This window comes from Pseudomonas lactucae (assembly GCF_016937615.1).
In the GTDB taxonomy this organism is placed as follows: domain Bacteria; phylum Pseudomonadota; class Gammaproteobacteria; order Pseudomonadales; family Pseudomonadaceae; genus Aquipseudomonas; species Aquipseudomonas lactucae.
Genome location: NZ_JAFHKI010000025.1, coordinates 1 through 47,530, shown reverse-complemented (window position 1 = coordinate 47,530; position 47,530 = coordinate 1). Strand labels below are relative to the sequence as shown.

Genomic DNA, 47,530 nt, shown 5'->3' with positions numbered 1-47,530 from the left:
AGGATGGGGTGAGCGGGGAGAAGGTCAAGATCATCGTCGTGCGCAAGGACCCGAACCTGACCCAGGAGCAGATCCTCGCCCACTGCCGGGAATACCTCACCGGCTACAAGGTGCCCAGGTATGTGGAGTTTCGCAGCACTGAGCTGCCGAAAACGACAGTGGGTAAAGTGCTGCGCCGCGCCTTGCGCTGATTTAAAGGTATGTCGGTGATCCAATGTGGGAGGGGGCTTGCCCCCGATGGCGGTGAATCAGTCACGTAGATATCCACTGACCCACCGCTATCGGGAGCAAGCTCCCTCCCACATTGGAACTGCGATTGACTTAAGAAACGGTCGGTTCTAAGAAGCCAAAGAAGAAACAATGCAGCCCCTCCCACAGGAGTTTTGCATTGTGTTTCAAACCGAGTTCACGTTGACCCAGCGTTCTTCCTGGGCGGCCATGCGAATCGCCGTCGCCAGCCGCTCCACTTCCCACGCCGCCTCAAAATCAGTGCCGTCCGCCCCTTGCCCGGCCACGGCCATGATCAGCTCCTGTACTTCCAGCGTCTTCAGTTCGTTGTAGCCCAACTGGTGCCCCGCAGCCGGGCTGAACGCCGCGTAGCCGGGCAGGGCAGGACCTGCCAGCAAACGCTGGAAACCGTCCTGACCGACACGGCACAGGCGCAGTTCATTCAAGCGCTCCTGGTCGAAGGCGAGCGTGCCTTTGGTCCCGCTGATCTCGAAACTCAGGTGGTTTTTGTAACCGTGCTTGAGCCAACTGCTACTCACCGTGCCGCGTGCCCCGTTGGCGAAACGCAGCAGCGCATGCACCTGGTCATCCACGGCGATGGCCTTGAAGTCGTTGCTGCCTTTTACCGCAGGGCGCAGGGCATGCACGGTGTGGGAGTCGGCGCACACGCTGACCACATCGCCCACCAGGTACCGCGCCATCGACAGCAAGTGGCTGCCCAGGTCCGCCAGGGCGCCGCCGGCGTGCGCGACTTCGCAGCGCCATGACCACGGTGATGCCGGGTCTGCCATGAAGTCTTCGCTGAACTCGCCCTGGAAGCTGATGATGTCGCCCAGTTCGCCATTGGCGATGATCTGCCGCGCCAGTGTGATCATCGGGTTGTGCTGGTAGTTGTATCCCACCCGCGTGACGACACCGGCGGCGCTAGCGGCGCGGCGCATGGCGTCGGCCTGTTCGAGGCTCACGGCCAGGGGCTTTTCGCAATACACCGCCTTGCCCGCCGCGATCGCCGCCATGGCCATGGGGTAATGCAGGTGATTGGGCGTGGTAATGGCCACGACATCGACCTTGGGATCGTTGATCAACGCTTGCCAGTCGCCATGGGCCTGGGCAAAACCCCAGGCGGTGGCGCAGCGCTGGGCGCGTTCGGTGTCGGCATCGGCCAGGGCGGCCAGCTTGAGCTGTACCGGCAGCTCGAATACCGCCCGCGCATTGTTGAATGCCAAGGCATGGGCTCGGCCCATGAAGCCTGTGCCGATCAAGCCGATTCCGAGTTCACGCATTGCCGTGGTCCTTTGGATTATTGTTTTCAGAGTGCGTATTAATGGAATAAAAATTCTCTAAACTCAATAGGTGGAATAAAAATTCATTACTCGCTCGGCAATCAGCCTGGCGAATGCGGCTATATTCACCACATGGCCAAAAGCCGTCAGTTAACAAAAGATAACGTAGCGCTGATTGTCAGACGATTCCAAAGCCCGATAGGATGGCCCCTGCTTCCTTCAGGCGCTCTAGATTGCAGGTTTCGGCGCCCGGCAAGGCAAGACCTAACAATAATAAATAGGAGAAAGGTCTATGAGTGAGCCTGTCATGGGTTGGGTTGTTTGCCGCCCACGCGCCGCACGCAGGGTCGCGTTGCTGGCCACAGCGCTCTCGCTGTTTGGCGCCGTCGCGGTGCCGACCGCCGTCCACGCCGCCGGCGATACCCCCACCGCCGCAGTGTTCGCGATTGAATCCCCCAAGGCCGCCAAAGGCCTGATGATCGATGTGGTGCATGCCGGCAAGCGCCTGGTGGCGGTCGGTGATCGCGGGCATATCCTCTATTCCGATGACCAGGGCGCCACCTGGGTCCAGGCCAAAGTGCCGACCCGGCAGTTGCTCACCGCGGTATTTTTTGCCGATGAGCAACACGGTTGGGCCGTGGGCCATGACGCGCAAATCCTCGCCAGTACCGATGGCGGCGCCACCTGGACCCAGCAATACCAGGACCTCAAGCGCGAAGCACCGTTGCTCGATGTGTGGTTCAACGACACCCGCCACGGCCTGGCCGTCGGCGCCTACGGCGCGCTGATCGAAACCACCGACGGCGGCCAGACCTGGGCCGACGTCAGCGACCGCCTCGACAACGAAGACCAATACCACCTCAACGCCATCGCCCAGATCAAGGACGCCGGCCTGTTCATCGTCGGCGAGCAGGGCAGCATGTTCCGCTCCAGCGACGACGGCCAGACCTGGGAAAAACTCGAAGGCCCCTACGAGGGCTCGCTGTTTGGCGTGATTGGCACCGCGCAGACGCAGACGCTTCTAGCCTATGGCTTGCGCGGCAACCTTTACCGTTCCACGGATTTCGGCGGCACCTGGGAGCAGGTCCAATTGAACGCCGCGCGGGGTGCCCTGGAGTTCGGTTTGTCGGGCGCGACCTTGCTGGAGGATGGTTCCATCGTGGTGGTCGGCAACGGCGGCAGCGTAGTGGTGAGCCACGACGACGGCCAGACCTTCAGCGTCTTCAATCGCCCGGACCGCATTTCGCTGTCGGCGGTCACGGCGGCGGGTAATGGAAACTTGATCCTCGCGGGGCAGGGCGGTGTGCGTGTTGCCACGCCAGCCGGCGCTGAACCGACAAAACAATAACAAGGCGGGGAAAGTATGAGCAGTCATCACAACGATAAAGCGACCTTTCTTGAGCGCCTGATCTTCAACAACCGCCCGGCAGTGATCATCATCTGCCTGTTGGTGAGCGTGTTCCTGTTCTGGCAGGCAACCTTGATTCGCCCGTCCACCAGCTTTGAAAAGATGATCCCCCTCAAGCACCCCTTCATCGAAAAGATGATGGAGCATCGCAACGACCTGGCGAACCTGGGCAACACCGTGCGCATCTCGGTGGAGGCCAAGGACGGTGACATCTTCACCAAGGACTACATGGAGACCCTGCGTCAGATCAATGACGAGGTGTTCTACATCTCCGGCGTCGACCGCTCGGGCCTCAAGTCGCTGTGGAGCCCCAGCGTACGCTGGACCGAAGTGACCGAAGAAGGTTTTGCCGGGGGCGAAGTCATCCCGCAAAGCTACAACGGCTCGGCGCAGAGCCTCGATCAACTGCGCAATAACGTGCTCAAGTCCGGCCAGGTCGGGCGTCTGGTGTCCAACGATTTCAAGTCGAGCATCGTCGACATCCCGCTGCTGGAGGCCTACCCGGATCCGCAGGACCAGGGCAAGTTGCTGGCCCTGGACTATCGCAAGTTCTCCCATGAGCTCGAAGACAAGATCCGCGACAAGTTCGAAGCGCAGAACCCCAACGTCAAGATCCACATCGTCGGCTTTGCCAAGAAGGTCGGCGACCTGATCGACGGCCTGGTGATGGTGGTGTTGTTCTTCGGCATCGCGTTTGTCATCACCCTGGTGCTGCTGCTGTGGTTCACCAACTGCCTGCGCAGCACCGTCGCGGTGTTGAGCACGACGCTGGTGGCGGTGGTCTGGCAACTCGGGCTGATGCATTTTTTCGGCTTCGGGCTGGACCCGTACTCGATGCTGGTGCCGTTCCTGATCTTCGCCATCGGTATTTCCCACGGCGTGCAGAAGATCAACGGTATCGCCCTGCAATCCAGCGAGGCGGACAACGCACTCACTGCGGCACGGCGCACCTTCCGCCAACTGTTCCTGCCGGGGATGATCGCGATCCTGGCGGATGCGGTGGGCTTCATTACTCTGCTGATCATCGACATCGGTGTGATCCGTGAACTGGCCATCGGTGCGTCCATCGGCGTTGCGGTGATCGTGTTCACCAACCTGATTCTGCTGCCGGTGGCGATTTCCTATGCCGGCATCAGCCACCGCGCCATCGCCAGGAGCAAGAAAGACGCGCACCGCGACCATCCGTTCTGGCGCCTGCTGTCCAGATTCGCCAGCGCCAAAGTGGCACCGGTCTCGGTCCTGCTGGCACTGGTCGCGTTTGGCGGCGGCCTCTGGTACAGCCAGAACCTGAAGATCGGCGACTTGGATCAAGGCGCGCCGGAACTGCGCCCGGACTCACGCTACAACAAAGACAACAACTTCATCATCAGCAACTACTCCACCAGCTCGGACGTACTGGTGGTGATGGTCAAGACCAAGGCCGAAGGCTGCTCGCGCTATGAAGCCATGGCGCCCATCGACCAGTTGATGTGGAAGATGCAGAACACCGAGGGCGTGCAGTCGGCGATCTCGCTGGTGACCGTGTCCAAGCAGATGATCAAGGGCATGAACGAGGGCAACCTGAAGTGGGAAACCCTGTCGCGTAACCCGGATGTACTGAACAACTCCATCGCCCGTGCCGACGGCCTGTACAACAACAATTGCTCTCTGGCGCCGGTACTGGTGTTCCTCAACGATCACAAGGCCGAAACCCTCGACCGCGCGGTGCATGCGGTGCATGACTTCGCCAAGGACAACAACAAGGACGGCCTGGAATTCATCCTTGCCGCCGGTAATGCCGGGATCGAAGCGGCCACCAACGAAGTGATCAAGGAATCGGAGCTGACCATCCTGATCCTGGTGTACCTGTGCGTGGCGACCATGTGCATGATCACCTTCCGCTCCTGGGCCGCGACCCTATGCATCGTGCTGCCGCTGGTGCTGACCTCGGTACTGGGCAACGCGCTGATGGCGTTCATGGGCATTGGCGTCAAGGTCGCGACTTTGCCGGTAGTGGCGCTGGGCGTGGGCATTGGCGTGGACTACGGCATCTACATCTACAGCCGCCTGGAAAGCTTCCTGCGCGCGGGCCTGCCCTTGCAGGAGGCCTATTACCAGACGCTCAAATCCACCGGTAAAGCCGTGCTGTTCACCGGCCTGTGCCTGGCCATCGGCGTGTGCACCTGGATTTTCTCGGCGATCAAGTTCCAGGCCGACATGGGCCTGATGCTCACCTTCATGCTCTTGTGGAACATGTTCGGCGCGCTGTGGCTGCTGCCGGCGCTGGCGCGGTTCCTGATCAAACCCGAGAAATTGGCGGGGCAGAAGGGCAATTCGCTGTTCGCTCACTAAGCGCACGTTATCCCACCGTGTGGCCGGTTGAGCGCAATTGCCCCTCAACCGGCTCAGCGTTTACAACTTCAGAAACAGCTTCTCATCCAGGGGCGCTGCGATCCGCGAGCGATGATTCGCTCCACCTCATGATTGCTGGCTTCCCTGATTAGATCTTTCTGGGTCTTGGTGCGTTGGGAGGGGATTTTCAGGTGAGCGGCGGTATAGCTGCCGCGAGGCGCGCCTTTTTCCGGGTAATGGAAATGCGCATACCACAGCACGTCGATCTTGCCTTTGTCCCGAACCGCGTATTCGGTAAAAACATCGCCGCTTTTAGTGGGAATGTCCCGCCGTACCAGGTTGATATCGACGAAACCATGGCGCCACAGGAAATCGACGTTTTCCGGTTTCGGCGGCAGCACCTTGTAGCCGTCGGCGCAATGCTGGCGCGCCTTTTTCCGTAGCTCGCTGGCGCTGGCACGCCATTGGGCGACCAGTTCAGTGGCTTCTGGCCGTTTACCATGGCTGGCTTCGGTTTGTCGGGCGATCTGCTCAAGCTTATCGGCCTGATCTTGCAGCATATCGTTCCAGTCCAGCGGGTTGACGGTATCTCGACGCTGCGGGTCGCTGAGTTTCTTTTTCTGAAACAGGATGGTTCGTTCGGTATTGGCTGCGTCTTCGAGCAGCTTCTCGGCCTGGGCCTTATAGGTCGCCAGAGGTTTGGGCGACGAAGGCTGCGGCGTTTGTGGTGGCTGGTTGTCGCCGAACCTGACCTTGACCCATTCGTGCTCATTGGGGTGCTCGTAATAGGTGGCAATCGGTTCGTTGGTTTCCGGGTTGACTACCTCAATGACATTGAAGGAGTAGCCGGGCCCCTGTTCCGGCGGCTTCAACGTGCCGATCAGGGTTTGTTTGTCCCGCGTGTTGAACACCCGTTGGTTGTGCGGTTTATTTTGTTTCTCGCTCTGCGCAGCAGACACGGGGATCAAATGCTGCTCTTCACGGATCACCTCCGACAGGTCTGCTTCAGCTTCGGCGATGATCCCGCTGAGGTGACTATTGAACAGCTTGTGGTACTCGGCGCGAAACATGGAGGGATGGTTGTCGTACAGAAACACGCTGTCGCTCTGCATCTGCCGGTAGGTATCAATGATGGTTTGCAGCGCTGCCTTGCGTTCATTGAGGCTGTAGCCCTGGTACTCGCGTTGGGCAAGGAAGGACTGGTTGACGGGTATGACTTGCGTTGCGCTGAAGCGGTTCAACTGAAACTGGTTGTCGGCGCCCTGTGCACTGGCTGTACGGTCGATGCTCAATTCCTTGAGATTCACCAGCATCGACAGCCGGTCGGCCAGCGCGCTGATCGCAGGGGGCTTGATGTTCCTGCTTTTGAGAAAGGCCTGGGCGTGCTTGTTGCCGAAGGGAGAATCACGCGTCCATTTTTCGAACAGTGCACTGACGTCGCACTTGGTCTGCCAGAGGGCTTGCCTATTTTGATAGGTGACTTCGAAGGCTTCGACTAGCTCGTCGTAGGCGTGTGGGACCCCTTGTTTGGCCACTTTGAACAACTCAGACATCGGCGCTCCGCTGGCGGCTCTGAGATTGCTTTCGTTGAACAGGTACTGCTGGAAAGTCTTAATATTCCCGACTGTTCGGAGCAAGCTCTCGTAGATCTGCGAGCGATCCTGTTTGTATTCGGACAAGTCATCGGCACCGGAGATTTTTTTCGGGCTGATGATTGCAATGGTTTTCTCACCGGCTTCCAGCACTGTTCGCGTGAGTGATTGAAGATCGTTGAGTTTTTGTTTCAGGTCGGACAGGCGCGCGTCTGCGATGTTCAATTGCTGGCGATATCGCGTGGAAAACTGTTCCCCGACTTCGCTGTTGGCCAGCTTCCAGAGCGTGGCGAGCTCTTTCTGAACCAGTTCGTACTGCCCAAAGTCGCCGCTGAGGGCGGCTGTCGCGGTTTCGTGAGCACGGGCATGTTGTAAGAGCTCCGCGTAACTGTTGCGATAGAGAAGATCATTTTGTTCCTTGGCCCTCAGGCTGTTCTCCAACCTGGCCTTGAGTTTTGTCTTGGGCATGCCGCCCCTCAGCCTGGGCCGGGTATCGATACGCCAGTGGCCTTGATCGTCAGATGCCAAGGCAGGTCCGGTTCGCGTCTGGTCGTGTTGATCGATGATAACGACACCCTCTGTGTCATGCGCCACCCGGAACCACTGACGATCAATACGGGCGTATAGCTGCGCGTCGATCGAATACAAGCCCTTGGTCGCACCGCTGCTCAGCGGCGCTCCTGGCGTGTCGGGCGCCGGGACACTGAAGGCATTCAAGCGTTCTTGCTGGGCGGCGGTCAGCCGGCGTGGGCTTGAAAAGGCAAAATCGAAGGTTCCGCCAGCTTGCTCAACGAACGTATCGGTGGGTGCCTGATGGATCAGGGCCGTCTGCGCGCTCACGTCGGCTTCTTGAGTGCGAGCCAGGGGAACGGCGACGTCCGGCCGTTGTTCAAAGGGTATCGTGTGGTCTGTGCGTGAGGTTGCCGAGGCGGGCCTGGAATGGGTCAGCAGCATGGCCAGGTTGAGCAACAGATCGACGGTGGCGGCCGTCGGGTCGCGATGGCCGGGATCAGCGATTTGCTGGATGTCATTCTCGACGCTGGCCAATTGCGCCAACCAGCCGACCATGGCGCCGGGTCCGCGCAGTATCGGCAGCAGGGTGTTGAACAGCAGCCAGCCCAATTGCTTGTGGCTTGCCCAGCGACTTTGCGCATTGGACGTGGATTGGCCCTGCGCGAGTGTGACCAGGCTGTTCGCGTTCGCCGTGAACAGATGCTTGAGCAGGTCACCGTTCAACACGTCCTGATGCAAGGCCTGGGCGGCGGCATACCCGTCGGTAGCGAGGACGGTGGGGGTGGGTGTTTCGGGTGCATCGAACTCATTGAACACGCCATAACGGGCTATGTGGGGGGTATGGAAACCACCGTTGCCATATACCGCGCGGGCTTTATCGTCCGGCAGCCAGGCCAGGATGCTTTGTTGCAAGGGACCGGGCGCCTGGATGGCCTTGAGCAGTGCGTCGCGGCTGGCGAATTCCTGCAAGGACGGCGTGAGCTGCGGGCGATAGAGTATGTGCGGGCCGCGCGTCGAGTCCTGCGGCTCGATCAGGAACATATTCTCGACGATGTCCGGTGTTGCTCCAGGCTTGCGGATAAACGCCAGGGGCCGCACGGTGATCGACTGACCGTCGACTTCACGCGGGCCGCTGCCGGGCCGCATCGCGGCCTCGATCATTCGACAGCCCTGGTCGGTAAGGCCGGCCTGGCCCCTGAGCTTGAGTTCCATGGCCTGCATGTTCAGCTGGATCGGCACCTGTTCGACAAACAATGTTTCGCGCGCCCGTGCCTGGGCATCAGTGCCGAGCAAGTGCCGATTCAGCAGGGCCGGATAGGTGCGACCAATATCAACCTGGCTGATTACGTCCTTGAGCCGTTGCGACAGGTGCGGGTCGTCGACCGGGGCGCCGCGCACGCGGATACTCATTGCGCCGTTGGGCAGGCCTGCGAGGTTTTCCAGAGCCATGTCCACCAGGCTCATCCTCACGGGTTCGATATAGCCACTGCCCATGTCTCCGACCGGCACCTGGAAGGTAATCTCCAGGTCGTCGGCCGTATACCCGTCGGCGCGCAGCTGTTCGTCGAGTTGCTGTCGGGCGAAGGTGCGGATATCGGGGATATCCGTCAGGAAGGTGCGGCCCTGGTTGCGCTGCATGCTGCTGGCCAGCGCCAGGGCATGGCGTTGATAGCTGAACTGTTCGGCATCGCTGGCACGGGTGAGCCAATCCGGCATATTGCGTTTCATCGGCTCAAGACGGGGCGAAGACAGCGGCGCAGTATTGGCGAACCAGGGCGCCGGATCGCCAGCCTGGGCAAACAGTTGCTCCAGCGCGTCGACGCTACCGTGTGCAGGCAGCTGTATGGCCTGTATATGTTGCAACTGTTGGGCGAGGATAACGGCGGCCTGGGTATCGAACACATTGCCGTCCGGCGCGCTGCACTTCCAGCTGAGCCGATCGAACTCAAAGCGTTGCGCCAGCTGACGCTCCCAGGCCACGGCAAACGCCTCCAGGGATGGGTAGGGCGTGATCACCCCGGCGGCCGAGGTGTGCAGGACCACCGTGCGTCCGTCGACCTGGCGCGTGATCAGCAGGTCAGGGCTCTGAACCTGGTGGGAAATTTCTCCTTTGCTCAGGGTCGAGCTCACCACGAACACCTGGGCGGCGTCATCGCCGGCCGCGCGCTGACGATCTGCCGGGTCCGGGTACTGTGTGACCTGATCGAGTGTCTGACGCTGTTGCGCATCCAGGCCGGGCTGTTTGAGGCCGGCGATGCGCAAGGTGTCGTTGAGGGTGTCGCTCAGCCATGCCCAGTGATTGGGGGACGCGTTGCTATCGGGCGTCAGGCGCGAATGCCGGTTGCCCCCAGTATTGGCTCAAGGCCTGGGCATAGGCGGTCTTGAGGTTGGCGCGCAGGCCGAGGATCGCCAGTTCGATGGCCTGCAGGTCCGGTGCGACGGACCGCCCGGTGGTGGAGTCGAGGTAGCGTACGTCAGTGAAATTGCTCGACTTGAACAACCGACACGGTTTGCCGTCACGCTCGGTGAAGTCCAGTTCGGTGCCGTTGGCCAGGTGATCGAGGGCCAGGTCCAGCAGCGGTGTCAGGTCGTACTGCGCTGTTGCCGCGCTGCGAGGGACGGCCAGTGAGGTGTCGCTGATGTCGAACGCCAACTGAGGATACACGTGCTTGATCTGGGCATTGAGCAACTGTGCAACCACCGCGCGCAGGGTGGGGCGGCTGGCGAAATGCGCGGCAATCGACTGTTCTGTGCGATTGGCAGGCGTGGGTTCCGAGGGATTCTCCAGCGGTGAGCGCGTGAGTGCCCGCGGGTGCCGCACTGGGTTGCTTGGCGTCGGGTTCAGCGGATCGTGGGTTGGCAGCGGTTGCCTGGGCGAGTGGCTCGTCTGGGTTGGAGGAACAGGTTCGGGGGGCAGTACCCCAATGAACGGTCGTTGGGTGTTAGCGGTTGATAGCATGCGAGCGCCTCCTTGGTGTGAATGAGCATGATGCGGCGGGTGAAACATAACGACTGCCGGGAGGGGCGGCAGGCGAAATGCGTGATCAGCTGTTTCAAGCGACCACGCGAACATGCCGGATGCGTTGGGTTGCATTGTGTCCGGGGATTCATTTCCGGATATGAGGGGCGTTGACGAACGCGGCGCCGGATCCGGCCACCGCGTCAATCCGTCATGGCGCCAGTGGCAGGAACCAGCGCTCGGCCAGGTTTTTACCGAGCATGGCGCGATGAACGTCCACCACGGCTTGCGGGCTGTGTGCCGTGTCCAGCAGCGAGTAATAGCTTTGCTTGCGTTGGGCGATGGTTTTCAGGTGCGCCACGCCATAGTCGGCCTTGGGCGTGTTTGCCGTGGCGTAGTGAAAGTGCGCATACCACAGCGGGTATCCGCGACGATCATTGATCGCGTACTCCTGGATAAAGTCTTTACGCGTGCCGGTCAGCGCAATGCGCTCACCCAGCCGGGCGACCTGTATCAACTGCTGGTCGAACAGGAATTGCAGGTTACCGTGGGTGGGTGGCAGTGCCAGGCTCAATGCGGTGCGCAGTTCGTGGCCCTTGCGTTTGAGGCGCAGCACGCCTTCGCGCATGGCCTCGACCAGGGCCTGGTCGGCCGCCAGTCGAGACTCGGTCGGTTGCGCCAGAATCGCCTTGTCCAGTTCGCCGGCGACGGTGTCGAGGCGGATCGCATCCTGGTTCATTAGCTCTTCGATTTCCTGCGGATAGCGGCAAAGCGTCTTGTAGCGCTCGGCGCGCTTGAAGTGTTCCTCCAGCATGGCGAACAGCTTGCGTGCCTCGCCCTTGACCACGTTGAGTGGCCGCGCCGGGGCGGCCGGTTGCGGGGGGGAGGGAGATGGCAACACCCTCCAGGCGCCGTTGTCGCGCAGGTAGGTGGCGATCAATTGCTGGTCGTCCTCAGCATGTATTTCCACCGCTTCAGTCGGATAGCGCGTGCCAGCGGGCTTCAGATCACCGATCAGTACAGCGCCGGCGTGGGTCTTGATCAGTTTTTTCTGTGGGCGGCCTGTGCTGATTTTAGGACGTTTGGGTGGGCGCTTGCGCGGTTTGGGCTCGGGCTTGATCTCGTTCGCCAGTTGCTGGCTGGCATCGGTATAAAAACGTTCGATAAGGGTGAACATCTTGTCGAAGTAGTGCGGCTCCAGTTCTTCGGCGTTTACCTCACGAATACCCTGCAGTCCGTCCAGGGCCTGGCCATACTGCTCGACCAGGCTTTCCAAGGCTTCGCGCAATTCCACGGGGCTGAGTTCGAGGGTCTTGAGTTCTGAATGCGAGCGTACCTGCACCCGCAAGGGGTCGATGAGGGCGTCCAGACCTTCCAGCAGGCCGATGCTGGCTTGCTTCACCGTCAAGGCGCGTAAGGTCATCAATTGCAGCCCGGCGACGCTGAAGAAGCTGATCTCCGCTTCCGGGCGGTCCGCGGTCAGGCGTTCGAACACCTTGATGCCTTCGGCACCCTGGCTGTAGAGCGACGCCAGGTGTCGATCCCTGAGGTCAAGGCTGACCATGGCGCGTTCGTTGATGTCGCTCAGTTCCTTGATAAACCCAAGGTAGCGGGTGTACTCCCTGGCGATGATGTACGGCAGCGGCAACCCGCTGGTGGTGAATCGGCTGTTGGCCAAATAAAGTTGCGCACGGTCTTTTTCCGCCATCACGACGGATTTGCGCGCATTGTTGATGGTGTTTTCCATGAAGGCCAGGACGGTTTGTGCCGGTAACGCAATACCCAGTTCCAGGCGTTCGTCGACCGATTCCAACAGAGCTTGATACTGCGCTGTCTGGCGCTGCAAGGCCGCATCGAACTGTCGGCGCTGGGCGGCGAGTTGCTGGGGGGTAAAACGTGTGTCCTGTTCCGATCGCTCCATCACGCTTTGCGCGATATCCGCCGCTCTTTGCAGCGGTACTTGCTGGGCGAGGAAATCGTGCCATTGATCCTCCAACTGGATTTTTCGCTGGGCCTTGCGCTGTCGTTCGGCGGCGATGCGCTTGGGCGGCATGCCGCCGCGCAGGCGCAGGTTGAGGTCGACCGACCAATGGCCCTGGGCATCGGCTTTTACGAACGGGCCCTGCCGGCTGGCGTCAAAGGGGTCGATGACAGCGACGCTGCCGTCGCTCAACAGGTTGAGTCGGTAGAGGTTTTCATCGAGCAACACATGCCATGTCCGGTAGATCACATACAACCCCTTGCGCGGGCCGCTCATTACCGGTGCTGGCAATGTGGCCGGGCGAGGTACGCGCAAACGCAGCAGGCGAGCGGTTTGCTCGGCCGACAGCCGATTGCGCCCGCTGGCGAAACTCAAGTCGAGTGCCGAGCCGCGTGCGTCGGGCTCATGGCCGGCCATCATCACTGCGCCTTCGTTCACCGACGGCGTCTTGGGCCGTGGCCACTGCTCCGGCAACAGTCGAGGCGCCGGCGGGCGTAACGCCTGTTGCCGGAGTGGGCTGGGCAGAGGAGTGGCCCGTGTTGTCACCGGGACCAGGTCACCCAGCACCCCTGCCAGGCTGATCAACACGTCGGCGCCCGCCAGTTCCCGTGTCACCGGGTCCTGGCTTTGCAGCGCCGGTACGTCTTGCTCCAGACTTGCCGCCAACGTCACCAGCCAGGCGGAAAGCAGCGCCGGCCCGCGCAACAGTGGCAGCACCAGGCTGGCGAACACTGCGCCGCCGGTTTCCAGCAGCATCTGCCAGCGGCTGCTCCGGGTGGAGACGGCCGTGGTGCTGGCCTGGTCGATCAATGCCCCGGCGTTACTGCCGTAGAGGTAGTCGAACAACTGCCCGTTGAGCAGGTATTGCAGCAGTTCATGGCTGGCGCCGTTGTCGGCCAGGTACGCGGGTGATGGCGTCGTGATTGGCGCGAACTCATCACCCAGGCCGAAGCGTATGTAGTGCGGTTCCAGGAAGCCGCCATTGTCATAGACCGGGCGTGCCGCCTCGGGTAGCCAGGTCAATACGCTGGTTTGCAGCGCGCCGGGTTGGGCGATGGCGTTAAGCAAGTCTTCACGCGTGGCGAATTCGCGCAGCGCGTCGGGGTACAGCGGGCGATAGAGCAGATGCGGGCCGGTGGTATTGTCCAGCGCTTCAATGATGAACATGTTGGCGACCACGTCCATCGGCGCCTCGAGGTTGCGCAGCAGCGCCAGGCAGCGAAGCACTACGGCGTTGCCATCGACTCGGCGCTCGTCGGGGTCGGACTGGACCAGCGCGGCGACATAGCGCGCGCCAAGGTTGGTGATCGACGCTTCATTTTTCAGGTGCAGCTCCAGCGCCATCAGCGGTAACTGGTCGCGCAGTTGATCGGCGAATAGTCGTTGGCGCGCCAGGGCCTGGGGGGATTCGCTCAATAACTGTTGTTTCAGGTAGTCCGGATAGGTCGTGCCAATATCGACGCGTTCGATCAACCCGTCGCCGCGGGTGATGTAATCGGGCGTCAGCCAGGCGGGCAGGGGCAGGCCGTCGCTGTGTGCCAGGGTCAATGTGCCTTTGGGCTGGCCCACCAGGTTGCGGATCGCCAGTTCGGTCAGGCTCATGCGCTGGATGTCAGGAATGCCTACGGCACCGATCGCGCCGATGTAATGGGTGAAGGTCAACTGCACGTTGTCAGGGTGGTAGGACTCTGGGGCGGCCGCGCTGCCCTTTGCCGTTGTTTCAAGGGCCTGGGTCAAGGCGTTGACGGTAAAACCGTGAATATCCGTGATGTCGCTGAGAAAGGTCTGCCCCTTGTTGAGCCGGATGTTGCTGGCCAGGCCCAGGCTGTGTCGACGGTAAGCCGCACGTTGCTCGGTGGATGCGTGTTGCAGCCAGCCCGGCAGTTTTTCGCGCAACGTGTTTTCAAACGTCGTCGCAGTCTGGGGCTCGTCGAGAAAGGCGTGCGCAGGGTCGCTGATGTCGCGATAGAGCGCTTGCAGGTTGCTTAAGCCCAGATCGCTGGGCAGGCGCAGCGCGCCGATGTGTTGCAACTGCTGGTTGAGGATCAGCGCTGCCTGGTGCTCGAACACAGAGCCTTGCACTTCGTAGCGTTCCCAGGTCACGGCCTCGATAATGTAATGGCCGGCGACGTGCTCGCTCCAGTATTGACCCAATGCGTCGACCGAGGCGAAGGTGCGCAGGGTGCCATCGGGCTGGCACAGCAGCACGACCGTGTCGGTATTGACCGTACGCACCAGCATCAGCTGTGGGCTCAGCAGCGCACTGTCCTGATTGTCGTGGTGCAGTCGGGTTTCCAGGGTGTAGGCATAGGTCGCCGCCGTGCCATAGCGTTTCACCCGTTGTGCGTAGGCAGGGCAGTTGATCACCTGTTGCAGGGTCTGGCGCGCGGCATCGCTTAAGTCTGGTTGTTGCAGGGCGGCCAGTTGCAGGGTGTCGCGCAGTGTGTCACTGAGCCAGCGCCAACGGTTGGTGGCGTCTTCAGGTGTGGGGTTCCAGTAATCAGTCAGGGCGTTTTGCAGGCCGATGGGCACCGACCAGGGGAGTTCGCGGACCAGCGTATCGATGACGTGCATGTCCAGCCAATGGCCGGTGGGTGTTTTAATCGGCGTCGGTGGTCGCTGGGTGAGGTACGGTGCCAGCGCGCCCACCTCGTTGAAGTCCACCGGTGTACCGGACGCCAGGTAGTCGAGTATTTTTGCCGCAAAGGGCTCGAACCGCCAGGCGCCACCGGCCACCGGCAGGGCCAGTTGAAGCGTGGACCAGTCCAGCGCCAGGCCCGGATAATGTTCGCTGATCGCTGCCGTGAAGGTGCGCTGCACGACGGATTCAAACGTGGGGCGGCTGGCGAAGGTTGCGCTGACGGCTTGGGCCACGCTGGGTGTGGAAAGGTTAGGGGATGGCATCTTGAGGTCCTCTTCTGCGCAATCATTGGGCATCGGTGCGATGCTTGATTACTTAACGCCGGCTTGGCGTGGGAGGAGGGGTATTCAATTACCTCAAGCGACAGGGCACGTTGGGTGCTGGGGCGAAACTCGCCTATCATGCTTGCTCTTCTTCTCCAGATGACTGATTTAGTAATGACTGCCGACGCCCTGACCACTGCTCTGACTACCAGCGACATGTTGATCATCAACGGGCTGCACGCCTTCGAGTTCACGTTCGACCAACACCTGCTGATCGAAAGCATGGACGGTCGGGAACTCAAGCGTTGGAGATTCAGTCCAGAACAGCTGAGTGCCGCGACTTTTGATGAGACCCTGCAAAGCTGGCTGCTGCTGAACGACGACGGTGAGCATCGCCTGGTCTGCTTGAGTGCGATCAAGGGTGATAACAATAACGACGAGGACGAAGCCGATGATGATGCGTAAATTCTGGCCCCTGCTGATGGCGGGCAGTGTCGGTGCAATGTCGGTGCAGGCTGCACCGGCCGATACCTATGAACTGTTGGTGGGCAGCTACACCGCCGGTAGCAGCGAAGGCATCTACCGCCTGCAATTCGACAGCCGCACCGGCCAGTTCGAGGGCAAACCGGTATTGGCTGCGAAGGCCGCCAACCCCTCGTGGCTGACGGTCTCCAAAGACCAGCAACACCTGTTCGTGGTCAACGAAAATGGCCCGGGGCAAAAAGACGCGGTCGGTCGCGTGAGCAGCTACCGCATCGACCCGCAGAATCATCAACTGACCTTGATCAACCAGGTACAGAGCCTGGGCAACGAGCCGACCCACTCCAGCCTCGCTGCTGACGGGCGCTACCTGTTCGTCGCCAACTACTCGGTGCTGGAAGATCCGGGTGGCAGCCTGGCGATCCTGCCGGTGGACGCCACGGGCAAACTCTCGCCGCCGGTGCAGCTGAGCGCGCACCCGGCCAGCCGCGTCAACCCTGAGCGCCAGGCGTCCAACCATGTGCACTCGGTAGTGTCGTCGCCGGACGGCAAGTACGTGTTTGTCCAGGACCTGGGGGCCGACAAGGTGTTTGCCTACCGCTACGACCCCAAGGCCAACCACGAGCAGCCGTTGACCCCGGCCAATCCTGCATCGGTGCAGTTGCCACCGGGCAGCGGCCCGCGTCACCTGCTGTTCAGCGCCGATGGCAAGCACGCCTGGCTGACCACCGAGATGAGCGCCCAGGTGGCGGTGTTCGATTACGCCGACGGCAAGCTGACCCAAACCCAGTTGGTGGATTACGCCACCGGGCAACCGGTGTCGGACAAAGCCGGTGCGGCGCTGCATGCCTCCAGCGACGGCAAGTTCCTGTATGTGAGCAACCGGGGCACGGCCAACCATATCCTGGTGTTCAGCATCGACCCGGCCACCGCTCACCTCAAGCAGGTGCAGCAGCGCTCGGTCGAAGGCGACCATCCGCGCGAATTCAGCCTGGACCCCAGCGGCAAGTTCTTGTTGATCGCCAATCAGAAAAGCAATGAAATCGTGGTGGTTGAACGCGATCCCAAGACCGGTCTGCTGGGTAAAACCGTGCAAAAACTGCCGATCGATGCCCCCAGCGACCTCAAGTTCCTGCTGCGTCAATAAGCCACAGGCCCCGCCGCGTGGGGCCTGAGCCTTTGTATTAATTGTATTGATAGGGGCTAGTGTTTCAAAGCATTTCTAAGGTTCAACCCTCGGGCGTAAGTTTGGCTCCAAGGCCTTCCCCGGCCACTCAACCAAACGAACACGAGGGTTACCGCCATGAACTTCAATCTCTTCTCTGTTATCGCTGCTTCCGCTGTATCGGCCACTGTTGCACTGCCGGCTTCGGCCAGTGTGGAGGTTGCCGGCAAGCAATCGAGCACCAGTGCCTACACCCAGAAATACCTGCAACAAAGTGCCAATTTCTATGCCGCGCTGGATCACAAGATTCAAGCACACTGAAATTTAATGTGGGAGGGGCTTGCCTCAAATCCTGGTCATCACCGCAATAAACAGCGGCGCGTCCAGAAAACGCTGCAACCAGGCCTGGAGACGCCGATACGGCGTCCCGGCAAACCACTCCCGATCCACGTGGGCAAACTGGCGCACAAACGGCGCCAGTGCCACGTCGGCCAGGCTCAGATGATCAGCCAGCAAATACTCACGCCCAGCCAATAGCGCATCAAGCTTGCTCAAGAACACCTCGCCCTCGGCCCGATAGAACTCCACCGGCTGCTGCGGGTACCGCTCGGCGTACTTGTATTGATTCAAGGAATGTTTGAAGCCCCCGTCATTCTCGGCAATCAACGCCAGCACCGCAGGCTCACCCTGTAGCAACCAATTGTCCGGGTCATGCTGTGCCAGCGCCCATTGCATGATCGCCAGGCTCTCATCGATCACCCGACCGTCGACGCTCAACACTGGCACCGTGCCCTTGGGCGACAGCGCCAGCATCTCGGCCGGCTTGGCCTTGAGGCTGACTTCGATGATGCGCGCGGCGATGCCCGAGTACCTTAATGCCATGCGCGCACGCATGGCATAGGGGCAGCGCCTGAACGAATACAGCAGCGCCTCGCTCACTTGACCTCCAGCGTGCTCAACCCATTGCCCTGGCGCTTGACCTGGATCTGCACCGGGATGCGTTCGTGCATTTCCTGCACATGGGAGATCACTGCCACCTTGCGGCCCTGGGCCTGCAAGCCATCCAGTGCGTCCATCGCCAATTGCAGCGACTCGGGGTCGAGGCTGCCGAAACCTTCGTCGATAAACAGCGATTCGATCTTCAACGTACTGGACGCCATGGACGCCAGGCCCAGGGCCAGGGCCAGCGACACCAGGAACGTCTCGCCGCCCGACAGCGAATGCACCGAGCGCAGTTCATCGCCCATTTCCGTGTCCATCACCAGCAGGCCGAGCATGCTGCCGCCGCGCTTGAGGCGGTAGCGGCGCACCAGTTGGCGCAGTTGCACGTTGGCGTGGTGCACCAGCAGGTCGAGGTTGTAGGCCTGGGCGATCTTGCGGAAGGTGTCGCCGGTGGCCGAACCGATCAGCGCGTTCAGGCGTGCCCAGCGCTGCCACTCGTCGTAGGCCATGGCGATGTGCGAGGCCAGGACACTGTTGGCGTCCTGGCGACGCTGGTCTTCGGCCTGGCGCGCGCGCAGTTCGGCCAGCTGTTTCTCGCCTTCGGCCAGTTGCTGATTGAGGGCGGCGAGGGTGCTGTCCAGCTGTTCGGCTTCCAGGTTGCCGTTGTGCAGGGCCTGGTGTTCGGCCAGGCGCTGTTCGCGCTCTTGCAGCAAAACCTTGGCTTGTTCGACGGCTTTCTCGCTGTGCTGCAGCTGCTGGCGCAGTGCGTTGATCTGCGTTTCGTCGAAGGCCAGCAAACGGCTAAGGCCGGCGTCATCCAGTTCGGGGTGCAGGGCGCGCCATTTGTGAAGACGGCTATCGAGCGCCTGCTGTTCGGTAAGCAGCGCCTGTTGGCGTTGCTGTTGGGCCTTGAGGTCGGCGGCCAATTGCACCAGCGCAGTACGAGTGTCTTGCAGTTGCTGGTTGGCGTCGGTTTCGCCTTGGCGTGCGTGTGCGACGGCCAGGTCCAGTTGCTGTTGCCACTGTTCGGCGCTGGCGTATTCGCCGAGCAAGTCGCTGAGTGTTTGCTGGGCGGCGTGGTGCTGGGTGGTCAGTTCGCCGACCTGCAGGGCCAGTGCCTCAAGTTGCTGCTGGCGATGCTGCTGGTGGGTCTGTTGTTTCTCAATGGCCTGCTGGCGTTCCTGTTGCTCGGCCAGCTCATCGCGCTGATGGCCCAGTTGCTCCAGGCGTTGGCTGACCTGTTGGTCCAACTGCATGAAGGTGGCCGCAGGTTCCTTGCGCAGGCCTTCCAGGGTGTCGGCCGGCAACAGACTGGCGAAGGCACCGAGTTCTTCATCGAGGCGTTCGCGGTCGTTGGACAGTTCGCGCTGCTGGTCCACCAGCAACTGGCGCGCCTGCTGGCTGGCGTCCTGGGCGGCTTGCAGTTGTTGCTGCAAGCGCCCGGCGTTTTGTTGCAGGTTGAGCAGGGCGGCCTGGCGTTGTTCGTCCTGGGTAATGCTTTGCGTCAGTTGGGCCAGTTGTTGAGCCAACCAGGGGCTGCGTTTGGCGACGTCCTGGTTGAACAGTGACGCGGCCAGCGGGTGTGCATCCAGGCTGGGTTTGAGCGCCTGTTGTTGCGCGGCCAACTGCTCCTGCTGTTGCAGGAACTCTTTTTGCTGGGCAATCAGCCCGCCGACTTCGCCACGCAGTTCGGTGAGTTTTTCCTTGAGGGTGTCGACGGCGTTCTGCGCCGTGGCCTCTTCGCTTTCGTCATGGCGGCCGAGGCTTTGCAGCAACGCTTCGGGTTGGTGATACGGATGCTCATGGCTGCCGCACACCGGGCACGGCTGGTCGTCCTGTAGCTGCTCGCGCAGTTCCTCGACGCTGGCACTGCGCGCCAGGCGTTGGCGCTCGAGCAGTTGTTTGGTCACCGTCAATGTCTGCTCGGCAACCGTCAGTTCAGCTTTGGCTTGCAGGCCGGTCTGGTTGAGTTGCTCGCGTTGTTGCTGGGCGTCGGCGAGTTTTTGCGTCAGCGCGGCGGCTTGCTGGTCGAGCTGTTGCTGGCTGTCCCATAGACGTGTCAGGTCTTCAAAGGCGCGCTGTTGCTTGCGATTGTCCTGCAACAGGCTGGCGAGCAGTTGAATCTGCTCGGCCACCGCATTGGGTTCGGCACCGGCCTCCTGGTACAGCAGGTCCAGGGATTCGCGCTGTGCGCTGAACTGTTCGGCGGCGCGGGTGGCGCGTGCTTCCAGTTGCGGCAATTCTTCCTGGCCCTTTTTCAGGCGACTGCCAATCACCATCAGCTGTTGCAGGCGCTCGCGCTGGTAGGTCCAACCCTCGCTCAACGGTGCCAGGGCGGCGCTGCGCTCAAGCTCGGCGCCCAGGCGTTGCAGGCGTCCGGCAACCTGGGACTGCTTGTCCAGCAAGCCATTGAGCTGAGCCTGGCCTTCGGAACAGGCGCTTTGCTGCTGGTGGTGCTCTTCGGCGCGCTTGGCCAGGTCTTTGCTCAAGTGGGCCAGGGTGCTTTGTTCTTCGAAGGCCTGGCGCAGCAGGGGGACGGCATCGCCCTGGTTTTTCAGGGCGTCAGTCAGTGCCGCCTGGGCGCAAGCCAACTGCTGTTGGGCTTGCTCCTGGTGGGTCTGCAACTCGCTTTGCTGCTGGATATGCTGCTCAATCTGCGCGGCCAAAGGCGTCAGCAGGGTGCTCAGTTCGGCCTGGCGTGCGAAGTGATGGCGTTGCGGTGCCAACTGCTCCAGCCAACTCAGGTCCTGGCGTTGCGCGGCCTGGTTGTTCCAGTCGGCCTGGGCCCGTTGCACTCGCTCCATTGCGTCGAGTTGGCGCTCCTGCCATTCGCGCAGTTCCTTGAGCCAGGTGTGCTGCAACTCCAGCTGCTTGAGCTGGGCCTGTTGGGTCTTGAACTGTTGCTGGGCGTCGGCCAGTTGCTGATCCAGTTCGGCGCGGGCCTCGGCGGCCAGGGGTACTACGCCGGTGGCCTGGTCCTGCAACTGTTTGTGCGCATCCTTGGCCTCCTTGGCCTTGTCGAATGCGCGTCGGCCGAGGCGGGTATACAGCGCGGTGTCGGTGAGTTTTTCCAGCAGTTCGCTGCGTTCGTTATCGTTGGCCTTGAGGAACGCGCTGAACTCACTTTGCGCCAGCAGCACGGCGCGGGTGAACTGCTCGAAATTCAGGCCCAGGGCCAGTTCCAGCTGGTCTTGTATTCGGTTTTCTGGCTCGCCAGCAGCTGGTCGCTGTCCAGATCGATCAGGCTCTGGCGGCTGTTCTGCAACTTGCCGCTGGCCTTGTCGCGGGCGCGGTTGGCTTCCCAGCGCGCCCGATAGCGACGGCCACTGACACCGACAAAATCCACCTCGGCATAGCCACCGCCGGTGCCGCGTCGAATCAGGGTGCGCGGGTCGCCGATGGAAATGTCCGTGTCGGCGTCCTGCATTTTCGCCTGGCCGGTGTCGCCCAGGCGCGGCACGGCGCCGAACAGCGCCAGGCACAGCGCGTCGAGCAGGGTGCTTTTACCGGCCCCGGTGGGCCCGGTGATCGCGAACAACCCGGCGCTGGCCAGGGGCTCGGCGGTAAAGTCGATCTCGAACGGGCCGGCCAGCGAGGCCAGGTTCTTAAGGCGGATGGCAAGAATCTTCATGGCTGCTCCTCCTCGTGCTGTACGTCCTGGAGTAACACGGCGAAGTCTTTCAAGGTCTGTTCATCCACCTCGCTGCCGTAGCTGTCCTGCCAGGCGCGGCTGAACAGTTCCTGCGGCGTGAGCTGGTCGAGTTCGATCAGGCGCGCGTCGTCAGCCTCGTCCTGGCCGCGTTTGCCGGCATATTCGGCGGCGATGCGCACCAGGCGCACGGCCTTGCCTTGCAGGGCGGTTTCGATTTGCTGGCGCAGGTCCGGTTGCGGCTCGTCGAGGCGTACCCGTACTTCCAGCCAGGGATGGCGCTGGGTTTCGGCGAGCAGATCGATGTCGGGCAGGTCGGCCAGTTGTTTAAGGATATCGGCCAGGGGCGCGGCTTCCAGGCGTTGCAGGTTAACCGAGCGGGGGATCAAGAGCGGTTCGACGCTGACCAGGGCTTGGCCCTGGAACGTCACGTCGAGAATCTGGTGCTTGTAGCCGATTTCGGAAAACGACAGCGGAATTGGCGAGCCGCTGTAGCGAATGCGCTCTTCGCCATTGACCTTTTGCGGCTTGTGCAAATGGCCGAGGGCAACATAGCCGACACTGTTGTCGAACAGTTTGGCGGGAAGCGCCTCGGCATTGCCGATGATCAGGCTGCGTTCGGAGTCTTCCGACACCGAGCCCCCCGCCATGTGCGCATGGCTGATGGCAATCAGCGCCTGGCCTTTTTTGCGTTTGGCGTTGGCGGCGGCGATCAACCCTTCATGCACCTGGCCGATACCGCGCAGGTAATCGTCACCCAGCTGTGCACCGGTCACTTCCGCCGGGCGCAGGAAAGGCAAGGCCAGGCACCAGGCGGCGATCTTGCCTTTGGCATTCGGCAACGGGATCAGCAGGCGCTCGGCGTCCAACTGCCCATCATCCAGCCACAGCACGCGGCCCAGCGCATGCGTGCGCAGGCGCCGCATCAACGGCGCGGGCAATTCGATACGCGAGCCGGAGTCGTGGTTGCCGGCGATCATCACCATGGTCAGGTCGGGGTTTTGCTCGTGGGCGCTGATGATGAAATCGTACAGCCGCTCCTGGGCCTTGAGCGGCGGGTTGACCGTGTCGAAGATATCGCCGGCGATCAGCAGCGCATCCGGACGATGGGTCTTGAGCTGGCCCAGCAGCCATTCAAGGAAACAGGCGTGTTCGAAGTCGCGTTCCTGGCCGTGCAGGTTTTGGCCAAGGTGCCAGTCGGAGGTGTGGAACAGACGCAAGGCGAACTCCGTGGAGAAGATGAAAAGGAGGGAGTTTACCTGTTATGTGAATGCGGCGCTTTGGACGACACAGGTCAACTGTGGGAGGGGGGCTTGCTGTGCTGAGCGGCTTGCCCCGCGCCGGCTGCGAAGCAGCCCCTGGGATTGGCGGTGAACCCGTCGGGGGATAAGCCCCCTCACCACAGAATCGTCGCACCGCCCCTCCCACACGGTTATGCGGCGTTAGTTGGGGGGTGGTTGCAGGCAATCCAGCGCTCGGTCGGCGAGGGTGCGGGCCATGTCGATCAGGTGTTCGGTGGCGCAGGCCATGTCGCGCTGGGTGCCGGTCAAGCCTTCGGCCGTTTCGGTAGCGGTGGTGGTGGCGCAGCGCAGTAGTGAGGAAATGCTGGCGATGGCATCTTCGAAGCTGAGGTTTTCGTGGACGACGAAGAGCGGGGTATAGGGTGGGTCGGGGACGATTTTGTTCATGGGTGAAGCTCCTACTAAGTGGGGGAGCCACCTGTGTCGTTTCCACACGACAGATTAGGTGGCAGCCATACGCGGGGTGGAAAACCGAGTAGTAGGACTCGGCCAGACCGAAGTCTGCCCGCGTACAGCCGCCATTGAGCGTGTGCATACGATCATGACGCCTACTAATTCCCAGGTTTCCACACCCGATCGCTGATATGCAGCGACGGAGCGAAGGCTAGCCAGTGAGGTGAGCAGGCGCAAGGCCGAAGGATTGTCTAGGAAACGTCCTGCAAATTAAAGGGATTTGGATTGCTGGCCTTTGACAATGCATTTCGAACGGACGGTCCGGACCGAGTGCGGGAGGGAACAAGCTCCCTCCCGCAGGTTCGTTAAATAAATCGGTCCCAGTTGTTCCTAGTTGTTCTTGATTTCGGTTGTTGCGGTTGTTCCGTTCTGCTTAAAGAGCAACGAAAGATACTGTTTTGTTTGCTTGGTTGGCCACAAGAGCAAGGCGGCCGCCATGAGCGACAGCTATGCCAGCCGGGTTGTGAAAGCCGAGGTGCTTGTGAATGACGGTTTCATTGTTTGTGTCAATTACAGATAGTGTGGTTCCGTCGGAACTGACATAACATTCCGCAGTGTTTGGGGTTGGATTCATGACCACGTCATACGCATGATTAAATCCAGCTAGTCTCTTCACGATAGTGTTGGTGCTGGAGTTGAAAATAACAACTTCAGTTGAGCTCGTTACATAGCCGCGAGGATAAGGTTTATTGTTTGGGTTGAACGCTATATTCGAGGCGGAATTGAAGTTTGGAATACTACCGATGACGCTCCCGAAGCCTGCGGCGCTCATAAAACTCAACAGGGTCGGCCCGCCAGCATAAACCAGTGTTTGTTCCGGGTTGATTGCGACTCCGTATGCACTGACTACCCTTATCGAATTCAGTCGTTGTCCTGTTATCGCATCATGTACGAATACCATTGAGTCAATACTGCAACTGACAAACAGAAGCGTACCTGTCGCGTTGATGGCTAGTCCATGTATAAAATTGAAGCCTGGAATTGTATTAGTGATCGTATCGTTACTGGTGTTGACTACAGAAACAGTTCGTGCGCCTTGATTGCCTACATACAAGCGCGATCCATCTGGGTTCAGGGCTATGCGAAACGGCTGATCGAAGCCGGCAATAGTACGAATAACTTTGCGTTGCTCAACATCAATCACCGATACTGTGTGGCTGTTGAAGTTGGTGACGTAAGCTATCAATCCATCGGGCGTTATTGCAATCCAATGCGGCTGCTCTCCAACACTAATACTCTCGATAATCCCTAATTCCCAGCGGACGTCATACGTCGACTGCTGAAGAGGAACCGCCGTCATCTCGTCTGTGCTGCCGTCAAATGTCACCTTGCACATTATGCTGATCTGCCCAGACTTGACATGTTGCAGCCAATTACGCAGCACCGCTTTGTTCGCTAATCCTACCGCCGCTTCCGCCGCAGTAATGGGATAAGCTGTCAACACATTAAGATCTGCTACACCATGGCTGCTGCAGGTCAACCAAACTCGTTGCCCGGTGGCGCTCAGTGGCCATTTCTTCACGGCTGCGGTGGCATCACCTGCAAAGGTATTTAGGTCTAGCGTACCGCCAGGCTCGATGCCGTTGATGAGTGGCTGTGGCAAGTCCTCCGCGGGAATCGCATTCACCCTGACCGTCTGCACCTCGGACGGAATCGGTTCAATCACACCCTCCGGCACCACCGAATACCTCAACATCACCGTACTGTTCACACTGCGATGCAGGACTTTATCGTCCGTAAGGATGAACACAAGCGTACCGCTGTCCAGACCATTCTTGATTTCGGTATGGGAGGTACAATCGGCAAATATCCATTCAAGCGTAATACGGTCGGTACTTCGCATGCCGTCGAACGCCACGGTCACCGTGGTGTTGTGCTCAATCGTCAGCGGCTCGACGGTCACATTTGGTCCCACCCCCGAAGCGCCGCCGATAAAGGGATGCGGCAAGACGCCCGGCAGCGCCTGGATAATATACTCACGCACACCGAACAAAATAGCCGTGTTCTTGTCGAGACTTTCCGCCAGGCTGACCCAGAAACTGATCTTTAGCGTCGACCCATCCTTGAGCAATTTGAGTTTGTCCACGGGTGTCGGCGGGTTGATGCCATTGGTTACCCCATCGTCGGTTACCAGGTTTGCGGTGTAGGTGTCCTCGCTCCAGCCGTCGCCGTTGCTATCGATGCCCTCGTACGTCATCCACATTCTTTGGTTTTTATGAATGAAGTGCCACACCGGTATGCGTGTACGCGCCGTCGGGCTGAGCCTCGACAGCTCAAGAATCGGCCCGGGTATACCGTCGATCGCAGGTGTCGGCAAACCGGTCAGCGGCAACAGCCGCAAGGGTACGTTTTCTGATTTGAACGGGAACAGGCCGCGATTGAAGTGGTACTGCACGTTGATCGTGTTGCCGCCATCACGAATGCCCTGGGCGATGGTGCGCGGATCGAACAACACGCTGACTTCATTAGTCGCCGGGTTGCCATCCACCTGCTGGGTGTCGCTGCCGATCCCATCGATGCTTAACCAGTCCACGTTGATCTGATCGGTGGCCAGCATAGGCCGGAATTTCACAATCACCCGGCCTCCGTCCAAGGCGGCCAATGGGTTGAGCTCATCAGGGAACAGCGAGGCGCCGTCGATGATCGGCCGGTCCAACTGCACGCCCCTGCCGACGGTGAAGGCTGCCACCTCCGAACGCAGCACCAACGGAGGAGGGCCTTTGCGTTTCAGGCTGTAGGAAATCCGCAGGCTGCCATTGAGGTTGTTATCCAGAATTCGACGCGGGACCGGGTAGGGCAATTCCTTGCCTGCGGTCGCTGCGTTGATGAGGATACTGCCGCTGGCGGAGCCGTTCAGGCCGGAGCCAATGCATGACCAATAAAGGGTATCGTCAACCTGGGTGCCGAGGTAGGTAAAGGTCACCAGCACTTCGTCGCCCGGTACCGCTGTAGGGTCGATGTTATTGCCGATGGCGCCTTGCAACTTCGGTTCAGGCATGTCGGCCGTCCGGTCACCAATCTGGGCGACCAGCATGTTCGACCTGCGAACCCCCAGTGCGCTACCTCCCCGGATATGGGCAGCACCGTCATTGGTTTCGTAGTAGAAGTTGAGAAGGCCCCGCCGAGTGAAGGGCTCCAGCTCGGCCGCGGTGACGGTGCGTGTGCCGCCCTGACCTCCGGCCAGTTGTGGTTGCCTGAACGTGACTGCACCGCCCCCTCCCGGTGGTACGTATTCAATCACCAGCGTTTCCAGCCAGCTCTTGCTATGCGGTTCGTAGGTAGGGATCGTGACGGTGATGTCCTCGCCCTCCGGGATTAAGCCCAACTCAATGGGGCTGACTTGCGGCGCCGGCATGGAAACCGGTGTGCCGACCACGGTGATCGTCACGCTGCCCGACTGGCCGAGGGAATCGCCGCCGGCGGTTTGCCAGAGGAAGGACACGCGAAATGAACCACCGACCAGTTCTGCGATGATGTCGGCGTCGATGGAGACAAACGTGAAGCCCAGATTATTGTCGGTCACAGGCGCCAGTACGAAGGGCTTAGTGGTGCCGTCGGCCAGTATGCCAAACAGGGTCACGATGATCTGATGCCTAGGGCTGGGGCTTGGCTTTTGCCGAAGCGTAGTGGCGATCACCTCGAACCTCGCCTCGCTTTGAGTGTCAAAGTCGATCTGCCGGGATTCAAGCTCATTTTCATCCACCAGAAAAATAGGCGCCGGCAGCAGGCTCGGGTCCAGTTCCGCCTCCAGGAAATATGGTTTGGAATACTGATATTTTTCCCCGGAAAAATTCTCCACCACATCTCGCACGCGAAAGCGCAGGGTCAGTTTGCCCAGTTGTCCGCCCTGATCGATGGTCGTCTTGGGCACCAGGACCCGGATCGGCGCCGAGCCGGCCGCTTCGGCGGGGCTCACGGTATGCTGCACGAACACGCCATCCCAGGACAGTTCGATCACATCGTTGTGGCGAATGTGTTCGTACAGCTCAATCAGACACCAGATCCCCCCGGCTACATCTCCTGCGCCGATACTGGTGCCTTCGGGAAACCCTTCAACCTGCATGACCAGGCCGGTATGCCAGGCGGTCCCCGGGTCTTTATCGACCCCGCCAGGCCGGTTGGTCTTGATTAAAATGGTTTGGACAGGGGAAGTGCTTTCATTGCCGCTGCCTGCCCGCAATACCCGGCCGTAGGTCGAGATTTCTCCCTCGGGCACGCGTTCCTCGGGTATGGCGAGGACTTGGCGATCCAGGACCAGGTCCGCGACAAGATCGTCAGCGGCTGGAAACACAAGGTCCTGAAGGTAAATGGCGTAATAGTCCTGGAGCGATTGGACCGTCCATCTCTCAAACGCAAACAATGCGTAGGGACGCACGTGGCGAATGCCAAGCCCATAGACGCCGTTCTCTGGATAAGGGGCGGAACCCAGCAGAATGGCGGGATGTGCGGAGTAGGGATGATCGAGGTCTTCAGCGCGTTGCGGCAGAAGGCTGCATGACCCGTACTCATGAGCGCTGATTGGAATTGAATCGCTGTCGGAGGGACGCGTGGGCATGATGAGAGCTCCTGGCTGAGGGGAACGCACAGTGTTGTGGTGCGTTGGGGCAAGAGGAATCACACACCTGCTCGGAAGCAGCGTCTAGCTGTGAGAAATGACAGTGGCGACCAGCGGTCGTGAAGTGCAAGGGAGTGTCAGTTACAGGCGTGCGGGCTGACACGCCTATATCGGGAGCAAGCCCCATCCCACATTTTGATTTGTGGTGTGTCTGGGATGCAGGGGATTATTTGGGATACAGCGGCGGCAAGCTGGTGCTATCCATCGCCGGGTCTTGCTCGCGCTCAGCCATTGGAATGGCCTTGATCGCGCGCCACAGTTCCTCGCCCAACCAGTATTGGCCACTCTCGCTGTACAACGCGCCATTCAAGCCATCCAACGCATCCGACAACGGCACGAACCGCGCCGCCATGTCCGCCAGGGTTTCTGGTTGCTGGCGGGCCCAGGCGTCGAGGGCCTGGCGGGTGGCGTGGGGGTCGTTGGCCTGGGTCGCGCGCTTGAGGTCATCGAGCAGGGTGCGTGGGCTGGGGCCGGTTTGCGTGGCGCGCTGTACCGCCGGTTGTCGGCGGGCGCGCCACCACAGGCCGAAGCCGAGCAGGGTGGTGCAGGCCAGCAGCACGGTGCTCAGTTGCCACAGCCACAGGCGGCTGTCATCCGGTGCGGTAATGATGGTGGGCGTGGCCGGCGTGTCGACCACCAGGCTGGGGTTGTTGGCCACTTGCAGGGTGCGGGCCGGCAGGCTGGTGCGTTCGAGGTGATCCTCGTGGGTGTTCCACCACAGCACTTCCACCGGTGGCAGTTCGAGTGCGCCGACGCGGTTGGGCACCAGTGCCTCGCGGTCTTCGCGGCTGCCGATCAGGCCGCGGTCACTGGTCTGGTTGCCGAGCACCGGCTGGTCCGGGTAGCGGCGCAGGCCGTTGATGTCCGTACTGGGCAGCGCCGGCAACTGGGCGCTGGACAAACCCTCGGCCTTGATCGTGAGGCTGCGGGTCAGCGAGTCGCCCACCTGTACGTGCTCAGGCTCCGGGTTCCAGCCCTCGGTGAGGGTCAGGCTGCGCGCCGGCAACCAGGGCGCGTCGGCCGGATACCGCTCGGGCTTGGGCTTGACCGTCAATGTGAGTGGCGCTGAGCTGACGTGGATCAACTTGCCGGGCTTGGTGCCTTGCAGGGTGTTTTCCTGCGGCGGGCGCGACTCCACCAGCGTTGCGCTGAACGTCTGTGCCGGGATCGTCACGCTGCCGCTGTGCTGCGGGTAGATCGCGTAGCGGGTTTCGATCACGCCATGGCGGATGCTGTTGATGACTTTTTCGTAGGTGCGCGACTCGCCCAGTTGTTCCACGCGCGCATCGGGAATCTGCAGCGGCGTGAGTCTGCTGTCGTCGTACAGCGACACCGAGTGGTACACGCGCACGGTCAACAGCACTTGGGCCTGCACGTACACAGTGGGCTGGTCAAGAGTGGCTTCGATAAATACCGGCGCCAGTTCGGCGCTGGTGTTCTGGCTGGCGGTTTCCAGCACCTGCAGGCTGATGGGCTGGGTCTGGTAATCGCCCACTTGCAGGGGCGGGATGACCACGGTGCCGTTTTCCTTGGGCAGCAGGGTGATGATCCAGCGGGTGGTGGCGTGGTTGTCGCCGCCCAGGGTGGTGAGCTGGTTGATCTGGCGCGTGCCGCTGACTTCGAACTGCGCATCCAGCGGTGACAGGTCCGGTTTGCCGAACTGAGTCACATCGCTCGATTCCACCGTCAGTTCGACCGTTTCGCCGGAATTGAGGCGGCTGCGGTCGACGCTGGCGACCAGGCTTGCCGCCTGGGCGTGGCCCGCCGATAACGCCAGCAGGAGCAGTAGGGTGGTGCGGCGGCTCATCGCGTCTTGTCCTGATGTTGTTGCTGTTCGTACCAGAATTTGCGTCGCAGCAGTTCGCCGGGGTTGTCCGGGATCTCCCGCAGCCACTGTTCCAGGGCCTGGCGGTGTTCACCGTCGAGGCTGGCGTCCAGGGGGCGCAGCGGCGGGGTGGTGGTGTGTTCATCGCCCAGCTCGCTGCCCGGCACTTCGTTACCACCGTTTTGCGCAGGGGCGCTGGTCTGGGTGTCGCCGGTGCCGGCTTCGCCCTGACCCTGGGCCGACGTTTCGCCGCCCGCGGCGTTTTGCCCGCTGGCGCCCGGTTGCGCAGTTTGGCCGGGTTGGCCGGTTTCGTCATCTTCGTTTTTTGCCGGCTGGTCGGGCTCGGACCGCGCCTGTTCTTGCAGCAGGGTTTCCACCAGGGCTTTGTTTTTCAGCGCCGGTTGCAGGTCGGGCTGGGCTTCCAGGGCCTGTTCGTAGGCATCCGCCGCAGCCTCCAGCTCGCCGGACCTGGCCAGGGCATTGCCACGATTGTAGTGGGAGTAAGCGTCATTGCCTTCGGCAAAACGCTTGATGGCCTCGGCATAGTTGCCGGCTTCGTACAGCGCCACGCCTTGCCATTGCGGGTCCTGGAAGTGTTCGGCGGCTTCGGCCGGGCGTTTTTTCTTCAGCAGGTATTGGCCTTGCTGGTCGGGGCGCAGCCACAAATCCTGGAATTCAAAGGCGTAGCTAGGTTGCGGCGCGCCCAACAGCAGCAGCGGTAAAAAGAACAACCAGCCGCGCCGCCCGGCGCAGGCGGCCAGCAGCAACAGCGGCAGCAGCAACCAGTAACCCTGGTCGGCCCAGGTGTCCAGGTGCAGCAACTGGCCGTCGTTGCGCAAGGCTTGGGGTGGGTCGAGCACGCCGAGCTGGCGCAGGTCTTTGTCGTCCAGGCGCGCAGCGCGGTAACGCCCACCCATTTCACTGGCGAAGGCCTTGAGGGTCGGGCTGTCTAGGCGCGGCACCAGAATCGCGCCTTGTTCGTCCTTGAGGAATTCGCCGCTTTCCTGGGTCACTGGCGTGCCTTCGCGGCTGCCGATGCCGAGGATCGACAGGCTCGGCGCCTGGTTGCTTTGCAGCAGCAGGCGAATGCCTTGGCGTTCCTGCTTGGACAGTGACGAGCCGATCAGCAACAGGCGGCCCTGGCCCAGGCCCGCCTGGTTGAGCAAGCCCAGGGCTTTGTCCACGGCCAGGTCGGCGCGGTGGCCGGACTCGGGCATGATCGAAGGGCGCAGGGCTTCGAGCAGGTTGCGGCTGGTGGCCAGGTCATCCGACAGCGGCACCAGGGTGTGCGCGCTGCCGGCATAGACGACGATGGCGGTTTGCGCATCGGTGCGCGCCTGCAGCAAGTCGTACAGCTTGCGCCGGGCCTGTTCCAGACGGTTGGGCGGGCTGTCGGTGGCGAGCATTTCCGGGGTCAGTTCCAGCAGCACCACCAACGGGTCGGACGGTTTCTGGCTGGACTGCTCAACCCGCTGCCAACTGGGGCCGAGCAATGCCAGCAGCGCCAACAGCCAGGCAATGCCGAGCACCACCCAGGGCGATTTGCTTTCGCGTCCGCTGCCACCACTGAGCAACACGGCATGAAACGCCGGCGGCAGGATCATCTGCCAGCGCCCGGCGCGCTTTTGTCGGTGCCACAGTTGCCACAGCAGCCAGCCGAGCAACGGCAGCAGCAACAGCCACCAGGGGCGGAACAGGTGCGGCCACAGGTCTATCATCGCCGTCTCCGCAAACGCAGGCGTTTGAGGCGCTGGCGCCATTCAGGGCTTTGCGGCAGGAAAATGCCTTTGCTCGACAGCTTGTTAAGCGCGCGTTGCAACGCGTTGTTCGGCCAGCGTTCCTGGATGACCAGCAACAGGCTCAAGAGCAGCGCCAACGCCAGGGGGCCGCTGTACAGCGCCTGGGCCGGGCGGGCCTGGGTCGGTTGTTGTTGCACCGGTTCGAGTGTGTCCAGGGTGTGCTTGATCGCTTGCAGTTCTTCGCCGTCGCGGGCGCGGAAATACTGCCCGCCGGTGGCGGCGGCGATGGCCTTGAGCGCAGGTTCGTCTAGGTCCAGGCTCGGGTTCACGCCCAGGATGCCCAGCGAGCCGGTCTGCTCAGGGTCGGCGCCGATGCCGATGGGGTAGATCTTCACGCCTTCTTCGGCGGCCAGGCGCGCGGCGGTCAGTGGGTCGATCTGCCCGGCATTGTTGGCGCCGTCGGTGACCAGGATCAGCACGCGGCTCTGTGCCGGGCGCTGGCGCAGGCGCTTGAGTGCCAGGCCGATGGCGTCGCCGATGGCGGTGTTCTTGCCGGCGATACCGATGCGCGCTTCATCGAGCCAGGTGCGTACGGTACGGCGATCGAAGGTCAGCGGCGCCTGCAGATAGGCCTGGCTGCCGAACAGGATCAGGCCCACGCGGTCGCCTTCGCGCTCTTGCAGAAAGTCGCCGAGCAAGTGTTTGACCAGGCTCAGGCGGCTCACGTCTTCGTCCTGCCAGTGCATATCGGGGAAATCCATGGAGCCGGACACGTCCACCGCCACCAGCAAATCGCGGCCACTGGCGGCAATCGGCAGCGGTTCGCCCAGCCATTCCGGGCGCGCGGCGGCGGTCAACAGCAGCAGCCACAGCACCACGAACGGCGCTTGCTGGCGCCAGCCCGGCAGGTTCACGCGGGCACGGCGCCGGGCGAGGCCTTCGAGGTCGCTCAGATAGCTGACTTTAAGTGCCGGCTCGCCGCTGTCGGCCGCGGGCAGGATAAGCCGCATCAACCAGGGCAAAGGCAGCAGGGCGAAGATCCACGGCCAGGCGAACTCAAACATGTTTGCGAATCCAGGTGTCGATCGCCTGGGTCAGGCCGGCAATCGCCTTGTCGTCGAGTTTGCATTCGGGCTTGTAGGCGCCTTCCACCAGGACCATCCAGCGAGTGAGGCCGGCGGCCGGGCAGCGATTGTCGAGGAACGCCAGCCATTTGCGGCCGTTGAGGGTGTGGCTCTGGCTGTAGGGGTAGTCGTTGCGGCACAGGCGTTTGAGCAGGCCGTTGAGTTGTTGCAGCCAGGCCCCGGCGGGTGCGCCGTCGTAGGGTTTGGGCATCAGCGCCAGTTCGGCCAGGGCGGCGATGCGCAGCGGGTCCAACGGTTGTTCGGCTCGCGCCACCGGGCGCCGCGTGGGCAGAAAACGGCGCAGCGACCACAGGCCCCAGCCGAGCAGTGCGATCACCGGCAGCAACAGCCACCAGCCGGGCGCGGGCGGCCAGAAGCCGATGGCCGGCGGCGCGATCAGCGGTTGCAGTTGGTCGAGGCTGCTCATTGTTTTTTAACCGGGCGTTGCGGGTTGAGGTATTCGCGCAGTTGCTCGACCATTTCGCTCTGGGTGCTCAAGGGCATCAGCAACACCCGCAGTTTCTGCGCCAGCAGCTCCCAGCGGGCAATGCGGGCTTCGGCCTGGGCCTTGTAGGCCTGGCGCAGATCGACGTTGAGCGTGTCCAGTTCCAGTTGCGCGCCTCTTTGCTCGAAGCGCAGCAGCCCGGCGGCGGGCAGGGCGTGGTCCAGCGGGTCGGAGATCGGCAACAGCAGCAGGTCGCAATGGCGTGAGAGCAGGCTCAGTTGCTGTTCGGCGCCTTCGCTGAGCGCGCGTTCGTCGCAGATCACAATCACCAGGCTGCCGGGGCGCAGCACTTCGCGGGCACGACGCAGGGCCATGCCCAGTGCGTCGGCTTCCGGGTGGCTTTCGGTGTCCAGGCTCTGGTTGACACGCACCAGGCGGTTGAGCAGTTGCAGCAGGCTTTGTTTACTGCGCCGGGGTTTGATCTCGTAGTGTTCGTTGTCGCCGAAGACCAGCCCGCCGACCCGGTCGTTATGCCCCAGCGCCGCCCAGCCGATCAGGCTCGCCGCCTGCGCCGCGAGCACCGACTTGAACATCTGCCCCGAACCGAAAAACAGCCGGCAGCTTTGCTCGACCATGATGAAAATCGGGCGTTCGCGCTCCTCGTGGAACAGTTTGGTGTGCGGCTCCTGGGTGCGTGCGGTCACCCGCCAGTCAATGGTGCGCACGTCGTCACCGGCCTGGTACACGCGGACCTGGTCGAAGTCGACCCCGCGCCCGCGCAGTTTGGAGTGGTGCAGGCCGATCAACGGGCTGCGCTGGCTCGGCGTGGAAAACAGCTGCACTTCGCGCACGCGGTGGCGCATCTCAATCAGCTCGCTGAGCGTGACGCGGACCCCATCGCTTGCGTTCATCGACTTCAAGCGACGGCAACGACGTCGAGAATGCGTTGCACCACGCGGTCCTGGTCAATGCCGGCGGCTTCGGCCTCGAACGACAGGATAATGCGGTGGCGCAGCACGTCGAACAGCACCGCCTGGATATCTTCCGGGCTCACGAAGTCGCGCCCGGCCAGCCAGGCATGGGCGCGGGCGCAGCGGTCCAGGGCGATGGATCCCCTGGGGCTGGCGCCATAGGCGATCCATTCGGCCATCTCCGGGTCGAACTTGGCCGGGGTGCGCGTGGCCATGACCAGCTGCACCAGGTATTCCTCTACCGCATCGGCCATGTACAGGCCGAGGATTTCCTTGCGCGCGGCAAAGATCGCCTGCTGGCTGACGCGGCGTTCGGGTTTGGTTTCACCGTTGAGCGCTTCGCCACGGGCCTGTTGCAGGATGCGCCGCTCCACGGCCGCGTCGGGAAAGCCGATCTTGACATGCATCAGGAAACGGTCGAGCTGGGCTTCGGGCAGCGGGTAGGTGCCTTCCTGCTCGATGGGGTTTTGCGTGGCCATCACCAAAAACAACGGCGACAGGTCATAGGTGCTGCGCCCCACACTGACCTGGCGCTCGGCCATGGCTTCGAGCAAGGCCGACTGCACCTTGGCCGGCGCACGGTTGATTTCGTCGGCCAGCACCAGGTTATGGAAAATCGGCCCTTGCTGGAACACGAAGCTGCCGGTTTCCGGGCGATAGATTTCGGTGCCGGTGATGTCGGCCGGCAGCAGGTCGGGCGTGAACTGGATTCGATGGAACTGCGCTTCGATGCCCTCGGCCAGCTCTTTGATGGCCTTGGTCTTGGCCAGCCCCGGCGCGCCTTCGACCAGCATATGGCCGTCGGCGAGCAGGGCGATCAATAGGCGATCGATGAGTTTTTCCTGGCCGAGAATCTGCGTAGAAAGAAAGGTTCGCAGCGCGAGCAGCGCTTCACGATGTTCCATCGATGACGGTTCCTGGAAAGAGGAGCCCGCGTGCTATGCAACAAACACCGGGCTGGGGGGCATTACTTTAATGCATCGAGGGGTGTGGCGACTAACGGCGTGCGGGGTATTTTTAGTAAAACGTGTAGGAATTTTGTGTGTTGCGCATAAATTCATGGGGGAAGCGCACTGATCCGCTCCCCCCTTGCGGCTCAAGGGCACGGCACCCCGAGGTGCCATTCCTTGCCGTAGGCGGCCGAGTTGGTGTCCGGCGGTTTGTTGATGCTGTAGAAGTTCTGTTTGTACACCTTGCCGTTGTAGAGCACCGCCTCTGCATACGACGAATAGACCTTGGTGGCCAACCAGGCCGGCGTGTTGCCGCAGTTACCCGAGTCCGGCGCCGCTTTGACGGTGAGCGGTTTGTCCAGCCGCAGCACGCCGCCACGTCCGTCACTCACCGAAACGCTGAGGGTCGCACGAGTGTCTCTGCTTACTGGGCGGGCCGTTACGCTGATGGTGCGGGTGGTGGAGTTGTTGGCGCTGAGCACGTCCGGGAGTGTCCAGGCATAGGTCATGGGGTCTCCATCCGGATCGCTGGTGTTGGCCAGGAAATTTGCGCTTTTGCCCGAATCGATCGTCTCATCGCCCATCAGGTCACCCACCGGCGGCCGGTTTGCGGGTGTATCGGCGGTGACGTTCACGCTGTGGCTGGCGGTGGCTGTGCCGCCGCGTGCGTCGGTGATCGTCAATGTGATACTGCGTGTACCGGCAGTGTTGGGCGCGACGAACGCGGCGGACGGTTGCGTCGACGCAGCTGGGGTAAAGCCGTTTGCAGACCACGCAAAGCGCAGGTCTTGACCGGTTGACGAGGTACCCGACAATTGCAGCGTTTTGCCGACTTCGACGGTGGCTGGCCCGGTGATCCTGGCAACCAGTTGTTCGCCACCGCAGGCACCTAGACGACGCCAGGGTTTGGCGGCACCGGTTTCAACAAAGTTCAGGTCGGGGCGTGCGCCTTGGGACCAGTGTGCGACCTGATAGTTGTAACCGCTGTGGGAGACTTTTTCGTTGGTATTGGAGTAGACCTTAGTGGCCACCCAGGCGGTGGTGCAGTGGCCGTCAGGTGGTGTTTCGGTGGCTTTGATGAGGATGTTTTCGGTCAGCGTGATGGAGTGAGTGCCATCGGACACCACCACGGATATGGACGTGCGTGTGTCGACGGGCATGGTCGGCGCGGTCAGGGCCAGCGTCGGGCCGTCACCCGTTGGGGGCGTGAACCCGGTGGCGTTCCAACGGTACGTCAGTGGTTTTTGGCTCGGTGACTCAGCGTAGACATGACCGGTGAATGTCGCCCCTGACTTCACGTCTTCGGGCAGGGCCAGGCGGCCGGTGGGCGGTTGGCCGATGCCGTCGGCGAGCAGTTTTTTGATGGCTAGGTCCAGGTTTGGCTGCACGCCGATTTGGGTGCGATTGCCGTTGGCCTGCGGGTAGCCGGTTTCCACCAGGATTCTGCGCAGTTCCTTGGGTGGGATGTTACCCAGGCCGTTGGCCCGCGCGACACCCTGCAGTGATGCCATCACCCCGGCAATGATCGGGTTGGCTGATGAGGTGCCGCTGTAGGTGTGGGTGTAGCCGGTAGTGAGGTTGGCCACACTCCACGTGGTCGTCGTAACGTTGGCGCCCCAACTGAACAGGTCCACGCGGCTGCCATATTGCGAGAAGTCTGATTTCAAACCTGACGTTGGCGAGACGGCCCCGGCATAGATACTGCCGGAGTCGAACCTGTTGCGATCAAAAAAACCGCCGAAGAAGGGGTGATCCAGATTGATGTTGCCGTTCGCGGCCGCGAGTACCACATGCGCGCCTTTTTCCTGGGTCAGGTAGGTGATGATGTCGCGCACGGGCCGGTTGTACTCAAGCGGCATATAGCAATTGGAGGTGCAGCCCACGCCGGGAAGGGTGGAGTAATAGTAGTGCACGCCCAATTGCACGACATCTCCGGCCCTGAGTTGCTCGGCCAGTTGCATCAGCCGTTCCGTGCCGAATTGAACGTAGCCCAGTTGTGCCGCGGGGGCGACGCCGGTGGTGCCGAAGCCGTTTGCCCTGGCGGCGATCACTCCCGCGCTGGCTGTGTCATGAGAGCCGGTGGTGGCCGTGGGGTTGATTTCCATAAATGGTCTGGGCAAGTCCACGTGTTCGTAGGACCAGTGGTCGATTTCCGAAGAGATCACCCGCATGTTCTCACCCTTGGCGCCGGGAACGCTCCAGCCTTGCACCGCATTCACGCCGCCGATTCTGTAGGGCGACATGGCTCGCGGGCCAAACAGATAATTCTGGCGGTCGGTGTAATCCGGAATACGGGTGGTCGTGCTCTGCGTAACGGGTTCGGCCTTGTCGTCGGACATGCCATCCACGAGGGGTTCAAAATCGACGTACTCGATGGCGGGATCTTGCTTGAGTTGGGCGGCGAGCGCCTGCGCCTGTTGCGGGGTGAGTTCGCGCAGGTCGATAAGGTAATAACGATCCAGCCGGTGCCGTTGCAGGGCTTGGACATTCTCCCGCGTAAGGGCTTTGGTCGGGGGCACCAGGGGCTTGATGTTGGGCACGCGGGACTGAAAGGTGCTTGAGGGATCGCGGTTGTCCTGCCAGTTGCGGGCGCCGGTTCCGTCGTCTTTGAGCAGCACAATCAAGTGTGAATGGTCAATGTCGGCCGCCGGCGCCGACAGCGCCGATGACCCTGCGGCCAGCAGGCCAATTGCCAGAACCGTACTGAGGTATTTCATCGAGGCACCCGCGCTGTCACTGTGATTGCGATCAGCTAAGGCGCAAAATTTCGTTACGGGTACTGTTAGAAATAACAGTACCGACCAACGGTCAGAGGTTCGTCGCGACCGCGCGGGAGCAGACAGGGCGCTGGATCAGGCGCGAATGTAGGTGCCGGTGTCCTTGAGAATGTTCTGCAGTGTTTGTTCAATTTCTGCCATATCCGCCAACACTGTGTCGTGGTTGATCTGCAGCTGAGTCTTGCCACCCAGCGCATCGGCATCGTCTGTGGCAAGTTCCACCAACAAGGTAGTGTCGCCCAGCGTCACCTTCAGCCCATCCAGGGTAGAGGGCTCGTAATCCCAGGTCAGTTCCACCTCATCCTCATCCGGGTAACGGGTCAGCATGAACATCTCGCCGTTTTTGCCGTGGCAGCAAAGCATGGCCATGTGGTCTTCTTCGTCGTCGCACGGGGTGGCCATCAGGGCGTCGGTTTTAAATTGCAGCATGGGAAATCCTGTCTGGGGGAAGGGCGCGGCGCGGCAATTGTGCCATTGCGGCGAATTTTCTGCTGCATCCCGTGTCACAACGAGGCATGACCTGGCGGGCAAAACCAGTCATTTTTGGTGCTCGCAGGTTTGAAAGCTGCCTGTTTTTGCCCCGCTAGTTCCGGGTTGCACCCGTCGCAACCCCGAGCCTGCTTACCGATGACCGAATATGTCGCAGCGCTGCAAGAGCAGTGCTCCTACACTCGTTAAGCTGCGCAACGGATGCGCGCGTTCCGGGCGCCTGACCTGCCCGTCGTACCGTCACCCGGCAAGGTGCGCATCTTATGGAAGTTGTATGTGACCTGACTGTCCTGTCCAGCTTCACCCACCTGTCACCCTGATTCGTTTATGGTGCTTAACTCGTTACCAGCGAACAGAGCTGACGGCCCCTCCCAAGGGGATAACACGCGACGCTTCCATCAATAACAAGCCCAAGCGGAGTACCACAGATGGCGTTCTTCACCGCAGCCAGCAAGGCCGACTTCCAGCATCAACTGCAAGCGGCACTGGCGCAGCACATCAGTGAACAGGCACTGCCACAAGTGGCGCTGTTCGCTGAACAATTCTTCGGCATCATTTCCCTGGACGAACTGACCCAGCGTCGCCTTTCCGACCTGGCCGGTTGCACCCTGTCTGCCTGGCGCCTGCTTGAGCGCTTTGACCACACCCAACCGCAAGTGCGGGTCTACAACCCCGATTACGAACGTCATGGCTGGCAGTCGACCCACACCGCGGTCGAAGTGCTGCACCATGACCTGCCATTCCTGGTGGACTCGGTGCGTACCGAGCTGAACCGTCGTGGCTACAGCATCCACACCCTGCAGACCACCGTGCTCAGCGTGCGGCGTGACAGCAAGGGCGAGCTGCTGGAAGTGCTGTCCAAGGGCACCCAGGGCGAAGGCATCGAGCAAGAATCGCTGATGTACCTGGAAATCGACCGCTGCGCCAACGCGGCCGAACTGAGCGTGCTGAGCAAAGAGCTGGAGCAGGTGCTGGGCGAAGTGCGCGTGGCGGTGGCCGATTTCGAGCCGATGAAAGCCAAGGTCCAGGACCTGCTGGCCGGTATCGACGCCAGCCCGTTCGGCATCGACGGCGAAGAAAAGGCCGAGATCAAGAACTTCCTGGAATGGTTGGTGGGCAACCACTTCACCTTCCTGGGCTATGAAGAATTCGTGGTACGTGACGAGGCGGACGGCGGCCATATCGAATATGACGCCAGCTCGTTCCTCGGTCTGACCAAGCTGTTGCGTGCCGGCCTCACCGCCGACGACCTGCGCATCGAAGACTACGCCGTGTCCTACCTGCGCGAGCCGACCGTGCTGTCGTTCGCCAAGGCCGCGCACCCAAGCCGCGTGCACCGTCCGGCCTACCCGGACTACGTGTCTATCCGCGAGATCGATGCGGACGGCAAGGTCATCAAGGAATGCCGCTTCATGGGCCTGTACACCTCGTCGGTGTATGGCGAAAGCGTGCGAGTCATCCCGTACATCCGCCGCAAAGTCGCCGAGATCGAACGCCGTTCGGGTTTCCAGGCCAAGGCGCACCTGGGCAAGGAGCTGGCGCAGGTGGTTGAAGTGCTGCCCCGCGATGACCTGTTCCAGACTCCGGTCGACGAGCTGTACAGCACCGTGATGTCGATTGTGCAGATCCAGGAACGCAACAAGATCCGCGTGTTCCTGCGCAAAGACCCGTATGGTCGTTTCTGCTACTGCCTGGCCTATGTGCCGCGCGACATCTATTCCACCGAAGTGCGCCAGAAGATCCAGCAAGTGCTGATGGATCGTCTGAAAGCCTCGGATTGCGAGTTCTGGACCTTCTTCTCCGAATCCGTGTTGGCCCGTGTCCAGCTGATTCTGCGGGTAGACCCGAAGAACCGCCTCGACATCGACACGCTGCAACTGGAAAAAGAAGTGGTGCAGGCTTGCCGCAGCTGGCAGGACGACTACGCAAGCCTGGTGGTGGAGAGCTTCGGCGAAGCCCATGGCACCAACGTGCTGGCGGATTTCCCGAAAGGCTTCCCGGCCGGCTACCGCGAGCGTTTCGCTGCGCATTCGGCTGTGGTCGATATGCAGCATTTGCTCAGCCTCACCGAAGCCAACCCGCTGGTGATGAGCTTCTACCAGCCGCTGGGCCAGGTTTCCGGCCAGCGTGAGCTGCATTGCAAGCTGTATCACGCCGACACGCCGCTGGCACTGTCCGACGTGCTGCCGATCCTGGAAAACCTCGGCCTGCGCGTGCTGGGCGAGTTCCCGTACCGTCTGCGCCACGCCAATGGCCGCGAATTCTGGATCCATGACTTTGCGTTCATCGCCGCCGAAGGCGTGAACCTGGATATCCAGCAGCTCAACGACACCCTGCAGGACGCGTTCGTGCACATCGTGCACGGCGATGCCGAGAACGATGCGTTCAACCGCCTGGTGCTCACCGCCGGCCTGCCATGGCGCGACGTCGCGCTGCTGCGTGCCTATGCGCGTTACCTCAAGCAGATCCGCCTGGGCTTCGACCTGGGTTATATCGCCAGCACCCTGAACAACCACACAGACATCGCTCGCGAGTTGACCCGGTTGTTCAAGACCCGCTTCTACCTGGCGCGCAAGCTCACCGCCGACGACCTGGAAGACAAGCAGCAACGCCTGGAACAAGCGATCCTCAGCGCCCTGGACGACGTCCAGGTGCTCAACGAAGACCGCATCCTGCGTCGCTACCTGGACCTGATCAAGGCCACCCTGCGCACCAACTTTTACCAGACCGACGCCAACGGCCAGAACAAGTCGTACTTCAGCTTCAAGTTCGACCCGCGCGCGATCCCTGAGCTGCCCAAGCCGGTGCCGAAGTTTGAAATCTTCGTGTACTCGCCACGGGTTGAAGGCGTGCACCTGCGCTTCGGCAACGTGGCGCGGGGTGGCCTGCGCTGGTCCGACCGTGAAGAAGACTTCCGCACCGAAGTGTTGGGCCTGGTAAAAGCCCAGCAGGTGAAGAACTCGGTGATCGTGCCGGTGGGCGCCAAGGGCGGCTTCCTGCCGCGTCGCCTGCCGCTGGGCGGTAGCCGTGACGAGATCGCGGCCGAGGGCATCGCTTGCTACCGCATTTTCATTTCCGGCCTGTTGGACATCACCGACAACCTCAAGGACGGCGCCCTGGTGCCGCCGGCCAACGTCGTGCGCCATGACGACGATGACCCGTACCTGGTGGTGGCGGCGGACAAGGGCACAGCGACCTTCTCCGACATCGCCAACGGCATTGCCATCGACTACGGCTTCTGGCTGGGTGATGCGTTCGCCTCCGGTGGTTCGGCCGGTTACGACCACAAGAAAATGGGCATCACCGCCAAGGGCGCGTGGGTCGGTGTGCAGCGTCACTTCCGTGAGCGCGGCATCAACGTGCAGGAAGACAGCATCACCGTGGTCGGCGTCGGCGATATGGCCGGTGACGTGTTCGGTAACGGCTTGCTCATGTCCGACAAGCTGCAACTGGTCGCGGCCTTCAACCACCTGCACATCTTCATCGACCCGAACCCGAACCCGGCGACCAGTTTCGTCGAGCGCCAGCGCATGTTCGAGCTGCCGCGTTCGGCCTGGACCGACTACGACACCAGCATCATGTCCGAAGGCGGCGGTATCTTCTCGCGCAGCGCCAAAAGCATCGCCATCTCGCCGCAGATGAAAGAACGCTTTGACATCCAGGCCGACAAGCTGACCCCGACCGAACTGCTCAACGCCTTGCTCAAGGCGCCGGTGGACCTGTTGTGGAACGGCGGCATCGGTACCTACGTCAAGGCCAGCACCGAAAGCCACGCCGATGTGGGCGATAAGGCCAACGACGCGTTGCGCGTCAACGGCAACGAGCTGCGCTGCAAGGTGGTGGGCGAGGGCGGTAACCTCGGCATGACCCAACTGGGTCGTGTGGAATTCGGCCTCAATGGTGGCGGTTCCAACACCGACTTTATCGACAACGCCGGTGGCGTGGACTGCTCCGACCACGAAGTGAACATCAAGATCCTGCTCAACGAAGTGGTGCAGGCCGGCGACATGACCGACAAGCAACGCAACCAGTTGCTGGCGAGCATGACCGACGAAGTCGGCAGCCTGGTGTTGGGCAACAATTACAAGCAGACCCAGGCCCTGTCCCTGGCCGCCCGCAAGGCTTACGAGCGTGCCGCCGAGTACAAGCGCCTGATGAGCGACCTGGAAGGCCGTGGCAAGCTGGACCGTGCCATCGAGTACCTGCCGACCGAAGACCAACTGGCCGAGCGCGCCTCGACCGGCAAGGGCCTGACCCGTCCGGAGCTGTCGGTGCTGATCTCCTACAGCAAGATCGACCTCAAGGAAGCGCTGCTCAAGTCGCTGGTACCTGATGACGACTACCTGACCCGTGACATGGAGACCGCGTTCCCACCGAGCCTGGTGGCCAAGTTCGGCGAAGCCATGCGTCGCCACCGTCTCAAGCGTGAGATCGTCAGCACCCAGATCGCCAACGACCTGGTCAACCACATGGGCATCACCTTCGTTCAACGACTCAAAGAGTCGACCGGCATGAGCCCGGCGAACGTGGCGGGCGCTTATGTAATCGTGCGTGACATTTTCCACCTCCCGCATTGGTTCCGTCAGATCGAAGCGCTGGACCACCAGGTGTCCGCCGAGGTGCAACTGGAGCTGATGGACGAACTGATGCGCCTGGGCCGCCGTGCTACGCGCTGGTTCCTGCGCAGCCGTCGCAACGAACAGGACGCCGGGCGCGACACCGCGCACTTCGGTCCACACCTGGCCGCGTTGGGCCTCAAGCTCGACGAACTGCTGGAAGGCCCGACCCGCGAAGGCTGGCAGACCCGCTACCAGGCCTACACCGAAGCCGGTGTACCGGAGTTGTTGGCGCGCATGGTTGCAGGCACGACCCACCTGTACACCTTGCTGCCGATCATCGAAGCCGCCGACGTGACCGGGCATGACGCCGCCGAAGTGGCCAAGGCCTACTTCGCCGTCGGCAGCGCCCTGGACTTGCCATGGTACCTGCAGCAGATCAGCGATCTGCCGGTAGCCAACAACTGGCAGGCCCAGGCCCGCGAAGCGTTCCGCGACGATGTGGACTGGCAGCAACGGGCGATCACCATCTCGGTACTGCAAATGGCCGACGCGCCACAAGACATGGAAGCCCGTGTGGCCCTGTGGCTTGAGCAGCACCAGGACATGGCCGATCGCTGGCGCGCAATGATGGTGGAAATTCGTGCCGCGGTCGGCACGGACTACGCCATGTACGCGGTCGCCAACCGTGAGTTGCTGGATTTGGCGTTGAGCGGTCAGTCGGTGCTGCAACCGGCTTGATTTAGCGGCTGAAACAAAAGCCCCCGTCTCGTGAGAGGCGGGGGCTTTTTATTGGAACACTATTTATCAAGCGCTGAAGGCCCAGTGTGGGAGGGGGCTTGCCCCCGATAGTGGTGTGTCAGGCAGTGCATTCATTGGCACTCCCTCATCGGGAGCAAGCCCCCCACATTGGATCTTCTTTATATCTGGAGGTCAGTGGTGCTTCAGTAATTTGCTTTCCAGGTGATCCAGGTGCTGGGTCATCAACGCCACGGCAGCGTTCGAATCCCGCCGTTCAACCGCCTCCACAATCGCCACATGCTCCTGCCACGCGCAATACGTGCAGGCTTTCGCTTCATATTGGGCGATTACCAGGGAGGTCAATGGCACCAGGCTGTTCAGGAATTGCGCCAGTGGCGCATTCGCCGCGATGGCCGCCAAGTGCAGGTGAAACTCCCCCGACAAGCGAATCGCCGGCCCGCGCTGGTTGTGTTCGATGCACTCATGCTCGCGGGCGATCAATTCGCGTAGCTGGCGTATCTGTGCGGCTGTCGCCTGGGCGCAGGCCAGTTGCACCACCGTGATTTCGGTCATGCGCCGTGCTTCCAGAATCTGCCGCGTCTGCTGCGCATCCGGCGCCGCGACTTGGGCACGCTGGTTGGGACGCAGGATGATCACCTGTTGGTGGGACAGCTTGGCCAACACCCGGCGAATCACGCTGCGGCTCACGCCAAAGGTTTCGCCCAGGCTTTCTTCGGTAAAGCGGCTGGCCGGGGCGATGCGTTGTTCGAGGATTGCGTCGAACAGGCGTGGGTAGATGTCATCCACCGAAGGCTTTTTACCGGCCGCCAGGCGCAGGGCAGGGAGGAAAGGCTCGCGTTGCAGGGCGTGGGCGGTCATGGTCGTCTCCAAAAAGTCAGCTGCCCAGATGGTCATCCGGGATGTTCAGGGCAATGCCCATGCGCAGGCCTTCCTGGAGGATGTGCCGACGCATCTCGGCGCTGGCCAGGGCGCTGTTCTTGTTACGGATGGCACGCACCACGGCTTCGTTTTCCCGCAGCCGTTCGGCCAGGTGCTCGGGGGAGTTGCGCAGCACTTGGGCGCTTTGCTTGAGGGCGTTGCTGGTCTGCTGCACCACGTTCTGGAAGATCGGGTTGGAGGTGAGGGCGAACAGCTCTTCGTGAAAGCCGATGTAGGCGTTCATCCCGGCTTCGGCGTCACCTGCATCCAGGGCTTCGCGCATGTCCATCAGGGTCAGACGCAGTTGGCCGACATCCTTGCTGCTGATGGTCTGGGCCACCAGGCCGACAATGAATGGTTCCAGGGTGTAGCGCAGTTGCAGAATGTCTTCGAGGCTGGCGTCGGCCACGGCGTCGGTCGATTGCGGTTCGCTGACGCTGGTTTCCAGCACCACCACGCCTTTGCCCGGCATGGAGCGCACCAGGCCGAGGGTTTCCAGCACGATCACCGCTTCGCGCAAGCTGGGGCGGCTGATGCCCAGCTGTTCGGCCAGCTCACGTTGGCCGGGCAGCATTTCGCCACGCCGCCACTGGCCCCGCTTGAGTGCGGCGCGCAGTTTTTCTACGACTGAATTGACGACGGTTGAGGTGCTGATCACGTCGATGACTCCTTGATGTTGCGAATACATTGATCCAATTAACGCTGCTCAACAGTGGGAGGGGCGGTGCGACGATTCGACTTGCCCCCTCCCACATTTGTCCGTGTTGCTTTTAGAACTCCTGATGCGCCGGCAACACCGGCTTCCTGGTCTGGAAGGCGTACCCTTGTTCGCCGTCGAGCACTTTATTGGCGCGTTGGATATCGATGTCTTTTTCCCAGCGGGCGATGGCCACGGTGGCGACGCAGTTGCCAATCAGGTTGGTCAAGGCGCGGCCGATGCCCATGAACCAGTCCACCGCCAATACGAGCACAAGCCCTACCACCGGAATCGCCGGGATCGCCGTGAGTGTCGCCGCCAGAATCACCAGTGCCGAACCGGGGATGCCGTGGGCGCCCTTGGAGGTGATCAGCGACACCAGCAGGATGGTCAGCAGGTCGGTCATCGACAGCGGTGTGCCGGTGGCGTTGGCGATAAATACGATGGCCAGGGTCAGGTAGATGGAGAAGCCGTCAAGGTTGAACGAATACCCCGTCGGAATCACCAAGCCCACGGTAGAACTGCCGATCCCCAGGTGTTCGAGTTTGCGCATGACCTGCGGCAGTACCGCATCGGAGGAGGCGGTGCCCATGACGATCAGCAGCTCTTCGCGCAAGTACTTGAGCAGCGGCAGCATGCGCAGCCCTGAAACGCGCATCACCAGGCCGAGAATCAGCGCGACGAACGCGAAGCAGGTCAGGTAGAACAAGCCCACCAGGCTGCCCAAGTGTTGCAGCGAGTCCAGGCCGTAGGTGCTGGTGGTGAAGGCGATCGCGCCGAACACGCCGATCGGCGCCAGGCGCACGATCATGCCCATGATGCGGAAAATCACATGGCTCAGCTCATTGATCAGCCGCGTAATGCCGCTGGCCGCTTCGCCCACCAGGTTCAGCGCACTGCCGAACAACACCGAGAACAACAGCACTTGCAGCACGTTGTTATCGGCAAAGGCGCCGATCACCGAGTTGGGGATCAGGTCCATCAGGAACTGGCTGGTGCCTTTGATGTGCTGGCCCTTGTCGGCCAGTTCATTCAGACCGGCGGAGGACAGTTGCTCCAGGTGGATATTGGCGCCTTGGCCGATACCGGTGCTGAACGCCATGATCAGGCCGATCACCAGGGCAATGGTGGTGAGCACTTCAAAGTAGATCACCGACTTGAGGCCGATGCGCCCGACCTTCTTCAGGTCGCCGGCACCGGAAATACCGCTGACCACCACGCAGAACACGATCAGGCCAATCAGCATTTTGATCAGCTTGATAAAACCGTCACCCAAGGGTTTGAGTTGCGAGGAGAATTCGGGAAGGGCCAGGCCGCAGACGATGCCAAGCATCAGGCCAATCACGACTTGCAGGAAAATCGAACGCGAGCACCATCTGAGCATGGGAGGGATCTCTATTCGGCGCCCCGGTGGTTCCAGGGCTTAATTGTTGTGGTCATACCGGTAAGTCCAGTGCGTCGCCAGTCTAGGCCAGGTATTTTTGAAATAACAAGACATTATTCGTCGGTTGACGAGTTCCGGTCTGACCAGTTGGTCGCTGAGGGCGATGCTTGAGCGGTTGGTGATGTGCAAAAATTTTCGCTTATCATCCGCCTTCGGCACATGAGGTGATGAATGGATACACCAGGACTGACCACCGACGCGACAGGCCGCAGCTATTGCACGTGGCGCACCTCGGCGCCCGAATACCCGCATTACCATGATCACGAGTGGGGTGTGCCGGTGGCGAACGATATCCAGCTGTACGAGAAGATTTGCCTGGAAGGTTTCCAGGCGGGCATGGCGTGGATCACCATCCTGCGCAAGCGCGAGCAGTTTCGAGGGGCGTTCGAGGGCTTTGATTTTCGTCGTATCGCGCAATATGGCGAAGCGGATATCGAGCGCTTGATGCAGGACACCGGTATTGTGCGCAATCGGGCGAAGATCGTGTCCGTTATCAACAATGCATGCCGGGCGTGTGAGCTGGTGGATGAGACCGGTTCGCTGGCGCGCTGGTTGTGGGCGTTTGAGCCCGGCCCTGAGGAGCGCCCGGCGGTGGTGGACCTGGATTACTGGACGGGCAATCCCACCTCGCCGGCCTCGGTGCGACTGTCCAAGGCCCTGAAGAAGCGCGGCTGGACGTTCGTGGGGCCAACCACGATGTATGCGTTGATGCAGGCGATGGGGATGGTCAATGATCACCTTGATGGCTGCGCGTGCCGCCCGCAGATTGAAGCGCAGCGGCGTCAGTTCAAACGCCCGTGAGTCGCAAAAATGTGGGAGGGGGCTTGCCCCCGATGGCGGTGGTTCAGTTGACATCTCTTTGGCTGATATACCGCTATCGGGGGCAAGCCCCTCCCACCCTTTGACCGAGTTCCAGCATCGAAACGACGCTCGAGTGTGGGAGGGGCTTGCCCCCGATTGCAGGCGACTCGGTCTCAGGTAATCGGCGCCGGGTTGAACAAGGTGATGTCGTTGTGCAGCTTGTGATGC

The 47,530-nt window shown here is 61.5% G+C and carries 27 protein-coding genes and 1 pseudogene; 8 read left to right on the top strand and 20 right to left on the bottom strand.

Going from position 1 to position 47,530, the window contains the following annotated elements; genetic code table 11:
• Nucleotides 1-191, top strand: a 191-nt coding sequence (locus JWR98_RS05605; protein WP_425273157.1) for an AMP-binding enzyme, incomplete at its 5' end; no start/stop codon positions are given.
• Nucleotides 192-395: 204 nt separating this feature from the next.
• On the opposite strand, the gene JWR98_RS05600 is transcribed toward JWR98_RS05605, so the two are convergent.
• The gene (locus JWR98_RS05600) at nucleotides 396-1,511 is read right to left on the bottom strand and encodes a Gfo/Idh/MocA family protein (RefSeq protein WP_078733434.1); all 1,116 of its coding nucleotides are present in this window, start codon (nucleotides 1,509-1,511) and stop codon (nucleotides 396-398) included.
• 307 nt (nucleotides 1,512-1,818) lie between these two features.
• On the opposite strand from JWR98_RS05600, the gene JWR98_RS05595 reads away from it, so the two are divergent.
• Both JWR98_RS05595 and JWR98_RS05590 read left to right on the top strand, forming a co-directional pair.
• Nucleotides 1,819-2,859 carry a WD40/YVTN/BNR-like repeat-containing protein gene (locus tag JWR98_RS05595; RefSeq protein ID WP_205489494.1) on the top strand — a complete coding sequence of 347 codons (1,041 nt, stop codon included), beginning with the start codon at nucleotides 1,819-1,821 and terminating at the stop codon, nucleotides 2,857-2,859.
• Between the two features lie 15 nt (nucleotides 2,860-2,874).
• Nucleotides 2,875-5,250, top strand: a complete 2,376-nt coding sequence (locus JWR98_RS05590) for an efflux RND transporter permease subunit (RefSeq protein ID WP_078733433.1) — start codon at nucleotides 2,875-2,877, stop codon at nucleotides 5,248-5,250.
• A 68-nt stretch (nucleotides 5,251-5,318) separates the two neighbouring features.
• Here JWR98_RS05590 and JWR98_RS05585 read toward each other — a convergent pair whose 3' ends face one another.
• From JWR98_RS05585 to JWR98_RS05580, 3 genes are all read right to left on the bottom strand, one after another.
• A complete protein-coding gene (locus tag JWR98_RS05585; RefSeq protein WP_225908593.1) occupies nucleotides 5,319-9,617 on the bottom strand; it encodes a dermonecrotic toxin domain-containing protein in 4,299 nt (1,432 codons plus the stop codon).
• A 52-nt stretch (nucleotides 9,618-9,669) separates the two neighbouring features.
• A complete protein-coding gene (locus tag JWR98_RS29290) occupies nucleotides 9,670-10,314 on the bottom strand; it encodes a hypothetical protein (RefSeq protein WP_225908592.1) in 645 nt (214 codons plus the stop codon).
• A gap of 211 nt (nucleotides 10,315-10,525) precedes the next feature.
• On the bottom strand, nucleotides 10,526-15,199 hold the full coding sequence (locus JWR98_RS05580; RefSeq protein WP_225908591.1) for a dermonecrotic toxin domain-containing protein: 4,674 nt from the start codon (nucleotides 15,197-15,199) through the stop codon (nucleotides 10,526-10,528).
• Between the two features lie 174 nt (nucleotides 15,200-15,373).
• Between JWR98_RS05580 and JWR98_RS05575 the strand changes: the two genes are divergently transcribed.
• The 3 genes from JWR98_RS05575 to JWR98_RS05565 all read left to right on the top strand — a co-directional run bounded on the left by JWR98_RS05575 (nucleotide 15,374) and on the right by JWR98_RS05565 (nucleotide 17,165).
• A complete protein-coding gene (locus JWR98_RS05575; protein WP_078733432.1) occupies nucleotides 15,374-15,664 on the top strand; it encodes a DUF5629 family protein in 291 nt (96 codons plus the stop codon).
• Nucleotides 15,651-16,826, top strand: a complete 1,176-nt coding sequence (locus tag JWR98_RS05570; protein WP_078733431.1) for a lactonase family protein — start codon at nucleotides 15,651-15,653, stop codon at nucleotides 16,824-16,826. The genes JWR98_RS05575 and JWR98_RS05570 overlap by 14 nt, the downstream gene beginning before the upstream one ends.
• 156 nt (nucleotides 16,827-16,982) lie before the next feature.
• Nucleotides 16,983-17,165 (top strand): hypothetical protein, encoded by a 183-nt coding sequence (locus JWR98_RS05565; RefSeq protein ID WP_078733430.1) that lies wholly within the window; start codon nucleotides 16,983-16,985, stop codon nucleotides 17,163-17,165.
• Between the two features lie 24 nt (nucleotides 17,166-17,189).
• Here JWR98_RS05565 and JWR98_RS05560 read toward each other — a convergent pair whose 3' ends face one another.
• The 13 genes and pseudogenes from JWR98_RS05560 to JWR98_RS05500 all read right to left on the bottom strand — a co-directional run bounded on the left by JWR98_RS05560 (nucleotide 17,190) and on the right by JWR98_RS05500 (nucleotide 38,064).
• A complete protein-coding gene (locus tag JWR98_RS05560) occupies nucleotides 17,190-17,783 on the bottom strand; it encodes a glutathione S-transferase N-terminal domain-containing protein (RefSeq protein WP_205489491.1) in 594 nt (197 codons plus the stop codon).
• A pseudogene (locus JWR98_RS05555) lies at nucleotides 17,780-21,417 on the bottom strand (AAA family ATPase). Before JWR98_RS05555 ends, JWR98_RS05560 begins: the two are co-directional and overlap by 4 nt.
• Nucleotides 21,414-22,655 (bottom strand): exonuclease SbcCD subunit D C-terminal domain-containing protein, encoded by a 1,242-nt coding sequence (locus JWR98_RS05550; RefSeq protein WP_078733424.1) that lies wholly within the window; start codon nucleotides 22,653-22,655, stop codon nucleotides 21,414-21,416. Before JWR98_RS05550 ends, JWR98_RS05555 begins: the two are co-directional and overlap by 4 nt.
• Nucleotides 22,656-22,877: 222 nt before the next feature.
• Nucleotides 22,878-23,123 (bottom strand): DUF6124 family protein, encoded by a 246-nt coding sequence (locus JWR98_RS05545; protein ID WP_205489490.1) that lies wholly within the window; start codon nucleotides 23,121-23,123, stop codon nucleotides 22,878-22,880.
• Nucleotides 23,124-23,562: 439 nt separating this feature from the next.
• Nucleotides 23,563-27,744: a YncE family protein gene (locus JWR98_RS05540; protein ID WP_205489489.1), complete on the bottom strand. Its 4,182-nt coding sequence runs from the start codon at nucleotides 27,742-27,744 to the stop codon at nucleotides 23,563-23,565.
• Nucleotides 27,745-27,970: 226 nt separating this feature from the next.
• Complete coding sequence (locus tag JWR98_RS05535) at nucleotides 27,971-29,611, bottom strand: BatD family protein (protein ID WP_078732986.1); 1,641 nt, start codon at nucleotides 29,609-29,611, stop codon at nucleotides 27,971-27,973.
• On the bottom strand, nucleotides 29,608-31,347 hold the full coding sequence (locus JWR98_RS05530; protein WP_078732987.1) for a tetratricopeptide repeat protein: 1,740 nt from the start codon (nucleotides 31,345-31,347) through the stop codon (nucleotides 29,608-29,610). Before JWR98_RS05530 ends, JWR98_RS05535 begins: the two co-directional genes overlap by 4 nt.
• On the bottom strand, nucleotides 31,344-32,432 hold the full coding sequence (locus JWR98_RS05525) for a vWA domain-containing protein (RefSeq protein WP_205489488.1): 1,089 nt from the start codon (nucleotides 32,430-32,432) through the stop codon (nucleotides 31,344-31,346). Before JWR98_RS05525 ends, JWR98_RS05530 begins: the two co-directional genes overlap by 4 nt.
• Nucleotides 32,425-32,919: a DUF4381 domain-containing protein gene (locus tag JWR98_RS05520; protein WP_003174330.1), complete on the bottom strand. Its 495-nt coding sequence runs from the start codon at nucleotides 32,917-32,919 to the stop codon at nucleotides 32,425-32,427. Before JWR98_RS05520 ends, JWR98_RS05525 begins: the two co-directional genes overlap by 8 nt.
• On the bottom strand, nucleotides 32,916-33,848 hold the full coding sequence (locus JWR98_RS05515; RefSeq protein ID WP_205489487.1) for a DUF58 domain-containing protein: 933 nt from the start codon (nucleotides 33,846-33,848) through the stop codon (nucleotides 32,916-32,918). The genes JWR98_RS05520 and JWR98_RS05515 overlap by 4 nt, the downstream gene beginning before the upstream one ends.
• 5 nt (nucleotides 33,849-33,853) lie before the next feature.
• On the bottom strand, nucleotides 33,854-34,813 hold the full coding sequence (locus tag JWR98_RS05510; RefSeq protein ID WP_003174327.1) for an AAA family ATPase: 960 nt from the start codon (nucleotides 34,811-34,813) through the stop codon (nucleotides 33,854-33,856).
• Between the two features lie 191 nt (nucleotides 34,814-35,004).
• A complete protein-coding gene (locus JWR98_RS05505) occupies nucleotides 35,005-37,575 on the bottom strand; it encodes a S8 family serine peptidase (protein ID WP_078732990.1) in 2,571 nt (856 codons plus the stop codon).
• A 135-nt stretch (nucleotides 37,576-37,710) separates the two neighbouring features.
• The gene (locus JWR98_RS05500; protein WP_078732991.1) at nucleotides 37,711-38,064 is read right to left on the bottom strand and encodes a hypothetical protein; all 354 of its coding nucleotides are present in this window, start codon (nucleotides 38,062-38,064) and stop codon (nucleotides 37,711-37,713) included.
• 488 nt (nucleotides 38,065-38,552) lie between these two features.
• On the opposite strand from JWR98_RS05500, the gene JWR98_RS05495 reads away from it, so the two are divergent.
• A complete protein-coding gene (locus JWR98_RS05495; protein ID WP_078732992.1) occupies nucleotides 38,553-43,421 on the top strand; it encodes an NAD-glutamate dehydrogenase in 4,869 nt (1,622 codons plus the stop codon).
• A gap of 192 nt (nucleotides 43,422-43,613) precedes the next feature.
• Here JWR98_RS05495 and JWR98_RS05490 read toward each other — a convergent pair whose 3' ends face one another.
• The 3 genes from JWR98_RS05490 to JWR98_RS05480 all read right to left on the bottom strand — a co-directional run bounded on the left by JWR98_RS05490 (nucleotide 43,614) and on the right by JWR98_RS05480 (nucleotide 46,456).
• Complete coding sequence (locus JWR98_RS05490) at nucleotides 43,614-44,300, bottom strand: GntR family transcriptional regulator (RefSeq protein WP_078733105.1); 687 nt, start codon at nucleotides 44,298-44,300, stop codon at nucleotides 43,614-43,616.
• A gap of 16 nt (nucleotides 44,301-44,316) precedes the next feature.
• The gene (locus JWR98_RS05485; protein WP_205489486.1) at nucleotides 44,317-45,018 is read right to left on the bottom strand and encodes an FCD domain-containing protein; all 702 of its coding nucleotides are present in this window, start codon (nucleotides 45,016-45,018) and stop codon (nucleotides 44,317-44,319) included.
• Between the two features lie 112 nt (nucleotides 45,019-45,130).
• Nucleotides 45,131-46,456, bottom strand: a complete 1,326-nt coding sequence (locus JWR98_RS05480) for a C4-dicarboxylate transporter DctA (RefSeq protein ID WP_205489493.1) — start codon at nucleotides 46,454-46,456, stop codon at nucleotides 45,131-45,133.
• Nucleotides 46,457-46,672: 216 nt separating this feature from the next.
• Here JWR98_RS05480 and JWR98_RS05475 point away from each other — a divergent pair, with 216 nt between their 5' ends.
• Nucleotides 46,673-47,302, top strand: a complete 630-nt coding sequence (locus JWR98_RS05475) for a DNA-3-methyladenine glycosylase I (RefSeq protein WP_205489485.1) — start codon at nucleotides 46,673-46,675, stop codon at nucleotides 47,300-47,302.
• Nucleotides 47,303-47,530: the final 228 nt, after the last annotated feature.

What these genes read in the sequence shown, in the direction of transcription:
- JWR98_RS05600 (WP_078733434.1), bottom strand. Translation starts at nt 1,511, where the DNA reads ATGCGTGAACTCGGAATCGGCTTGATCGGCACAGGCTTCATGGGCCGA.
- JWR98_RS05595 (WP_205489494.1), top strand. Translation starts at nt 1,819, where the DNA reads ATGGGTTGGGTTGTTTGCCGCCCACGCGCCGCACGCAGGGTCGCGTTG.
- JWR98_RS05590 (WP_078733433.1), top strand. Translation starts at nt 2,875, where the DNA reads ATGAGCAGTCATCACAACGATAAAGCGACCTTTCTTGAGCGCCTGATC.
- JWR98_RS29290 (WP_225908592.1), bottom strand. Translation starts at nt 10,314, where the DNA reads ATGCTATCAACCGCTAACACCCAACGACCGTTCATTGGGGTACTGCCC.
- JWR98_RS05580 (WP_225908591.1), bottom strand. Translation starts at nt 15,199, where the DNA reads ATGCCATCCCCTAACCTTTCCACACCCAGCGTGGCCCAAGCCGTCAGC.
- JWR98_RS05575 (WP_078733432.1), top strand. Translation starts at nt 15,374, where the DNA reads ATGACTGCCGACGCCCTGACCACTGCTCTGACTACCAGCGACATGTTG.
- JWR98_RS05570 (WP_078733431.1), top strand. Translation starts at nt 15,651, where the DNA reads ATGATGATGCGTAAATTCTGGCCCCTGCTGATGGCGGGCAGTGTCGGT.
- JWR98_RS05565 (WP_078733430.1), top strand. Translation starts at nt 16,983, where the DNA reads ATGAACTTCAATCTCTTCTCTGTTATCGCTGCTTCCGCTGTATCGGCC.
- JWR98_RS05545 (WP_205489490.1), bottom strand. Translation starts at nt 23,123, where the DNA reads ATGAACAAAATCGTCCCCGACCCACCCTATACCCCGCTCTTCGTCGTC.
- JWR98_RS05540 (WP_205489489.1), bottom strand. Translation starts at nt 27,744, where the DNA reads ATGCCCACGCGTCCCTCCGACAGCGATTCAATTCCAATCAGCGCTCAT.
- JWR98_RS05535 (WP_078732986.1), bottom strand. Translation starts at nt 29,611, where the DNA reads ATGAGCCGCCGCACCACCCTACTGCTCCTGCTGGCGTTATCGGCGGGC.
- JWR98_RS05530 (WP_078732987.1), bottom strand. Translation starts at nt 31,347, where the DNA reads ATGATAGACCTGTGGCCGCACCTGTTCCGCCCCTGGTGGCTGTTGCTG.
- JWR98_RS05525 (WP_205489488.1), bottom strand. Translation starts at nt 32,432, where the DNA reads ATGTTTGAGTTCGCCTGGCCGTGGATCTTCGCCCTGCTGCCTTTGCCC.
- JWR98_RS05520 (WP_003174330.1), bottom strand. Translation starts at nt 32,919, where the DNA reads ATGAGCAGCCTCGACCAACTGCAACCGCTGATCGCGCCGCCGGCCATC.
- JWR98_RS05515 (WP_205489487.1), bottom strand. Translation starts at nt 33,848, where the DNA reads ATGAACGCAAGCGATGGGGTCCGCGTCACGCTCAGCGAGCTGATTGAG.
- JWR98_RS05510 (WP_003174327.1), bottom strand. Translation starts at nt 34,813, where the DNA reads ATGGAACATCGTGAAGCGCTGCTCGCGCTGCGAACCTTTCTTTCTACG.
- JWR98_RS05505 (WP_078732990.1), bottom strand. Translation starts at nt 37,575, where the DNA reads ATGAAATACCTCAGTACGGTTCTGGCAATTGGCCTGCTGGCCGCAGGG.
- JWR98_RS05500 (WP_078732991.1), bottom strand. Translation starts at nt 38,064, where the DNA reads ATGCTGCAATTTAAAACCGACGCCCTGATGGCCACCCCGTGCGACGAC.
- JWR98_RS05495 (WP_078732992.1), top strand. Translation starts at nt 38,553, where the DNA reads ATGGCGTTCTTCACCGCAGCCAGCAAGGCCGACTTCCAGCATCAACTG.
- JWR98_RS05490 (WP_078733105.1), bottom strand. Translation starts at nt 44,300, where the DNA reads ATGACCGCCCACGCCCTGCAACGCGAGCCTTTCCTCCCTGCCCTGCGC.
- JWR98_RS05475 (WP_205489485.1), top strand. Translation starts at nt 46,673, where the DNA reads ATGGATACACCAGGACTGACCACCGACGCGACAGGCCGCAGCTATTGC.